Source organism: Bradyrhizobium sp. LHD-71 (assembly GCF_031157255.1).
Lineage (GTDB): Bacteria > Pseudomonadota > Alphaproteobacteria > Rhizobiales > Xanthobacteraceae > P52-10.
Window position 1 is genome coordinate 57,672 of sequence record NZ_JAVIFX010000009.1, and the last position, 57,671, is coordinate 115,342.

Consider the following 57,671-nt stretch of genomic DNA (forward strand, 5'->3'; position numbering starts at 1 on the left):
CACGCCGCCGGGTAAGGATTTCGTCGGCCGTGCATCGATCTTGGGGAATCTGAAAACCATGGCCATCGAGTTCATCGATCTGAAGGCGCAACTGCGGTCAATCCGCGCGCCGGTCAACGAACGGATCCAGAAGGTGCTCGACCACGGCCAGTTCATTCTGGGCCCCGAAGTGAGCGAGATGGAGCGGCGGCTCGAAGCGTATACAGGCGCCAATCACTGCGTGAGCGTTGGCTCTGGAACCGATGCGCTCTTGATCGCGCTGATGGCACTGGGCGTCGGCCCGGGGGACGAGGTCATCACCACGCCGTTCACGTTTGTCGCGACAGCGGAGATGATCGTCCTGCTCGGTGCGACGCCCGTATTCGTCGACGTCGAGCCCGATACCTGCAACATCGATGCCGAGTTGATCGAGGCGGCGATCACACCACGAACCAAGGCGATCATGCCGGTGTCGCTGTATGGGCAGACCGCCGATATGGACGAGATCAACACGGTCGCCGCGAAACATGGCCTTGCTGTTATCGAGGATGCTGCGCAAAGCTTCGGCGCCGAGTACCGCTCGCGCAAGAGCTGCAACGTCTCCGCAATCGGCTGCACCAGCTTCTTTCCGAGCAAACCGCTCGGTTGCTATGGCGACGGCGGCGCGATCTTCGTCTCCGATAGCAAGCTCGCCGAGACCATGCGCGAACTGCGGGTGCATGGTCAGGAGAGCCGCTACTACCACACCCGGATCGGTGTCGGCGGGCGGATGGACACGCTGCAGTGCGCGGTCATCCTCGCCAAGCTCGACACGTTCGACTGGGAGGTCGACGAGCGCATCCGGATCGGCCGGATCTATCGCGACATGGTCGCGGAGATTCCAGGCATCCAGGCGCCGATCGTTCGCAACGATCGCACCTGCGTCTGGGCGCAGTTCACAATCCAGACCGACCGGCGAGAGGAAATCGTCCAGTCGTTGAAGGAGGTCGGAGTTCCGACCGCTGTCCATTATCCGATCCCGTTGCATGAGCAACCCGCCTACAAGTCGGCCGTCCGCCTCGCAGGCACGCTTCGTGTGTCGGAAAAAGTCAGCCGGCGCGTGCTGAGCCTGCCGATGCATCCCTATCTTGATGAGATGACCATGCAGTCCATCGTGCATGCGCTCGGCAAGGCGGCGCAGCGCTGATCTTCAGCTTATCGGTCGCCGTCTCGATCGCGGGAAGGCATCGCCCTGTAACCACAGTAGCACCAGTAGGATCGCCCCATGACGCAGGATGCCGTTCTGGTCACCGGCGCGGCCGGCTTCATCGGCTTTCACGTCGCGCAGCGGCTGCTGCAGCAGGGACGCGCCGTCGTCGGTCTCGACAGCATCAACGCCTATTATGACCCTTCTTTGAAGGACGCGCGGCTCGATATTCTTCGCAATCATGAGAACTTCGCGTTCGAGAAGATCGACCTTGCCGACCGCGGAAGTCTCTTCAGCCTGTTTGCGCAGCACCGCTTCAAGCGCGTGATCCATCTCGCCGCCCAGGCAGGCGTGCGCTACTCGATCGAGCACCCGCACGACTATGCCAGCGCAAACCTGGACGGCTTCCTCAATGTGCTCGAGGCCTGTCGTCACAACGGCTGCGGGCATCTGCTCTACGCATCGTCATCCTCGGTGTACGGCGCCAACACAAAGGTGCCGTTTTCGATTCATGATAGCGTCGACCATCCGATCAGCCTCTACGCCGCAACCAAGAAGGCGAACGAACTGATGGCCCATGCCTACAGCCACCTCTACCGGCTGCCTTGCACGGGCCTGCGCTTCTTCACCGTCTACGGGCCCTGGGGCCGGCCGGACATGGCGATGTATCTTTTTGCCGATGCGATCACGAACGGCCGACCGATCCGGTTGTTCAACAACGGCGACATGCGGCGTGATTTCACCTATATCGACGATGTGGTCGAGGCGATCGAACGGCTGGTAGAGCACGTACCGCAAGCTGGTGGCGCGGCCAGCGACCCGGGAACCAGCGCCGCGCCGTGGCGCGTCTATAACATCGGCAACAACAAGCCGGAAGATCTGATGACGGTCGTCGCGTTGTTTGAACGTGAGCTTGGACGGACGGCGCACAAGGAATTTCTGCCGATGCAGCCGGGTGACGTGCCTGAAACCTATGCCGACGTTACCGACCTAGCGCGTGAGATCGGCTTTCGTCCGAAGACCTCGATCGAGGAGGGGATTCGCCGATTCGTCGCCTGGTACCGCGACTATCACCGCGCCTGAAGCCTCGACGAGGATCGTGATCCATCTCGTCGTCTCCGCGCCATAGCCGTTCGAAGAACGGCGTCGCTTCGCTCGCCTATTGCGGTTCGAAGAACGGCGCGCTTCGCTCGAATCCTGCAGATCTTGATTCCGCTCTCATCTTCAGTATACGTTTCCAGCATGATGTTCATGTCCACATTCTTCCCGCTGATCTGACGACCCAAGTCGTCCGGCGTATCCGCGCCAATCAGATCAAGCATGGAGCCGCTGAAGCGGTGGCCGAAATGGAGAATGTGTCATGCATAGAACCGAGCATATCGGGCTGACCTTGCATCAGGTCCAGGCGTTTATCGCCGACGGTTTTGTCAAAGTCGAAACCGCCTTCTGCACCGACGTTGCCAAGCGATGCAGAGATGAATTGTGGGCGGACATTGGTCTGTCGCCAGACCACCCCGAGAACTGGATTCAACCCGTTGTCCGAGTTGGGTCTAAGGCATCGCCCCCGTTCATAGAGGCGGCCAACACAGGGCTTCTGCACCGTGCCTACGATCAACTCGTCGGCAAGGATCGATGGGTTGCGCCAAGAGGTCTTGGGACGTTTCCTATCCGGTTCCCTTCACAAGATGCGCCAGGCGATGATGGCTTGCATGTGGACATGAGCTTTGGCGACGACGATCCGGATTTCATGTCGTGGCGCGCCAACGTGACGAGCCGTGGACGGGCATTGCTCATGCTTTTCCTGTTCTCGGATGTGGGGCCCGATGACGCGCCGACGCGGATACGCAAACGTTCGCACGCCATCATCGCGCGAGAGTTGCTGCCCTATGGCGACGCGGGCGCGACGCTCAGGCAGCTCTCCGCCAACGGTTTCGCGTCGACGGAGGATTGCGAGGTTGAACTTGCGACCGGTGCGGCGGGCACGGTCTATTTGTGCCATCCGTTCCTTGTCCATGCGGCCCAACCGCACCGTGGAAAACGTCCACGCTTCATGGCGCAGCCACCGCTTATGCCGAGAGGCGAGTTTGATCCGGCCCTGCCGCCGTCGCCGGTTCAGGTCGCCATCCGTCAGGCTTGTGGACTACCTTTCTGATAAGACACCCGGGGTCGCTGCGCGATCCCGGGTACTTCGATCGACTTTCTAAAACGCTACCCGCCTCGGGGGCGCCAAGTGAATCGTGCCACTCGCTGCACCGACGGACCGGGGCCTCGGCGGGTGGAGATGGGTCGCGATCGCGGCGCTAAAACTTTAACTTGAAATTCATCGCATTTGGGCTGCCGTCGCTGGGTGCGCCGAAATCGTGTACGGTTGCGACGATGACATGCGCCGATTTGAAGGCCGATAGTGAGGCGAGCAGCGAACATCAGGCTTCGCTGCGCATTGCCGTGATCGTTCCCTGCTACAACGAAGCGCCGACGATCGCTGCCGTGGTTGCTCGGGCGAAAGCCGCGCTGCCCGGCGCCGCAGTCTATGTCTACGACAACAACTCACTTGACGACACGGCAAAGATCGCACGGGCGGCGGGCGCGATTGTCGCCAACGAACGTTATCAAGGCAAGGGCAACGTAGTCCGGCGCATGTTCGCCGACATCGATGCCGACATCTATGTCATGGTCGACGGCGATAACACGTATGATCTCGAAGTAGCACCAGCGTTGATCGCGACGATGCGCGAGCAGTCACTTGATTTCGTCAACGGCGCGCGGATCGACAAACGCGCCAACGCCTATCGCGCCGGACACCGTTTCGGCAACCGGCTGCTGAGCGATCTCGTGCAATGGATCTTCGGTCACCGGTTCAGCGACATGCTGTCGGGTTACAAGATCCTCTCGCGACGTTTCGTCAAATCGTTTCCGGCCGAGTCGCAGGGCTTTGAGATTGAAACCGAGCTGACGATCCACGCGCTGGAACTGCGCATGCCCGCCGCCGAGATGCCGACGATCTACGGCGTTCGCCCGGAGGGCTCATCCAGCAAGCTCAGCACCTGGCGCGACGGCCTGCGGATTCTCTTCCTGATCTCGCGGCTGGTGAAGGACGAGCATCCGTTTCAAGTGTTCGGCACGATCGCCGTCGGTTTTGCCTTGGCAAGCCTTTGGCTCGGCGTTCCAGTGATCGCCGAATTCGTGGCCACGGGGCTTGTGCCACGCTTTCCGACGGCCCTGCTGGCGACTGGCCTCATGCTCATCGGCGTGATGAGCTTCTCCATCGGTCTCGTGCTCGACACGGTGACGAAGGCGCGTCGCGAGGCGAAACGGCTAGCCTATCTCGCCCACGCGCCGGTGCCTTAGTCCGGCCGACCGTTTTCAGTCCAGGCGCCGGGCGCAGTACCTGCCGCGTAAGCCGGCTCAATTGACCTCCAGGCTACTCAGTATTAGAATTCGGAATTCCGTATTCGGACAGGGCCTAAGCCTGATGCTGCCTCTCGAAGAGACGCCAAGTCTGATTGCGCAGGTTTATCAGCGGCTTCTGGATGCTATCGCTGATCACACGCTTGCGCCTGGATGCCGCATCCGGCAGGGCGAACTGGCGGAGCGCCTCTCGGTCTCGCGCCAGCCGATCAGCCACGCCCTCCATCTGCTGCACCGGCAGGGGCTGGTGATGGAGGCCGGTCGCAAAGGCTTCCGGGTAGCGCCGCTCGATCCCGATCATATCCTGCGCCTGTACGAGGTGCGCGGTGCGCTCGATGGCCTCGCCGCGAGGCTCGCGGCCTGTTCGCGCCTGGATCGCGCCTCGCGTCGCAAGCTGGAGGATGCCCTGCGGAGCGGAACCGAGATTACGCCTGAAACCCCACTGCCGCGGTTGATCGAGCTGGACGTTGCGTTCCACCGGGCCCTCTACGAACTTTCCGGCAATCCCGTGATCGAGCACACGGTCGGTCCGCAGTGGCCGCACATGCGGAGGTCCATGGCGTGTGTGTTGTCGCAGCCTGGCTATCCGGTGACCGTCTGGGAGGAGCACAGAGCGATCGTCGAACGCGTTTTCGCCGGCGATCCGGACGGCGCCGAGCATGCCGCGAAATCGCATGCGCTCGCGGCCGGCCGAATGACAGAGGCGCATCTAAGGGCCAGCGAAGCGGCCTGACAGACGAGGAAGCCCGACAAACCACAAGGAGGAAACGCGATGAAACTGACTGCAGAACAAATCGAAAGTTTCCACACCGAAGGCTGGCTCTTCCTGCCGGACGTGTTCGATGCCGAGGAGACGGAGTTGCTCAAGGCTGAAGCCGAAGCGATCTATCGGCAGGATCGTCCGGAGGTCTGGCGCGAGAAGAGCGGAGCGCCCCGGACCGCCTTCGCTGCCCACACTTACAGCGAGCCTTTTCGTCTTCTTGGCGCGCATCCGCGCCTGATCGAGCCTGTCGAGCAGATCTTTGGCGAGAAGCTCTACACCCATCAGTTCAAGATCAATGCGAAGTCGGCCTTCACCGGCGAGGTCTGGCAGTGGCACCAGGACTACGGCACCTGGAAGCGGGACGACGGGATGCCCGAGCCGCGCGCAATGAACATTTCGGTCTTTCTTGATGAGGTCATGCACATCAACGGGCCGCTGCTGCTCGTGCCGAAGAGCCAGACGGCAGGTGATTTGAAAGCTTCCCACGACAGGGAGACCACCTCCTATCCGTTATGGACGCTCGATGAAGAGACGGTGACCCGGCTGGTGCGCGAAGGTGGAATCGTCGCGCCGACAGGCAAGCCTGGTGGCGTGCTGATGTTTCACGGCAATCTGGTGCACGGGTCCGCAGGAAACATCACGCCTTATCCGCGCAAGATCGTGTATCTGACGCTGAATGCGGTCTCGAATTACATCCGCACGCCGACCCGACCGGAGTTCATCGCGCATCGCGACTTCTCGCCGATCGAGCCGGTTGAGGACGACGCGCTAAGGCAACTCGCCCGGCGCACAAGACAGGCCGCCTAGAACTCGGTTTATCGGTTGTGCCACGGCGCCACGGCCAGGGTCTGGCCGTGGCGCCGCGCATTCAGCCCGGCGGCTCGCCAATGGCGGTTGCCAGCAGGCCGGTTGAAATATTTTCGCTGCCAATCGCCAAGTGGCGATCGTTTCATTTCCTTTTCGGCCGATGAATTGGCGCAGACTCGCCTGCCGAGAGGCCGTGCACGTCGGGACCTGCACGTCTCTGCTGCGGTTCCGGCGCTTGCGCGGCGCAACGCCGGGCGGTTACCTCGCGCCGCCGCGATCCGGCAAAAAAGAAAAGGAAAATCAATGATTCGACGTCAACTCCTGACGGCGCTTGGCGCGGCCACGCTCCTTGGCGCGCTCGCCGTCCCTGCATATGCGCAGGACTATCCCGTCAAGCCGGTGACCCTCATTATTCCGTGGACCGCAGGTGGGCCGACCGACGTCGCCATGCGCGCCATCGCCGAAGTTGCATCCAAGCATCTCGGCCAGCCGATCATCGTCGAGAACAAGGCAGGTGGCGGCGGTGCGTTGGGTCCTGCGACCATGGCTGCGACCGCGAAGCCCGACGGCTACACGATCGCGCAGATTCCGATCGGCGTATACCGCCTGCCAATCATGCAGGAGACGACCTGGGATCCCTTGAAGGATTTCACCTACATCGTCCATCTCACCGGCTACGTGTTCGCAACCTTCGCCAGCGAGGAGTCTGGCTTCAAAACCTGGAGCGACGTCGTCGCGTTCGCGAAGAAAAACCCGGGCAAAGTCAGTTATGCCACGCCGGGCGCCGGCACATCACTGCACATCGGCATGGAGCAGATGGCGGCGAAGGAGGGCATCAAGCTGACCCACGTGCCGTTCAAGGGCGCATCCGAGGTCAACGTCGCCGTCGCCGGCAACCACACCATGCTCGGCGCCAGCGGCCTCAGCGCAAAGCCGCTGGCTGACGCAGGCAAGCTCCGCTTTCTGACGATCTGGGCAGGAAATCGCGTGAAGCTTTTGCCGGATGTGCCGACGCTGAAGGAAGTCGGTCTTCCATTCGTGTTCGATTCGCCGTTCGGCCTCGCCGGACCGAAAGGCATGGACCCGAAGGTGGTGGCCAAGCTTCACGACGCCTTCAAGAGGGCGCTCGAGGATCCGTCCGTGCTCGCGACGTTTGAAAAGTACGAGATGGTGCCGAACTATCTCGACAGCGCCGACTACACGAAGTTCGTGCAGGACTTCATGGTGTCGGAACGCAAGGCGCTGACCGACATCGGCCTCGCAAAGAAGTAGCGGCGCCAGATCTCCCGCATTCGGAAAGAAGGCCTTCCGCTGCACGGGAGGCCTTCTTTACATTTTCAGTGTCGTCCTCGCGAAGGCGGGGACCCAGCATTCCGAAGCGCTCGAAATCTATTTGCGGCCGCTCTGGAATACTGGATGTCCGCTTTCGCGGGCATGACGGCCGAACTTCGACTTGAATTGAACGCACGTTATGAACGAAACGGGGCTGAAGAGCTTGTCCGCGTGGCGGTAACCGCTTGCCTCACAGGTCGCGAAGATCAGCGACTGATGCGCGGAAGCGCCGGCAAGTGCGCCGTCGCCGACTGCGAGCGCAACCGATCCTGCCGCGCGCGCCGCATCGCCGCAGGCGAAGACACCCGGTACGGTCGTCTCCTTGACCATATTGGTCTGGATGAACGGACCCAAGGGGCCTTGTTCGAACGTGCAGCCGAGCTGCTCGGCGAGGGGGCTAGCCATATCGGTTCGCGTCAGCGTGAACAGGCCGTTCAGTGCAATGACGCGACCATCCTTGAGTTCGATATCGGCTTTGCCGCTGATCTTCGTGATCGGTTCGTACTCCAGCGTCACCTCGCGCCTGCGCAGTTGATCGAGCTGAGTCGCGTCCGGCGCAAACGCTTCGTTCACGAACAGCGTCGTGGGGCCCCAGTCGGGCAGCATGAGTGCGTGATGCATCGACAGCGCGGAGCTGGCGAGCACGCCGACCGGTCCGGCGCCCAGCTCGTAGCCATGGCAATAAGGGCAATGAAATACGCTGTGGCCCCAGCGCTCGGCCAGACCGGGAATGTCCGGCAGATGATCTGCGACGCCTGTGGCCAGGATCAGGCGTTTGGCGGCGTGGCTTTCGCCGTTGTCTGTTTCGACCGAGAAATCGCTCCCGATCAGGCGCGATGCCGCGGCGTACGCGTCGATCCAGGTGACGGTCGGATAAGCCATCAATTGCGTGCGCGCCGTAGCGGCGATCGCGCCGGGCGCGCGTCCGTCCTGTGCCAGAAATCCGTGTGAGGCTTTGGCAAAGCGATTGCGCCGACTGCCTCCGTCGATCACCAGCACGTTCCGCCGTGCGCGGGCAAGCTGCAACGCCGCGGAGAGGCCGGCATAGCTTCCACCGATGATTACCGCATCGAAGGTCATGCAAGTCTCCCTTTTGAGTTTCGCTGGTTCGTGAGACCCGCACGGAATTCGTCCACAAGCTTGGCGAGCGTGACGTCGGCAAGCTTCTCGATAAGCAACGCCTCCGCTTCCTGAAAGGCGCCGGTCAGCGTCCGGTTGACGGCTCGTTCGACAAGACATGAGGGGTGCTCGAGGTGCACGCCGATCGCCAGCAAGGTCGGCGCACCAAGCGCATCGTAAATATCCTTCAGGGTAACCTGCGAAAGGTCACAGGCGATTTCCCACCCGCCGCCGTGTCCCTTCTCGGAGCGGACGAGGCCCGCGTCGCGCAACCCTGCCATGGTCCGACGCACGACAACGGCATTCGTGTTCATGCACTCGGCGAGTTCTGCGGATGTCATCGGCCGTGTATGCCCGGCCATGTGCAACAAGGCATGCAGCGTGGCTGAAAGTCGGCTGTCACGTTTCATGTAACTTAGTATGATACATGATGCGCTTGCCGTCAAGCGCGAGTGCGGGATCGTTTACGCGCGCACGTTGTTTGATGCGCTACACCGTCAACATTCGGAACCTGTTCTGCACGACTTTCCGTCGCAAATGTCCGCCGTGGTGCGGAAAATTCTGCTTCTGCCCTGCCGCTGAACTCTGGTTTGATGCTGTCAAACAGAGGGGCGCACCGATCAAGGTCAAGCCTCCAAGAGGGAGGTTACGCGGATGGCGGGATTGCTCCGTTCACTTGCCGTGGCTGTCGCCGGTACTATCGGGCTTACGTTTCCATTCCATGCCGTTGCACAGAACTTTCCGACGAGGCCGATCACACTGATCGTGCCGTTCCCGGCGGGAGGTCCGACCGATCTCGCAATGCGCGCGCTTGGTGAGGCCGCGGCGAAGCACCTCGGCCAGCCGGTTATTGTCGAGAACAAGGCGGGCGGCGCCGGCACAGTTGGTCCTGCGACCATGGCTGCGACCGCAAAGCCCGATGGCTACACGATCGCGCAGATGCCAATCACGGTCTATCGGCTGCCGCTGATGCAGCAGACCACATGGAAGGCAGATGATTTCACTTACATCATTCATCTCACCGGCTACGTGTTTGCCCACATTGCGAGCGCTACGACACCGTTCAAGACTTGGCAGGATGTCGTTGACTACGCGAAAGCCAATCCGGGCAAGGTGACCTACGGCTCGTCGGGGACCGGAGGATCGCCGCACCTCGGCACAGAGCAGGTTGCAGAGAAGGCCGGCATCAAGCTGACGCATGTGCCGTTCAAGGGGGCGGCCGAGCTGCACGCCGCGGTCGCCGGCGGTCACGTGATGGTTGGTGCCGGGGGCGCCTCTTCGAAACAGATCGTTGATGCCGGCAAAGCGCGATTCCTGAATGTCTGGACCGCGAAGCGGCAGAAGTCTTTTCCCGATGTTCCGACACTGCAAGAACTCGGATATCCGTTCGTGATCGACTCGCCTTTTGGCATCGCCGGTCCGAAAGGCATGGATCCGAAGGTCGTCGTCAAACTGCACGACGCGTTCAAGAAGGCGATCGAGGATCCGGCCGTGATCGAAACGCTGGACCGATTTGAGATGGTACCGAACTACAAGAACTCGGCGGATTACAAGCTGGCCGTCGATGAGCAGATCAAGCTGGAGAGCGCTTTGCTTGAACGCATTGGACTTCTGAAGAAGTAGCGAGAGCGTTCGGCAATGGTCGCAAGAGAGCTGCGGCGCTGCCGGAGCAGCGGCATGGAAGGAAAGGAAGACGATACAGATTCATCGCAAGCGGACGGTCAATCTTATAACGAAAAGCCGAACGCTTCGAAGCACGAGAGTCACGGACAATAACGTGATCCACCGAGCCGCGGCCGCCGCGCAAGTGACGGTCTCGCTGCTTTCATCTGAGAGGAAAAATGAACTACCCGCGTCTGAAAGCTATTCTGGCGTCCCTCGGTCTCATGGTTCTGGCGGGTGCGGCGTCTGCCCAGGATTATCCCTCCAAGCCGATCAATCTGATCGTGCCCTGGCCCGCTGGCGGCCCCACCGACATCACCATGCGCGCGATGGCGGAGGCTGCTGCCAAGCATCTCGGCCAGCCGATTGTCATTGAGAACAAGGCTGGTGGCGGCGGCACGGTCGGTCCTGCGACGATGGCTGCAAGTGCCAAGCCCGACGGTTACACGCTCGCGCAAATGCCGATCACCGTCTATCGCCTGCCGTTGATGCAGAAGACGACGTGGAAGGCCGACGATTTCACCTACATTATCCATCTGACGGGCTACGTGTTCGCGGTGTTTGCCGGGGCTGACACGCCGTTCAAGACCTGGGAAGACGTGATCGCCTATGCAAAGGCCAACCCAGGCAAGATCACCTATGGCTCGACCGGCTCGGGGACCTCGTTGCATCTCGGCATGGAGATGCTTGCGGAGAAGTCGGGCGTAAAGTTCACGCATGTGCCGTTCAAGGGCGCAGCCGAAGTGAATGCTGCGGTCGCCGGGGGTCACGTAATGCTCGGCGCTAGCGGCACCAGCATCAAGCCGCTGGTCGATGCCGGCAAGGCACGCTTTCTCAATGTCTGGACTGCCAAACGCGTCTCGTTCCTGCCCGAGATTCCGACGCTGCAGGATCTTGGCTACCCCTATGTCATCGACTCTCCTTGGGGCCTTGCCGGACCGAAGGGCATGGATCCGAAAGTGGTGGCGAAGATTCACGACGCCTTCAGGAAAGCGTTGCAAGAGCAGCCGGTGATCGACACGCTTGCGCGGTTCGACATGGTGCCGAACTACAAGAACACGGCCGACTACAACGCCGCCGTGGCCGAGCAGATCAAGCTCGAGGAGGCGCTGCTCAAGCGCATCGGCCTGGAACGAAAGGACTGAGAAAAGACAGGCGGCAGGAGCACCCCAGCGGCTCTTGCCGTTCTGTTTCCCGCCGGCATGATGGTCGTTGTGGAATCGTTACCAAACGGGCCCCTGTAAGGTGAGCGCCCGCGCGTTGATCGTGACGAAAATTCAAAGTGAGGAAAAATGCTCAGTTCGAAACTTTTGAGGGGCGTGCTCGTGGCGCTGTCTCTGGCCCCGGCAGCGGCTGTGGCGCAGGACTTTCCAACGCGACCTATCACCTTCATCGTCCCGTGGGCCGCGGGCGGCGCGACCGATATCACCATTCGCGCGCTTGCGGATGCTGCGTCCAAGCATCTCGGTCAGCCGATCGTCGTCGAGAACAAGGCGGGCGGTGGCGGCACGGTCGGTGGCGCAACCATGGCTGCATCGGCCAAGCCGGATGGCTACACCATCGCGCAGATTCCGATCAGCATCTTCCGCTATCCGATCATGCAAGGTGCGACCTACGATCCGGTGAAGGATTTTACCTACATCGCCAATATCGCAGGCTACGTGTTCGCCGCCTACTGCTCCGCCGAGAGCAAGCTCGGCAACTGGAAGGACGTGATCGAGTACGCGAAGACCAATCCTGGCAAGTTGACGTATGCGTCACCGGGCCATGGCACGTCGCCGAACATCGGCATGGAGCTGATGGCGGCTGCATCGGGCGTCAAGTTCACCGAGGTGCCGTTCAAGAGCACGAACGAGGTCAATCTCGCGGTGGCGGGCAATCACACGCTGTGCGGAGCAACCGGCCTCGACGCCAAGCCGCTTGCAGAAGCGGGCAGATTGAAGTTCGTGAACGTGTGGACGGCCGAGCCCAATGCGAAACTGCCTGGCGTGCCGACGTTGAAGCAACTCGGCTATCCATATGTGTTCGATTCACCCTGGGGCGTTGCGGGGCCGAAAGGCATGGATCCGAAGGTCGTGGCGAAGCTTCAGGACGCGTTCAAGAAGGCAATGGATGACAAGACGTTCAAGGACGCGCTCGACAAGTACGATATGATACCGAACTGGATGGATGCCGCGACCTATACCAAGTTTGTCGCCGATTACATGGTCGCCGAGCGCGAGTCGCTGACCAAGCTAGGACTTGCGAAAAAATAGCTTGTTCCCCGCGCGAGCTCTGGCAAGGAGCTCGCGCGACACTTGCGCCCTCGTTTTGCACTGCGGAACAGGTTGACAGCTTCTCCGCCAGACGGATTAGATGAATCTGGGGTTCCTGGCCCGTTTCGGTTTTGCTGTTGGAAACGTTTCTAGCGGGTACCGGGCTTGCCGGGCGGCGAATGGCCACGTACAGCGTGCCGAACATGCGAAGCGAACAAGGTTTGGGCTCATGCCACGAACCACAACACGAGGGAATGGAATGAGGACGAGGTACTTGAGGTCCGGAATTGTCGCATCGGTGCTGGCGGCGGCGATGTCGGTGACGACGCTGCTTTCGGTGGAAGCGCGCGCGCAGGATTTTCCGACCAAACCCGTCACGCTGATCGTGCCCTGGCCGGCAGGCGGCTCGACCGACATCACGTTGCGCGCGATCGCGGAGGTGGCGAGCAAGCATCTGGGCCAGCCGATTGTCATCGAGAACAAGGCGGGCGGCAACGGAACAGTCGGTCCGGCGACGATGGCGGCTTCTGCCAAGCCCGACGGCTACACCATCGCGCAAATTCCGATCACCGTCTTCCGCTTGCCGATGATGCAGCAGACGACTTGGGATGCAGACAAGGACTTCACCTACATCGTTCATCTCACCGGCTACACCTTCGGTGTGACCGCGAGCGCGGAAGGGCCGTTCAAGACCTGGAAGGACGTCGTCGACTACGCCAAAGCCAATCCCGGCAAGGTGACCTACGCGTCGCCAGGCGCAGGCGGCTCGCTACATATCGGCATGGAGCAGGTTGCGGCCAAGGACGGCATCAAGCTGACGATGGTGCCGTTCAAGGGCGGTGCAGAGACCAATGCTGCAGTGCTGGGCCAACACACGATGCTGCAGGCAGATTCGACTGGCTGGAAGCCGCTGGTCGACGCGGGCAAGCTCCGACTCCTGATGCTTTGGACGGCGGAGCGCTCACCCAACTACCCGAATGTGCCGACATTGAAGGAGCTCGGCTATCCATTCGTGTTCGATTCTCCGTTTGGCCTCGCAGGCCCGAAGGGCATGGACCCCAAGGTTGTGAAGGTGCTGCACGATGCTTTCAAAAAGGCGATCGACGACCCGTCGATCAAGGCGACGCTCGCCAAGTACGACATGGTGGCGAACTACAAGAACACGGAAGACTACGTGAAGTTCGTCAAGGAAGTGACCGATAGCGAACGCAAGGTCGTGGACAGCCTCGGACTGGGGAAGAAGACCAACTGACGACCGGCTGCCGGAACTATTTCCGGCGACCTCGCTCGTCTAACTCATGGGCGGACGAATGACGGCGGTGTCTCGTCGTTTGTCCGCCACTGACGAGTGACGATCGTACGTGCGGGGATGTCGCGCGCGAAGGGGAAAGAGTTGTGAGAATCGATAACACCGAGTTGTGGAGCGGTCTTGCGGGGCTGGCTCTAAGCGCTTTCGTGGTCTGGTCGGGCTACACCCTTGGCCTCGGCTCGATCAACGATCCCGGCTCCGGCTATGTGATGTTCTATGCCGGCCTGCTGATGATCCTGTTCTCGCTGATCATCCTGTACAGCGCGATCAAGGACGGCGGTCCGACCTTCCTGTCGCTCTGGCGCAACGTGCTCTGGACCAAGCCGTTGATCGTGATCGCGCTGCTTATTGCGTTCACGCTGCTGTTCGAGACGCTCGGCTTTCTGGTCTCGACCATCATCCTCCTGATTGCTCTTCTGCGCGTCATCGATCCCGTCGCGTGGTCGCGGGCGATCCCGATCGCGATTCTTGTGCCGCTCGTCGCCTGGTATGTGCTTCAGAAGCTGCTGCTCATTCAGTTGCCCTCGGGCGCTTTCGGGATTGGATAGGGGCCGGCCATGGAAACGCTCAATCTCGTCGCGCAGGGCTTTGGCGTCGCGCTTCAGCCGATCAATCTGCTTCACTGCTTCATCGGCGTCTTCATCGGCACGCTGGTCGGCGTGCTGCCGGGCATCGGGCCGGTTTCGGCAATGTCACTATTGTTGCCGGTGACGCTCGCGGGCACGCCCGAATCCGGCATCATCATGATGGCCGGCATCTACTATGGTGCCATGTACGGAGGATCGACGACGTCGATCCTCGTCAATATTCCCGGCGAGGCGGCCTCCGTCGTCACATGTATCGATGGCCACCAGATGGCGAAGCAGGGTCGCGCCGGACCCGCGCTCGGCATCTCGGCGCTGGGGTCTTTCATCGCCGGCACCTTCGCGATCATCCTGCTGATGCTGATCGCGCCACGGCTTGCCGAAATCGCCATTGCATTCGGCCCCGCCGAATACTTCAGCCTGATGGTTCTCGGCCTGGTAATGCTGACCTTCTTGACGCAAGGCTCGATGGCCAAGGCGCTGCTGATGGCCTGTCTCGGCCTGGTTCTGGGACTGGTCGGTCTCGACAGCATCAATGCGCAGCCGCGCCTGACTTTCGGCAGCATCCACTTCATCGACGGCATCGGCATCGTTCCGCTGGTTATGGGCCTGTTCGGCGTTGCGGAGGTTCTCTACAACACCGAGCAGTCGCTGAAGCGCGAGGTCGTTTCGGCCAACATTTCGAACATGTTCCCCAACAAGGATGACTGGAAGCGGAGCGCGGGGCCGATCGGCCGCGGCACTGTGCTCGGCTTCTTTCTGGGCGTGTTGCCGGGCGGCGGCGCGGTGGTGTCCACTTTCGCGTCCTATGCGCTTGAAAAGCGGCTGTCGTCCTACCCCGAACGCTTCGGCAAAGGCGTGATCGAGGGCGTCGCCGGACCGGAGGCCGCCAATAACGCGGCTGCCGGTGGCGCGTTCATTCCATTGATGACGCTGGGTATCCCGCCGAACGTGGTGATGGCGCTGCTGCTCGGCGCATTCATCATCCACGGGCTCCAGCCAGGACCTTTGATGATCGCGCAGAACCCGAAATTGTTCTGGGGCATCATCGCCAGCATGTACATCGGCAACCTGATGCTGCTGGTGCTCAATCTGCCGCTGATCGGAATGTGGGTACGACTGCTGAAGCTGCCCTACAACGTGCTGTTCCCTTTGATCCTCCTGTTCACGATCATCGGTGTGTACGCTTCGGGCAACAATGTCTTCGACATCTACGTCATGATCTTCTTCGGCATCACGGGCTACTTCATGCGCAAGTTCGGCTTCGAGCCCGCGCCGCTGGTACTGGCCTTCGTGCTGGGGCCGCTGCTGGAGAACAATCTGCGCAAGGCGTTGATCCTGTCGCAGGGTGATCTCGCCACGTTCCTGCAGCGACCGATCTCCGCGGCCTGTCTGATCATCGCCGTCGGCCTGCTGCTCAGTCCGATGTTGCCGACGATCCGCAAGAAGCGCGAGGTGGTGGCGCTCGATTCCGAAGCGTCCTGAGCGACAGTGTCCACGATCGGAAAAAGCCGGCCATTTTGGCCGGCTTTTTATTGTTTCCACCGGCTATGCTGGCGCTGCAACCACCTATTTGCCATCGACGGGCCAATGACGCTGGCGTCGCCGACCGGTCCTGCTATGTTCCACACAGCGAAACGGTGCACTGGCGCGCTGTTCTGACGTTTCGACCGGCCTGCTGCAATCAGCTTCGTCGGAACGTCAGAACCGAGGACCGCGCTGGAATAAGGTCGGTGGTGTCCTTTTCGTTTCTGACGCCCGCGTGAAAGACGCGTGGCGGGCGTCAGAAACAGGATACCGGTGCGACTGTTCGACGAGAGGGGCGCACGGAGGGAACTGGATGTTCGATCTCGATCTGCTTCGATTGTTCGTGAAGGTCGCCGAGCTTGGCAGCATCGCCGCTGCCGCGCGCGCGGAGGGCATCTCGCCGTCCTTCGCAAGCCGTCGGATCACCGCGCTGGAGCAGACGCTGAACAGTCGGCTCGTCGTGCGCACCACACGCAACCTGATGCTGACCAACGCCGGGCAGGCTTGCCTGTCCTGGGCGCGCGACAACCTCAACCGCCATGACCAGTTGATCGACGAGCTGTCGTCGCTGGAGGGGGTGCCACGCGGCGTCGTCCGCGTCGCCTCTCACATCTACACCGGACATACCTATCTGAACGACACGATCCGCGAATTTCGTATCGCTTACCCGGACGTTCATTTTCAGATCACGATCAGCGACCGGCCGGCGCGCCTCGTCACCGAAGGCTACGACATCGCCATTCATTCCGGTCCGATGCCGGAGGGAAATTTCGTCGGCCGCAGGATCCGGAACTATCACCGCTTCGTCTGCGCGTCGCCTGACTATCTCGGGCGTCATTTCGTGCCGGTAACACCGCGCGATCTCGACCGCCTCGACATCCTCAACCATTCGCTCAACGAGCCGACAACGTGGCATTTTCGCCAGGAGGACGGGGCAGTGGTGATGCAGCCATTGCGTCCGGTGATCGAGTGCAATTCCTATCTGCTGCTGCGCGATCTTGCATTGAAGGGCACTGGTGTCATTCGTATCAGCGAGAACATGATTGGCGCGGAAATCGCGCAAGGGAGGCTCGTAAGGCTGCTGCCGAGATATCGCTGCGTCGATCCCGGCGGAGACGACTATGCCGTCCGCCTTGTCTATCCTGATCGGCACCTGCCTTTCCGTGTGCAATTGTTTGCGCAGCATTTGCTCGAGCGGTGGGGCGGCGGGCGCTCGCCGGAAGAGGAAGTCGAGCACACGATTCCCAACGTGCCGCCGGTCGTACCGCATTCCGAACGGCAGTCGGAACGGCTCTAAGAGTTTCCAAGCGACGCTGTTTGCCTACGGTGCCGCAGCAACAATGCTGCCGCGCCGCGCGGTCGCCTGCCTGCAAGTTGGGGGGCTGTCGGAGGCGCTGCGCCAGTGGAAGAGGAGACCATCGTGGCCGAACCCGTCCTCACATACGAAGTGAAGAATGAGATTGCCTATATCACGCTGAACCGACCGCATCGACGCAACGCGTTGAACGACGAACTCTCGCACGAATTGATCAAGGTGTGGCCGAAGTTCGAGAAGGACGACTCCGCGCGCGTCGGCATCCTGCGCGCCGAAGGGCGCGATTTTTGCGTTGGCCTCGACCTCAATCCGGGGGAAGTGAAGAACGAAATCCCGCACCTGATGCATCAGGCCTATCCCCGCAACGGTACTGAAACCTTCAAGCCGCTGATCGCCGCAGTGCAGGGCAACTGCATGGGTGGCGGCTACGCTTTCGCCGTGCGTGGTTGTGATTTCACGATCATGGCCGAGAATGCGCGGCTCGGCTTTCCCGAGGCGCGTGCCGGCATTTCGATCGCTCCGATCGACTATGTGCCGCTGATGCCGTTCAAGATCAGCCTCGAGTTCATGATGCTTGCCTACAAGGGCGGACGCTTCATGGATGCGCAACGCGCCTATCAGTTCGGCATCGTCAACGAGGTGGTGCCTGAGAGCGAACTGCTCGCCGCGGCCGAGCGCTGGGCGGAGATGATCAAGACTATCCCCCAGCTCTACATCAAGGCGATCAAGTACGGACACTACAAGGCGATGCATATGGAATATCTGCAGCGCGAGATGGATTACGTGCACTACATCTGGCCGCAGCAGATCAGCGAAGAGCGTAAAGAGGCAGCCGCCTCGATGCGCGAGAAGCGCGAGCCGGATTATCGGAAGACGAAGAAGAAGGCCGGGTAGGCGAGGTGAGGCACGTAGCCCGGGTGAGCGAAGCGACACCCGGGAGCTGCTTTGCGACAACGCTCCATCATTGCAAGGCATAGCCGTTCGAAGAACGGCGTCGCTTCACTCGCCTATGGCGACGAAGTAATCCAGCGCGGCTGTCGCAACCTCAGGCTGGATTACTTCGCTTCGACTGCCACGACGAGTGAGCAGCCATTGCGACGGATGGAGTTGCGCTTACTCCGCCGGCGTTGTCGCCGTGTGGCGGCCACCCTGCTGCTCCTCCGGTGATTCCACCGTCCGCGTGACGAGACGGAAGAACAGGGGGACGAAGATGATGGCGAGTGCGGTTGCCGCGATCATGCCGCCGATTACGCCGGTGCCGATCGAGTGGCGTGCGGCGGACCCTGCGCCGGTCGAGATGGCCAGCGGCAGCACGCCGAGGATGAAGGCCAGCGACGTCATGATGATCGGGCGGAAGCGCAGGCGCGCCGCTTCGACCGCGCTGTCGAAGATCGATGCGCCTTCGTGGTGTCGTTGCGCTGCGAACTCGACGATCAGGATCGCATTCTTGGCCGCAAGGCCGATCAGCGTGATCAAGCCGATCTGGAAATACAGATCGTTCTCGATGCCGCGCAGCCAGATTGCGACGATTGCTCCGAACAATGCGAACGGCACTGCGGTCAGCACCGCCAGCGGCAGCGACCAGCGCTCGTACTGCGCGGCCAGGATCAGGAACACCATCAGCAGGCCGAACAGGAAGCCCTGATAGCCTGTGCCCGCGGTGGAGACCTCCTGATAGGCCGAACCTGTCCAACCGATGGTGAAGTCGGGCGGCAGCTCCTTGTTGACGACGTCTTGGATCGCCTCCAGCGCCTGACCCGACGAATAGCCGGGCGCCGGGTTGCCCATGATCTTGGCGGCTGGGAAGATGTTGAAGCGCTCCACCGTGTCGGGGCCGATGATGCGCTCGACCTTGACCAGCGCGTCGAGCGGCACCATCGCGCCGGTGTCGGCGCGCACGTAGAGGAACCGCATGTCGTCGGGCGAGTGTCGGAAATCGGCCTCGGAGGAGAGGCTGACGCGGAACGTGCGGCCGTACAACTGGAAGTCGTTCACGTAGAGGCTGCCGAACGCGCTCTGCATGGTATCGAAGATCGTCGTCATCGGCACGCCGAGCGTCTTTGCCTTGTCGCGGTCGACCGTGGTCCGGTACTGCGGCACGGCGGTGGAGAACAGCGTCTGCACGCCGGTCAGCTCCGGCCGCTGTGCGGCTGCGGCGACGACCTTGTTCGCCGCCTGTGCGAGGTTCTGCAGCGAGCCGCCGGAGCGGTCCTGCAGATAGAGTTCGAAGCCGCCGGTCATGCTGATGCCCTGGATCGGCGGCGGATTGATGCCGAACATGATGCCGTCGCGGAAGGTCGCGTTCAGCGCGCCGAAGGATTGCGCCAGGACGCGCGCATCCTCGGACGGCTTCGTGCGCTCGGACCAGTCCTTCAGCGTGACGAAGGCGACACCCGCGCTGGTTTTTTGCGCAAATGACAGGACGTCGAAGCCAGCCATGGAGAAGACGTTTCCGACCGCCGGATTTTCCCGCGCGCCGGCGACGATCTTTTGCGCCACGGCGCTGGTGCGTTCCAGTGATGCGGCCGGGGGCAGCATGGTCACGAGCAGGTTGTAACCCTGGTCCTCATCCGGCAACAGGCCGCTCGGTACGCGCATGAACAAGAGTCCGGTCAAACCCAGCATGACGGCGACGAGCGCCAGCGACTGGAAGGTGTGCCTCAGGAAATACGCGACGATGCTGCTGAACCGGTCGGTAATCCAGTCGAAGACACGGTTGAAGACGCGGAACGGTGCGACCGGCTCTCGATGCTGCAACTGGAGGAAGATCGCGCCGAGCGCCGGCGTCAGCGTCAGCGCGACGATGCCGGAGATCACCACCGACACCGAGATCGTCACCGCAAACTGCCGGTAAAGTTGACCGGCAAGTCCACCGAGGAACGACACTGGAATGAACACGGCGCACAGCGTCAGCACGATCGCGACGATCGGCCCGCTGACCTGGTTCATCGCCTTGATCGCGGCCTCGCGCGGCTCCAGCCGCTCCGTGCGCATGATGCGCTCGATGTTCTCCAGCACCACGATCGCGTCGTCGACGACGATGCCGATCGCCAGCACCAGGCCGAACAGCGTCAGGAGGTTGATGGAGAAACCCAGCGCGTACATGCCAGCGAAGGTGCCGACAATTGATACCGGCAATGCCAGCACCGGGATGATCGTCGCGCGAACGTTCTGCAGGAACAGGAAGATCACCAGCACGACGAGGATGATCGCCTCGATGAACGTCATGACGACTTCCTCGATCGAAACCTCGACGAAGCGCGTGGTGTCGAACGGGATATCGTAGGTCAGATCCTCAGGGAAACGCTTGGAAAGGCGCTCCATCGCGGCCTTGACCTCCTTCGTCACCTGGATCGCGTTGGCCCCGGGCTGCAGGAAGACGCCGATCGGCACCGCCGGGCGGCCGTTGAAGGTCGCGTCGAGTGAATAGTCCTGTGCGCCGAGCTCTACACGCGCGACGTCCTTGATGCGCAGGGCGCCGCCGAACTCGTCGGTGCGCAGAATAATGTTCTCGAACTCCTTCGGGTCGCTGTAGCGGGCTTGCGTCGAGACCTGGTAGGTGAATTCCGTCCTTTCCTTTTGCGGCTGCTCGCCGAACCGGCCGGCGGAGAACTGATTGTTCTGCTCGCGGATAGCGGCGGCGATGTCACTGGGCGTGAGGCCGAGCTCTGAAAGCCTGTCCGGGCGCTGCCAGATGCGCATGGAGTAGTTGGAGGCTCCGAACAGAACGGCATCGCCCACACCCGGCGTGCGCCGCAACTCGTCGATGACGTTGATCAGCGCATAGTTGGAAACGAAGATGGTGTCGTACCGACCGCCCGGCGACGACATCGCGATCACTTCCAGGATCGAGGAGGAGCGCTTCTGCACTTGAACGCCGAGACGCTGCACCTCCTGCGGTAGCAGCGGCAGCGCGCGCTGGACACGGTTGTTGACGTTGATGGTTGCCTGATCGGGATCGGTGCCGATCTGGAAGGTAACCGTCAGGGTGAGCGTGCCGGAGCCGGTGGAAGTCGAGCGCATGTAGAGCATGTTCTCGACGCCGTTGACCTGCTGCTCGAGCGGAGCGGCAACCGTAGAGGCAATACTCTCGGCCGAAGCGCCGGGATATGTCGCCTGAACCGTGACCTCGGGCGGAACGATCTCGGGATACTGCTCGATCGGCAGGACGCGCATGGCGATCAGGCCACCCAGCACGATGACGATCGAGATGACGGCGGCGAAGATCGGCCGATCGATGAAGAATTTGGAGATCATTTCTTTTTCTCGCTGGCCCCGTCTTTCGCCTTCTTCTCCGCTTCGGCGCCTTTCGCGGGCTCTGCGGCCGCCTGTTCGCCGTTTTTCCTCGGCACGTAAGGCGAGGTCTTCACCGGCGCGCCCGGGCGCACGCGCATGATGCCGTCGATGATCACCTTGTCGCCTTCATTGAGCCCCTCGCGAACGACCCAGCTTGTGGGATCGATCTCACGGTCCAGCTTGACCGGGCGAACTTCGGCAGCGCCGCTCGAGTTCACGGTGTAGACGAATGTGCCTTGCGGGCCCTGCGAAACGGACTGCTGGGGAATGACGATCGCTTTCGGTAGAATGATTCCCTTCAAGACCAGCCGCACGAACTGCCCCGGCAGCAGGACGCCGTCTTCATTCGGAAACACCGAACGGATTTGCACCGTGCCGGTCCGCAGGTCGACGTTTTGCGATGACATGATGACCTTGCCCGTCTGCGGATACGTCGTGCCATCGCCGAACTGGATCGAGACGGTGATCTCGTCCTCGCGCAGCGGCCTGCGTTCGAGCCCCTCGTTGAGGATCCGGAACGAGCGAAGCTCCTGCTCGGTCGTCGAGAAGTTGACATAGGCCGGATCAAGCTGGGTGATCGTCGTCAGCACGGTTTGCTGCGCCTGCGCGATCGAGCCTTCGGGTGGTGAGAGCAGCGCCGTCGGCCCCGACACCGGCGCCTTGACGACGGTGAACTCGAGGTTGAGCTTGGCGGTCTCGATATCGGCCTCCGCCTGCTGCACCGAGGCGCGAGCCTGGTCCCGTGCTGCGCGTGCGTCGTCGAGTTGCTTCGGAGTGGCGACCTGCTTGGTTGCGAGGTCCTGAATGCGGTTGAAGTTCTCTTCCGTCTGAAACACGGTCGCCTTTGCCTGCGCGAGCAGGGCGACAGAGCGGTCGTATGCGGCTTGATATGGCCGCGGATCGATCCGGAACAGGACATCGCCCTGCTTGACCCGGGCGCCTTCCGCATATTCACGCCGCATGATCGTGCCGCTCACCAGCGAGCGGATCTCAACGGCGCGAAAGCCCGCAACGCGGCCCGCATAGGCTGGCGCCAGCGGCACGTCGGCGCGCTTGATGTCGAGCACGGTGACATCCGGTGGCGGCGGCGCTGCCTTCTGCGGTGCCTGGCCGCCACGATGGGTCACAAAATAATAGGCCCCCGCAGCCGCCAGCAGGACGACCAGGGTGCCGGCGACGGTGCGCGATGTTCGTGCCATTCCAATTGCCTTGCAGAAAGGTGATGCCGCGCGCGAGCCCCTGCGGCGGCTGGATTGTGCATCGCATTAACATGGCGTTAGTGAGGGCGGAAAGCCGTCTTTCGGCCACCCTGGCAGAATCGTGTGGTTAGACAGTGTCGCTCGCGCGAGCGTTGCCGCGGACAGACCTTGGAATAGATCTATCCGCGCCGGCAGAGCCGGCCCCAAGCGGGGCCACCATTGTCAGCGCGATCAGCGAGCAAATAAGGGCAGGTGCGAGCGGCCGTGAAGTCCGGCGCTAGTCGTGGCGCAACATGGTCTTCAGCACGCGATTGAACTCGTCGGCTCGTTCATAGGCGACCCAGTGTCCGCCATTCTCGACGACGTGGAACTGGCAGCCCGGGTCGAGTTGAAGAAAGGTCTCGCGGATCTGATCCACCTGCCAGCCGGAGATGGCATCGAACCGACCCCAGATTGCGGCTAGGCTCGGCTTTGCCCGCTCCAGCGAAGCAAGGGTCGTGAAATGCCGCGGCGGCTTGCGCGACAGCGTGCGCAGGCCGTTCCGCATCTGAACGTTGACCGCGAGGTCGTCGATCGACTTCGGATCGTGCAACATAAGGATGCCGACATTCTGGCGCTGGACCTTGGCAAGCTCGGCCTCGGTCGCGGCGAACCTCCAGGTTGCCAGCGGCTTCATCGTCGGATCGCGCTGCACCAGGCCGGCTGCGCCGGACAGCACGAGGCGGCGAATCCGCTGCGGGATGCGGGCGGTGACATTCGCCGCGGTCATGCCGCCGAACGAGAAGCCGACGAGGTTGATCGCCTCGGTCGGGATCATCGTCTCCAGTGCGCCGGCCAGAATGCGCGAGAGCGCCGCCATCGCGATCGGCGGCGGTTGCCAGCTGGGATCAAGCGGGTCGCGGAAGTCATTGGTCTCGCCCGCAAGCAGTTTCAAATCGTCGTCGGAGAACGGATCCGAATCGCCCATGCCCGGCAGGTCGACCGCATACACAGTGTACTCGCGCGACAGGTCCGGGATGTTCCTGATCCAATGGGTCCAGGATCCCGATCCGCCGTGGAAGAACACCAGCGGTGGGCCGGATCCCCACTTACGCCAGACGATGCGGCCCTTGCTGAGCGGGGTCTCGATGCGTTCGGCCTTCTCGTCCCACTCGGCGATCGTCGGGTGCGGCTTGATGTCGAGATTGGCGAGCGATTTGTCCTGAAGGTCTGCGACGGTCATGGCGTATGAGGTGAAATCCGCAAAACAGAAATGATGATTGAAATTAGTAACTTACGCTGCGCTCCAGGTGAAGTGCTGCAGCGCGTTGAGGCTCTGCCGCAAGGGCAGGGGCCTATGCGTCAAACAGCAAGCGCATGCCGTGCTGCGGACTTATCCGGCGCTGCGGGCTTTCGGTTGCGACTTGGTAAGCGTCGCTCCCATGGCGGCGATCAGCGGGCGCATGAAAAAGGCGCCGTTGTCCGGGGCGATATCGGTTTTGAAGCCGAATGCCCTCAACTCATCGGACACGACGGGCCCGACTGAGGCAACCGGCGTTCGGTCCAGCGCCTGGTGCAACTGACCTTCAAGGCCCTTCGCCTTCGCGGTGTCCACGAGCCGGCGCACCTGACCCGAGCTGGTCAGCGCAATCGCATCGATCCGGCCCGCCGCCATCTCATCGATCGCGGTGACGATGTTCGCCTCCGCAGCTTGGGAGTCATAAACGTAGGGCAGGACAGTATCGACGCTGGCGCCGCGAGCGGCGATGAAATCGATCAGCATCGAATGGTCCTTCTCCGGATAGAGCTGCAGGCCGAGACGGTGTCCCGCCATGTCGAGTTCGGCCAGCGTCTCGGCGATCCCTTCCGAAGTCGGCTTCTCGGTAATCACCTGAGCTTCAAGCCCAACTTCACGCAATGCCCGTACCGGTTTGGGTCCGCGCGCGAATTTCCTCGCGCTTGCCAGCGCTGCAACGAACGGCTTCTCGACGTCGAGCCGCCTGACCACCTTCATCAACCGCCGCAAACCTTCGCCCGTCATCAGCACGAGGTCGTCGCAGGGCCGTTCGATGAAGCGGCCGATCCATGCCTCGACCGGCGCGGGATCGGGCGCATCGTTGATGGTGAACATTGGACACTGCATCACGTCGGCGCCCTGTTCCTTCAGCAGGCGGGAAAACTGCGCCTCCTCGCGCGTCTCGAGGATCAGGATGCGGTAGCCGGTAAGTTTCTCGGGCATGCCTCGCCTATGGCCGGTCGTTTCGGCCATCCGTCGTTCTTTGCTGCTGAGGCGAACTTAAAGACGTGGATGCCCGGCACAAGGCCGGGCATCACGAAAATCAAGCCACGTGTGGAACCGGGGACCCTAGACGACGTGTCGCTTCTTCAGATCGGCGATGCGGTCTTTGTCGTAGCCCAGAACCTGCAGCACGGCCTCCGTGTGCTCGCCGGCGTCCGGGGCGGCAAGACGGATCGTCGATGGCGTACGTGACATCGTAGCCGCTTGGCTAACCACATTGATCTCGTTGAGTTTCTTGTGCTTGACTGGCTTCACTTGGCCGAGCTGTTTGACCTGCGGATCGGCGAACATCTGATCGATCGAATAGATCGGGCCTGACGGGACACCTGCTTCGTTCAGGATCGTCACCCACTCCTCCGAGGTGCGCGTGACCGTCACCTCGTCGATCATGGCGTTCATCTTTTCCTTGTTCTTGCGTCGCTCGCTGGCCTTGGACCAGACCGGATCGGACTTCCACTCCGGCTTGCCGAGGGCATCGCAAAGGCGGACGAACAGCTTGTTGCCGGATGCGGCGATGTTGATGTGGCCGTCCTTGGTCTTGAACACGCCGGTCGGAATGCCGGTCGGGTGATCGTTGCCGGCCTGTGGCGGCACTTCCTTGCCGATCAGCCAGCGGGTCGCCTGGAAGTCGAGCATCTGGATCATCGCCGACAACAGCGAGGTCTTCACCCACTGGCCTTCGCCGGAGCGCTCGCGCTCGTACAGGGCCATCAGCACTGTCGTCGACAGGAATATCCCTGCGGTGAGATCGCAGATCGGGATGCCGACGCGTACCGGGCCTTGTCCCGGCAACCCCGTAATCGACATGAGTCCGCCCATGCCCTGCGCAATCTGATCGACGCCCGGCCGGTCGCGATAGGGACCAGTGTCGCCGAAGCCGGAAAGGCTGGCATATATCAGGCGCGGGTTGATCTTGCGGATCGTCTCGTAGTCGATGCCGAGCCGGTCCTTCACGGCGGGGCGGAAGTTCTCGACGATCACATCGGCTTCCTTCGCCAACTCTTTGAAAATGGCGAGGCCGTCCGGGTCCTTCAGGTTCAACGTCACGCTGCGCTTGTTGCGGTGCAGGTTCTGGAAATCGAACCCGTGCCGGTCGTCGGTCGCTGCATCGCCGCCACCGCCCGGTTGCTCGATCTTGAGCGCCCGTGCGCCCCAGTCAGTCAGTTGACGAACGCAGGTCGGGCCGGCCCGTGCATGCGTAAGGTCGAGCACCTTGATCCGCCACAAGGGGCCGTCGGCGGCGCTGCCCGCGCCCCAAGCCGCGTCGCGGGGGCCTTTCTCGCCGGCGATGATTTCAGGTTTGTTCATTGCTTTCCCCTTGTCTCAGTCATTCCCTGCGCCGCGCGAACCGACACAGACTCAGTCGATCGCTGCATGAATGATGTTGGCGACGCGGTCGAGCCGAAGCGAGTGGAAAGGCTCGTTCGCGAAGTGGTTGGTCATGTAGGTGAAGGAGACGCCGCTGGTCGGGTCCGCCCAGGAATAGGACGAGCCGGCACCGCCGTGACCGAAAACGCTGGGCGCGCCGATCGTGCCGAGACCGCGGATACGGTCGCTTTCGCCACGCAGGTGTGGCCCAAGGCCCCGATGCATCGGAATGCCGCCCATCGCCGCGTCCGGCATCTCGCCGGTCTGGTTCCTCGCCACATAGGCGATCAGCCGCGGAGAGAGGATGCGGCGGCCATGCAGTGTGCCTTTGTTGAGCAGCGCCTGATAGAACGCGACGATGCCGCGTGCAGTGCCGTAGCCACCGCCGCCGGGAAGGCCGGCCGCTCGCACCTCGCGGCGGTTGTCGCGCAACTCACTGTCGCCCGAAATCATAACGCAGCGGGAATCCTGCGTCTCAGGCACGCCGACAAAGACGTCGTCGGCGATGCCGAGTGGTTCAGTGACCCGCTCACGGATCGCGTCGCGATAGTCCTTGCCGGTCACCGCCTCGATCACCATCGCCTGTACGAGGTGGGCCGCACGCGGGTGGTATTGCAGGCGCGTCCCGGGCGTCCAGTCGAGCGAGAAATCGCAGACCTCTTTCCGCATCAGCTTGTGGTCGAACCACGCTGCCTCGGTGATGTTGCCCGACGGGAAGCCGCCGGTGTGGCTCATGACCTGGTGCAGCGTGATGTCCGCCTTGCCGCGTTCGGCGAATTCGGGGAGGTGGTCGGCCACCTTGTCCATGAAGGACAGCTTGCCTTCCTCGATCAGCGTCCAGACGGTGGCGCTGGTGAACACCTTCGTCTGCGAGAACATCTGGAACAGCGTACGATCGTTCACCGGCTGCGCTTCGGTCCCGGCCGTGGTCTTGCCGTAGCTGCGAAACAACAGCAACTCGCCGTTTCTGGCGAGCGCGATCTGCGCGCCGGGATAGCGACGTTGCCCGATATGCCCTTTAATCAGCGCGTCGAGGTGGTCGATCTGCGTTGCGGCGATCCCATGCTTTGCAAGGTCCCCTGCAGGAAGCGGATAGGCGTCGACTTTGACGGGCGCGTTCATGGCGTTTCCCCTTGATCTTCGCTGCGATTGGGCAGGAGCGAGGCGCAGCAAGGCCAAGCAGATTCAACCGCGTCTGCGATAGGTGCGCAAGGGGTTCGGAAGCCGTGTCTGTGCAACCGATCCATGCTTGCCGGGGACAGCGCGGTCCGCCTGGCGGATCGAAAAAGCGTGGATGAGCAATCAGAGTCGACGCGGGCTCCGCGGAAAGAGGTCGCCGATGCAGAGTTACGCTTCCGTCAGGGTCTTCTCGATCTCTTCAACCGGCTGATTGGTCAGGTCCTTGTCGACTTCGGCGATCACGCGCTTCTCGACTTCCTGATGCACCGATCGGCGCAGGCATGCGAGAATCTTCGGTGGAGCTGCAATCACCAGCGCCTCGATGTTCTTTTCGCGTACCAGTACCTGAAGCGTGTCCGCAATGCCCCTCGCGAAGCGTTGCTCGTCGAGCTCGTGCCAATCGGTCTGCTCCATCGCGCTGCGGCGGGTGCCGACGCTCGCGAAAGCACGGCCGGGCCGGTCGGTGCCTTGCTCGCGAGTCGGAGGATTGTCGTTCTCGAAAACGTGTTCGGTTCTCAGTTTCGGAGATGCGGCGTCGCCTTCATTGCGGAACAGGAGGGCCTTACGGCCATCGCCGACGAATACATAGGCATCATGGGGAATTCTGAGGGCGGTTTTGCCGCGCGACATCGTTGACCTCGCTTGTTCTCCGAACGAGGCAAACCGTTCGCAGCCGGAATGGTTCCGACTGCGAACACTTCGCTATTAATGGTCCCGGATCGCGTAGACGTCGCGCTCAGAAGATGCGTTCCACCGGCAGTCCCATCGCCATCGCGCCGGCGTACTGCGCCTGCGGCCCGGATTGCAGCGGATGGTAGCGCGCCGCCTGGATGTCGCGGAAGCGCCGCTCCAGACCTGCGGCCCGATAGAAGCCCGCACCGCCCGCAAGCTCCATCGCGTGTTCGACGGCTGCGATGGCATGCCGCGTCACCAGCGCCTTGCCCGTCATTACCTGATTCACCGTCGCCGCGGACGGTGCGCTCTTGCGAATGGCGTCCAGCATCCAGTCGCAAGCAAGCCGCGCCGCGGTGAGTTCAGTCTCCATCTTGCCCGCCAATTCGAGAGTGTGCTGGTTCTGCCTTTGCTTACCGAGGTCGAGCGCGATGTCGCGCGCGCCCTCTGCGACGCCGAGATAGACCGAGTAGATCAGCGGGAAGGCAATGGTTGCGATGATCTGGAACAGCGGATGCCATTCGCCCGCTTTCCGGCTCAGCGCAACGGCAGCGTCGGGCACGACGTGCCCGTCGATCATGACGTCATGCGAGCCGGTGCTGCGCATGCCGAGCGTGCGCCAGGTGTCGAGCACCTTCACCTTGGGGGAATTCATCGGCACGCCGAAATGCAGCACTATCGGCGGCTTGCCGCCTTCTTCGAGAACCGCGCCGGTCATCATGAGGTCGCCCGCCGGTGCTCCGGACGAGAAGATCTTTCGCGCAGTGATGCGATAACCGCCATCGACCTTCTCAGCCTTGCCGGAGCCCGCGATCCAGTCGGAACCGCCGCTCGACAACAGCACGATGCGTTCAGCCGCCACTCGTTTCAGCAGCGGCTCGACCGCCGCGACCTTTTGGTGTGTCCAGCGCCACGCCGGAATCGCCACCTGATGCGTGTGCATCGAGAAAGCGAGCGCGGTCGAGCCGCAGTGACGGGCGAGCATGCGCAGCATTGCTGCCAGGTCGTCGATGCTGGCGCCGCTGCCGCCGAGCTCCTGCGGCACGCCGGCCTCAACCAGTCCTGATGATCTCAAGAGCGTAAAATTGTCGGCGACGAACTGATCCTCATCGCTGACTTCACTGGCGCGCCGCGCGAAGATCGGTCCGAGTTCGCGGGCGACGTCAAGTACGGTGCGCGGCTTGGCCGCCGTCATGTCGACAGGTGTGATTGTGTTCATGGTCTCCTCCACCGCCCTCATTGGCGGAATGGTCGCGATTATCGTTAGGCGGCCACCTCGCTCTCCAGTTCAGGAAATGGACTGCGCCAAGGCGCCGCAATGAAACGCGGCTGAAACCTGCGCCGCGGTCCGGCCACCATTTGCGCGACGCCTGGTTGTTTTCGGACGACCTGCAAGGACGAGGGGACGCGTAATGCCCCTCTTTGGACCACCCGCCGGTCAAAATTTACGATTTTGCGAACCCTCAAGTGACGGAGAGGGCGGTTTGCAGTACACTTATTGTACTGCCTGAACCCCGATTTTTTCTTGTGAGGTATTGCTTGTCCGACCACGTTGACCGTGGAAGCTATGGCCAGTTTTGCCCTGTTGCTATGGCGGCGGAGATCGTCTGTTCACGCTGGACGGCGCTGGTGCTGCGTGAACTGCTCTGCGGGTCGACGCGCTTCAACGATCTCAGGCGCGGAGTGCCGCGTATGTCGCCGACGTTGCTGTCGAAGCGGCTGAAAGAATTGGAGGAGGCGGGCGTCATCGTGGCGATACCGACCGCGCAGCCAGGCGTTGTCGACTACCGGTTGACCGATGCCGGCGAGGAGCTGCGCGAGGTCGTCGAGTCGCTCGGGGTCTGGGGCCAGCGCTGGGTCGAATCTTCGGTGACGCTGAAGAACCTGGATCCGTCGCTCTTGATGTGGGACATGCGGCGTAACCTGAAGATCGAGCCGCTGCCGACGCGCCGCTGCACCATCAACTTCACTTTTCCGGAGCTCAGCGCCGGAAGAAAATCGTGGTGGCTCGTGATCGACGGCGGCAAGGTCGATCTCTGCGGCTTTGATCCCGGCTACGAAGTTGACCTTTACGTGCGCAGCTCGCTCTACAGCATGACGTCGGTCTGGATGGGGCACGCGACGCTGAGGGTCGAAGTCGACGCCGGCAGGATCGAGCTCACCGGCGACCGCGCCATTGCCGGCTCGATGGACGCGTGGCTGGGCTTAAGTCCACTTGCCAAGGCATATCGGCGCCACGTGGCGTGACCGGCGAAAAGCTCAGCGCGCTTCCGTGCGCAGCACGTGCACGGCGAAAAAGCCAAACACGCCCGCGAATGTGTAGTCGATCGCCCGCATTACCTTCGGGCTTGCTTTCATCACCTCGATGAAACGTTCGGCGACGAGCACGAGAAGAAATCCCATGACGATCGCGAAGGCGACGAAATAGACGCCGAGGAAAAGCAGTTTGCCGGCAGCGTGCGCGTCGCCGGCGGCGATGAACTGGGGCAGGAAGGTGATGAAGAACAGCACCACCTTCGGATTGGTGAGGTTGGTTCCGACCGCCATCCAGAACGTCCGCGCGGTAGACGGCATGGCCCCCGTTTCGGCGCCAAGGCGCAGCGCCGAGCCGTGCCGGATGGCGTCATAGGCGAGCCACAGGAGATAGAGCGCGCCGATGATCTTCATTGCCGTGAACAGGGTCGCGGATGCTGCAATGATCGCCGAGAGCCCGAGTGCTGCGGCGACTGAATGCACGAGGCAACCGGCGGACGCGCCGAGCATGCTGGCCATGCCCGCCTTGCGCCCGCCTTGCATCGTTTTGGCGAGCATCAAGCTCATGTCGGGGCCAGGCGTCACATAGAGGACGAAGCAGGCGACGGTGTAGGCGATTAGGGTAGGGGCGTCGGGCAGAAAGGTCATCGTCGCGCTCATGCAAGGTTCGAGACTTGGATACAGTTAGCACAATCGCGATTGGCCGCCACCCTGACCTGGCGCTCACGCAACCTCGTTGGCGCGCCGCCAGACGGGAAACGGATCGGGCAGGCGCTCCCATGCGCTCTTACGCATGCCCGGCGGGCCGGTGACGAGGCATTCGTCAAGGCGTCGGCGGATGGCGTCTTCATCCATATCGGTACCGATGAACACGATCTCCTGGCGGCGATCGCCGTAGAAGTCATTCCAATTCCGCTTCAGCGACTGCTGCCAAGCAGGATCGTTCGGCCATTGCTTCTCGGGGATGTTCGCCCACCAGAAGCCAAGTCCTTCGGTGCGAACAATGGCGCCTGCCTGGCTGAGTTCGCCGACCCATTGCGGCCGTGTCGCGAGCCAGAAGTGCCCTTTCGTGCGAATGACACCGGCCCACGACTCCTGCAGGAAGCGATGAAACCTGGACGGATCGAACGGACGCCGCGCACGGTAGACGAAGCTCTTGACGCCGTACTCCTCGGTTTCCGGGGTGTGCTGCGCGAAGCCGTACAATTCCTTGTACCACTGCGGGTTCTGCTGTGCCTTCTCGAAGTCGAACAGGCCGGTGTCCAGCACGTCGGCGAGCGGGACCTGCGAAAAGCTGGTCTCGATCAGTCGCGCCGATGGATTGAGCGAGCGCACGATTTTTCGCGCGGCGGCGAGCTGATCAGCGGACGCGTCACGCACCTTGTTGAGCACCACCACGTCGGCAAATTCGATCTGCTCGACCAGAAGGTCGGCCAGACAGCGGGTGTCGTCGTCGCCAAGCGACTCGCCGCGCTGGCGCAGGAAATCGGTGGAGGAATAGTCCTTCAAGAGGTTCACCGCATCGACGACAGTCACCATTGTATCGAGGCGTGCGACATCGGAAAGGCTCGCGCCATCCTCATCGCGGAAATCGAAGGTCGCAGCGACCGGGAGCGGCTCGGAAATGCCCGTGGATTCGATCAGCAGGTAGTCGAAGCGGCCGTCCTGCGCCAAGGCGCGCACTTCGTTCAGAAGGTCCTCGCGCAGCGTGCAGCAGATGCAGCCATTGGTCATCTCCACCAGCTTCTCGTCAGTCCGCGAGAGATTGGCACCGCCATCGCGAATGAGGTCGGCGTCGATGTTCACCTCGCTCATGTCGTTGACGAGAACTGCGACCTTCATGCCCTGCCGGTTGTTCAGCACATGATTCATCAGCGTCGTCTTCCCAGAGCCGAGGAATCCGGACAACACGGTGACGGGCAGTTTTCTTGTGCTGGTCGAATAGCTTGTGAAGTGCGCGGAGCCGGGCATGCACCAAATCTCTCCTATATGTTATGTTATAACATAACATATAGATTAAGCCGATGTGTCAAGCCCGCACTGGCGGCTAACGATTTTTAGGTTGGCCTCCATCCGTCATGCCCCGCGCAGGCGGCATCCGGTACGCCGCAGCGCTTCGATTTTATCGCGGACGCCTGAGGTTTCGCGGGGACGACGGTGAGAGCGTGGCGCCGATCTCTCCGAACTCATGATCGGTCGCGATAACTGCAGCGGTCACTCCCAGGTCAGCGCACCGCCGTTTTGATACTCGATCACCCGCGTTTCGAAGAAGTTCTTCTCCTTCTTCAGGTCCATCGCTTCCGACATCCATGGGAACGGGTTTTCGGTCTCCGCAAAGACCGGCGGCAGGCCAAGTTGCGCACAGCGGCGATTGGCGATGAAGTGCATGTAGCGTTCGCAGAGCGCGGCGTTCAGCCCGAGAAAGCCGCGCGGCATCGTATCCCGGCCATAAGCCGCTTCGAGTTCGGCCGCGTCATTGATCATGCCGCGCACCTCGTCCTGGAACGCGCGCGTCCACAGGTGCGGATTCTCGATTCTGATCTGGTTGATGACGTCGATGCCGAAATTCAGGTGCAGGGACTCATCGCGCAGGATGTACTGATATTGCTCGGCGATACCGACCATCTTGTTGCGGCGGCCAAGCGACAGGATCTGCGCAAAGCCGGTGTAGAACCACATGCCCTCGAACACCACGTAGAACGCGACAAGGTCGCGCAGGAACGCTTGATCTCGTTCCGGCGTACCGGTCTTGAAATCTGGATTGTCGAGGTTCTGCGTGTGCTTCAGCGCCCAGGCCGCCTTGTCGGTGATCGAGGGGACTTCGCGATACATATTGAACAGTTCGCCCTCATCGAGGCCGAGGCTTTCGACGATGTACTGAAAAGTATGGGTGTGGACGGCCTCCTCGAACGATTGCCGCAGCAGGTACTGCCGGCATTCCGGATTGGTCAGGTGGCGGTAGATCGCCAGCACGATGTTGTTGGCGACCAGCGATTCAGAGGCTGCGAAGAAGCCTAGATTGCGCTTGATCGCACGCCGTTCGTTGTCGGTGAGACCGTCGCGTGACTTCCACAGCGCGATGTCGGCCTGCATCGAAACTTCCGTCGGCATCCAGTGGTTGTTGCAGCCGGCGATATACTTTTCCCACGCCCACTTGTACTTGAGCGGCAGCAACTGATTGACGTCGGCGCGGCAGTTGATCATCCGCTTCTCGTCCACCGAAACGCGGCTGCCGGCGCGGTCGATGGCACCGAGACCTGTCTGATCGGATTCGGCTGCCTGGGCGTTTGTGTTGAGCCGAACTGCCGCAGGCGGCGCGGGTGCGGGCTCGGTCCAGTCGAGCATAGCGCTTTCGTTCGCCCTGCTCATTGACACGCCTCGCATTCGGGATTGTCGATCGCGCATGCGATCACATCGGTCAGGTCCGGTGCTGTCGCCGCAGCCGTGTCGGCGCGCGCCGCCGAGACCGCATTCAACTTCCCGTCGGTGCCTTTCAGCGTCGATTTTTCCACATGGGTCGCGCTGCGCGAGCGCAGGTAGTAGGTGGTCTTCAGCCCGCGCTTCCAGGCGAGACGATAAAGCGCATCCAGTTTCCTGCCGGACGGGTTGGCGATGTAGAGGTTGAGCGACTGCGACTGGTCGATCCATTTCTGCCGCCGTGCGGCAGCCTCGATCAGCCAGGTCGCGTCGAGTTCGAACGCGGTGACATACAGCGCCTTGAGATCGTCCGGCACCCGATCGATCTGGCCGACGCTGCCGTCGAAATACTTCAGGTCCGAAACCATCACCTCATCCCATAGTCCGCGCGCCTTCAGGTCGCGCACCAGGAAGTCATTCACGATGGTGAAGTCACCCGACATGTTCGATTTCACGTAGAGGTTCTGGTAGTTCGGTTCGATCGACTGGGCGACGCCACAGATGTTGGAGATCGTTGCAGTCGGCGCGATCGCCATCACGTTCGAATTGCGCATACCAGTCACAGTCACCCGCTGACGCAGATCCGCCCAGTCGAGCGAAGTGGTGCGGTCGAGCTCCATGCCGCCACGTACATCGGCGACGAGCTCGAGCGAATCGACCGGCAGCACGCCTTTCGACCAGAGCGATCCGTCGAAGCTCGGATAGCGGCCGCGTTCGACCGCGAGCTCAACCGACGCCGAGATCGCATGGAACGAGATCACCTCCATGCTCCGGTCGGCAAAGGTCACGGCGGCGTCGGAGGCAAGGGCAATGCGTTGCACGTGCAGTGCGTCCTGGAAGCCCATGATGCCGAGGCCGATCGGCCGGTGGCGGAGGTTCGAGCGTCGTGCCTCCGGGACAGTGTAGAAATTGATGTCGATCACGTTATCGAGCATGCGCAGTGCGACCCTCACGGTCCGCCTGATCTTGTCCTGGTCGAGGCCGGCCTGCGTCACATGGTTGCGCAGGTTGACCGAGCCGAGATTGCAGACGGCGACCTCGTCGGCCGACGTGTTCAGCGTGATCTCGGTGCACAGGTTGGAGGAATGGATGACGCCGGCGTGCTGTTGCGGCGAGCGTAGGTTGCAGGGGTCCTTGAACGTGATCCACGGATGGCCGGTCTCGAACAGCATTGTCAGCATGCGTCGCCAGAGGTCGAGCGCACGCACCTTCTTGAAGACCCGCATTTCGCCCTTCGCCGCCTTCGTCTCATAATGGGCGTAACGCTCGGCAAATGCGTTGCCATAGAGATCATGCAGGTCCGGCGCTTCGTCCGGCGATAGCAGCGTCCAGTCGCCGTCCTGCTCGACGCGCTGCATGAAAAGGTCCGGCACCCAGTTTGCCGTGTTCATGTCATGGGTGCGCCGCCGCTCGTCGCCCGTGTTCTTGCGCAGGTCGAGAAATTCCTCGATGTCGACGTGCCACGTTTCAAGGTAGCCACAGACCGCGCCTTTGCGCTTGCCGCCCTGGTTGACCGCGATTGCCGTATCGTTGGCCACTTTCAGGAACGGGATCACGCCCTGGCTTTCGCCGTTGGTGCCCTTGATGTGCGCGCCCAGGCCGCGCACGGGCGTCCAGTCGTTGCCGAGCCCACCGGAATATTTCGCAAGCAGCGCGTTGTCCTTGATCGCCTTGAAGATGCCGTCGAGATCGTCGGCGACCGTGGTGAGGAAGCACGACGAAAGCTGCGGCCGCAGCGTACCCGAATTGAACAGCGTCGGCGTCGAGGCCATGAAATCGAACGACGACATGAGATCGTAGAACTCGATCGCGCGGGCCTCGCGGTCGATCTCGCGAGCGGCTAGACCCATCGCCACGCGCATGAAGAAGGCCTGAGGCAGCTCGATCCGCGCTCCCTGCACATGCAGGAAGTAGCGATCATAGAGAGTCTGCAGCCCGAGGAACTGGAACGACAGGTCGCGCTCCGGCTTCAGTGCGGCGGAAAGCCTCGCGAGGTCGAAGCGCGCGAGCTCAGGATCAAGCAGCTCGGCGGCGATGCCGGTGGCGATACACGCTGGAAAATACTCGGCATAGCGCGTCGCCATGTCGGCCTGCGAGGCGCTGACAGGCGTCTTGTGCACGAACGACAGCACTTCGCGACGCAGCTTGTCGAGTAGCAGCCGCGCGCTGACATAGGTGTAATTCGGCTCCTGCTCGATGAGCGTGCGCGCCGCCATGACGGGCGCGAGCGCCAGCTCGTCCAGGCTGATGCCGTCGTAAAGATTGCGTCGGGTCTCGGTGAGAACGGCCGCAGCGTTGACGCCGTCGAGTCCGACGCAGGCCTCGTCAATGATCAGCGACAGGCGCGCACCGTCGAGCGGCGTCCTGGCGCCGCCGGGCAGGACGACATTCAGCGTGGAGGCGGTCACCGCAGCGGAAGGGATGGTTGCTGCCTGCTTCTCGGCGCGTTCGCGGGCGCGCTCCTCGCGGTAGAGTACATAGGCGCGCGCGACCTTGTGGTGCTCGCTGCGCATCAGCGCAAGCTCGACCTGATCCTGGACATCCTCGATGTGGAAGGTACGGCCGTCGCCGAGCCGTCGCGTCAGTGCGGCCCCCACGTCGGCGGTGAGTTGCGCGACGTTTTCGTGCACGCGGCGGGAAGCGGCGGCGGTGTGGCCTTCGACCGCAAGAAATGCCTTCGTCATCGCGATCGAGATCTTCGCGGCGTCGAAGCGCGAGACGGTGCCGTTGCGCCGGATGATCTGCAGCGGCAGCTCGTTGGCGGACGCCATGGGCGGCTCGGCTTGCAGCTGCGTCGGCGGGGCCGTGACGGAGGCTTCGTGCGAAAGAGGCAAAGGCATTGGCGACCTCAAAATGTTTCGTTGAAGCGCGTCGGTTCAGCGCGCTTTGTTCGGAGGCTTGGGTCTGGAGGGCGCTGCGCGAAAGCCGCCGTCGCATGGCGACGGAAGCATGCCGCGACCGCCGGACACCCCGCCCGTGGACGTGAGATTGTCGCGGCAGGTCTCCTGGCTCGCAGCTCTCCGCGGCTTTCGGTCTTCCCGATGCGTGCGCATCTAGTGACGTGTTCGAAAGCAACTCGCTGCCGACAGTTGCGGGGGCAGCACCGGATTCGCGCGTCAAGCGCGCGCTGGACCGGTTTCCCTCTTAGCTCCCAAATCTTGCGACTCGGAAGAACCGTGACAACTACATCTGGTATCTAGGCCATCCAGATGTCAACCAGGTGTTGGCGAACCCGCACATGAATGTTTCCCAAAGGCCCCTGGCGAACTCCCCATGGGCGAGGTTCCTCGATGGGCGGTCATTATTCCGATGGGCAACATTCCAGCGCTGCGTTCGTTGACTGCGGTTCTGACCGGACCATAGTCGTTCGTGTCGTGGTTCTCCTTGCACATGCAAGGAGCGAAGAGGGAAGCCGGTGCGCGCCGATCATGCTTGATCGATGCAATGCCGGCGCTGTCCCCGCAACTGTCAGCGGCGAGCCGCGCATCGATTTCAGCCACTGAAGCGTAAGCTTCGGGAAGGCGGATGCAGGCGACAACCCGCGAGCCAGGAGACCTGCCACGACACGGTAACGTACTCGGGCGGGGTGTCCTGGTGGTGCGCTGGCAGACGTCGCATTCGCGACGGCTATTGCATGCGTCCGCCATGGCCTTTGCCCCAAATCACTGGGGTTTGCATCTATGCCTTCATTATCATCGCTTCCTGTCGCAACGCTCGGCACGCCGCGAATCGGCCCACGCCGCGAGTTGAAATTCGCACTCGAAACCTATTGGGCAGGCAAGTCGAGCGAGACGGAATTGCTCGAAGCTGCGAGCGCGCTGCGTGCGGCGAACTGGGCACGGCAGAAGGCGCTCGGCGTCACGGTCATTCCTTCGAACGATTTCTCGCTCTACGACCACGTGCTTGATACCAGCGTCATGGTCGGCGCGATTCCAGACATTTACCGTTGGGACAGCGGCGCCGTTCCGCTCGCAACTTACTTCGCGATGGCGCGTGGCTCACAAGGAGAGAGCGCAACGGATTGTGGGCACTGCCATCATAATCATGGCCGCGGCGTGCCGGCGCAGGAGATGACCAAGTGGTTCGACACCAACTACCACTACATGGTGCCGGAATTCCGCAAAGGGCAGACGTTCCGCCTCGCAAGCAGGAAACCGATTGAAGAACATGAAGAGGCGCGGCACCTCGGCTACCAGACCCGGCCCGTGCTGGTCGGACCTGTGACATTCCTCAAGCTCGGCAAGAGCAAGGACGTGTCGTTCGACCCGCTCTCGTTGCTCGATGCTCTCCTGCCGGTTTACGTCGAGGTGCTGCGCGAACTTGAAAGGAACGGAGCCGACTGGGTGCAGCTCGACGAGCCATGCCTGGTGCTGGATCTCGACGATGCGACGCGACAGGCGCTGCGCCGCGCCTACAAGCGCATCAACGAGAGCGTGCCGCAGCTCAAGGTCATGCTGACCAGCTATTTCGGCGAACTGGGCGATAATCTCGGCCTCGCGCTCGATCTTCCTGTCGCCGGTCTGCATATCGACCTCGTGCGCGCGCCAGCGCAGCTAGGGGAGGTCATGTCGCGGATGCGCAGCGATCTCGTGTTGTCGCTCGGCGTCGTCGATGGGCGCAACATCTGGCGCACCGATTTGTCACAGCTCCTCGATCGCATCGAACCGGCGATAGCACAGCTTGGAGCAGGGAGAGTGCAGATTGCGCCGTCGTGTTCGCTGCTGCACGTGCCGATCGACCTCGAACAGGAAGATGACCTCGATCCTGACTTGAAAAGCTGGCTGGCGTTCGCGATCCAGAAGATCGCCGAGCTCGCAACACTCGGCGCTGCGCTCGGCTCCGGACGGAAACACGTATATCAGGCGCTGGCCGTATCCGATGCCGCCGCCGCGGCTCGCAAGGGGTCCCACAAAATTCATGATCCGGCCGTAACCGGACGTGCAGCATCGGTCAGCGACGACATGCGCGCGCGTCGAAGTCAGTTTGCGCACCGAGCGGAGGTCCAGTGCGAGCAGTTCAGGTTGCCGAAATTCCCGACGACGACGATCGGCTCGTTTCCGCAGACGGCAGAGGTGAGAAGGGCGCGTGCGGCCCACGCCAAGGGCGCATTGAGCGATGACGCCTACAAGAGATTCCTGCAGACCGAGACAGCGAAGGCGGTGGAATGGCAGGAAAAGATCGGGCTCGACGTGCTCGTTCACGGCGAGTTCGAGCGCAATGACATGGTCCAGTACTTCGGCGAGCAGCTTTCAGGCTTTGCATTCACCAGGCACGGATGGGTGCAATCCTACGGCTCACGCTACGTGCGGCCGCCGCTCCTGTTCGGCGATGTGTCGCGGCCTCAGCCGATGACGGTGGAGTGGTGGGATTATGCGCAGTCGCTAACGGACAGGCCGATGAAGGCCATGCTCACGGGGCCGGTGACGATCCTCAACTGGTCGTTCGTGCGCGACGACATGGTGCGCAGCGAGGTGTGCCGCCAGGTTGCGCTTGCGATCCGCGATGAAGTCCTCGATCTCGAGCGGGCTGGCGCGCGAATGATCCAGATCGACGAGGCGGCGCTGCGCGAGGGCTTGCCGCTGCGACAGTCGCAGTGGATGAGCTACCTCAAATGGGCGGTCGAGAGCTTCCAGCTTTGTTCGGGCGGCGTCGCGGACGAAACGCAGATCCACACCCATATGTGCTACTCGGAGTTCAACGATATCATCGACGCGATCGCCGCCATGGATGCGGATGTCATCTCGATCGAGACCTCGCGCTCGAAGATGGAACTGCTCGACGCGTTCAAGACCTACCGTTACCCGAACGAAATCGGGCCGGGCGTCTACGACATTCATTCGCCGCGTATTCCCGACGTCTCCGAAATGACCGAACTGCTGACGTTGGCGCGGGGGCGCTTGAGCGACGCACAGCTCTGGATCAACCCGGATTGCGGGCTGAAAACCCGCAAGTGGGAAGAGGTGAGGCCGGCCCTCGTCAATATGGTGGAAGCCGCAAGACAGATCCGCGCCATCGGCCGACTTGACCAGCACCACGATCTCCGGCCGGGGGCATTTTGCGACACAAAATGACCTCCGGCCGACAGCCATTCGGCGGTATCCCATCGTTCAAATTGTGCGCAGCGCCCTGTTTCGGCTAGATGTCTTGCAAAGACCAGCAACGACACATCCGGGGAGGGACGGTCATGGTGCTCAAGCTGAAATCCATCGCGCAAGTTGCGGCCGGTGCGGTACTCGCCGCTAGCATTGGTACACAGGCGCTGGCCCAGGAAACGGTCAAGATAGGGCTGATTGTGCCGCTGAGCGGCGGTCAGGCCTCGACCGGCAAGCAGATCGACAACGCGATCAAGCTCTACATGCAGCAGAACGGCGCGACCGTCGCCGGCAAGAAGATCGAGGTGATCGTCAAGGACGACGGCGCCGTTCCGGACAACTCGAAACGCCTGGCCCAGGAGCTGATCGTCAACGACAAGGTGAACTTTCTCGCCGGTTTCGGCGTGACGCCTGCCGCGCTTGCGGTGGCGCCGCTCGCTACGCAGGCGAAGGTGCCGCAGGTCATCATGGCCGCTGGCACTTCGATCATCACCGAGCGCTCGCCCTACATCGTCCGCACCTCGTTCACGCTGGCGCAGTCCTCGGAAATCATCGCCGACTGGGCGGCGAAGAACGGCATCAAGAAGGTGGCGGCTCTCGTCTCCGACTATGCGCCCGGCGCCGATGCGCTGAACTTCTTCAAACCGAAGTTTACGGCCGGCGGCGGGGAGGTCGTCGAGGAAGTGAAGGTGCCACTCGCCAATCCGGACTTTGCGCCATTCCTGCAGCGCATGAAGGACGCCAAACCCGACGCCATGTTCGTGTTCGTTCCCGCGGGCCAGGGTGGCAATTTCATGAAGCAGTATACCGAACGAGGCCTGACCGGCATCAAAGTGATTGGTCCCGGCGATGTGATGGATGATGATCTTTTGAATGGCATGGGGGACGCTGCGCTGGGGGCGGTGACCGCGCACCTTTATTCTGCGGCGCATCCTTCGCAGAAGAACAAGGATTTCGTCGCGGCCTATAAGAAGGCGTTCAACCAGCGGCCGGGCTTCATGGCGGTCGGTGGCTACGACGGGATCCACCTCATCTACGAGGCGTTGAAGAAGACCGGCGGCAAGACCGACGGCGACGCGCTGATTCAAGCGATGAAGGGGATGGCGTGGGAGAGTCCGCGCGGGCCGATCTCGATCGATCCCGAGACGCGTGACATCGTCCAGAATATCTACATTCGCGAGGTGAAGAAGGTGGACGGCGAGCTCTACAACGTAGAGTTTGCGACCTTCGAGGCTGTGAAGGATTCCGGCAAGATCAAGAAGTGATGCCGGAGGCAACGGTTCATCATTTCGGCGGGCCATCGTATTTGTGTAAGAGGCAGCCACAGGCTCGGCCTGTTCCTCCTCCCGAACGGGGAGAGGGAGCGCTTCGAGTTCGCTGCGATCTCTGAGGGGGCACAGGAAAGACGACGTTGACCACCTTCCTGACCATCCTCTTCGACGGCGTGGCCTACGGCATGCTGCTGTTCGTTCTGGCATGCGGGCTTGCGGTGACGCTCGGGCTGATGAATTTCGTCAACCTCGCGCACGGCGCGTTCGCGATGGCAGGCGGCTATGTCTGCGCGATGCTGGTCAATCGCTATGGCTTGCCGTTTTTTGCGGGCCTGCCGATGGCGTTCGTTGTCAGCGCTGCGATCGGCTTCGTGCTGGAGCGTCTGCTCTACCGCCACCTTTACCATCGCAACCACCTCGACCAGGTGCTGTTCACTGTCGGTCTCGTCTTCATGTCGGTGGCCGCAGTCGACTACGTGATGGGCTCCTCGCAGGTCTTCATCAACCTGCCACAGGTCCTACAGGGTCAGATCGACCTGTTTGGCGTCGGTATCGGCCGCTATCGTCTGATGATCATCGTCATCTGCGGGATTTTGACGGTGCTGCTGCAACTGACGCTCGCTCGCACTCGGTTCGGCAGCCAGCTGCGCGCGGCGGTTGATGATCCGCGTGCGGCGGTCGGTCTCGGCATCAATGTGCCGTGGGTGTTCGCGCTGACCTTCGCCTTCGGCTCGGGCCTTGCCGGACTCGGCGGCGCACTGGGCGCGGAAATCTTGGGGCTCGATCCTCATTTTCCGCTGAAGTTCATGATCTACTTCCTGATCGTCGTCACCGTCGGCGGTTCTTCCAGCATCACAGGACCGTTTCTTGCCTCGCTGCTGCTCGGCATCGGCGATGTCGCCGGCAAATACTACGTGCCGAAGCTCGGTGCATTCGTCATCTACACCATGATGATCGTGATTCTGATCCTGCGTCCGAACGGGCTGTTCGGCAAAACGGCGGTGCGCTGAGATGCCTTGGTATGAGATGCCCTGGCGCGAACGCACCGGCATTGTCGGCAGCCTCTACGATCTGTCGCGCTGGCGCTGGGGCGAGATGTTGTTCTGGACGTTGGCACTGATGGCGATCCTGCTGTTCCCGCACCGCTACCTGATCCTGACCGAGATCGCCTGGCTTGCGCTGTTCGTGCTGTCGCTGGACCTGATCCTGGGTTACGCCGGTATCGTCTCGCTCGGCCACGCCGCCTTCTTCGGCGTCGGGGCGTACACGGCGGGGCTGCTTGCGCTGCATCACATTATCGATGAGCCGGTGCTGGCGCTGCTGGTTGCCGGCCTTGCTGCCATGGTGCTCGGCTTCGTCACGTCATTTCTTGTCATGCGCGGCGCAGACCTGACGCGGCTGATGGTGACGCTCGGCATTGCGTTGTTGCTGCGCGAGCTTGCCAACCGGTTTTCTGACATTACCGGAGGCTTCGACGGCCTCCAGGGCATCGTCATGCAACCGGTGCTGGGTCTGTTCGAGTTCGACCTTTTCGGCAAGACCAGCTTTATCTACTGCCTGGTCGTGCTGTTCCTGATGTTCCTTCTCGCGCGGCGTATCGTCCATTCGCCGTTCGGCCTGTCGCTGCGCGCGATCCGCAACAATCCGCTACGTGCGGCGGCGATCGGCATTCCGGTCAATCGCCGGCTGACCGCCATCTACACCATCGCGGCGTTCTATGCGGGCCTTGCCGGCGCACTGTCGACGCAATCCACCGCGCTTGCATCGCTCGACGTGTTCTCGTTTGAGCGTTCCGCCGACCTGCTGCTGGTGCTGGTGATCGGCGGTACTGGCTATCTGTACGGCGGGCTGATCGGCGCCGTCGTCTTCAAGTTGCTGCAAGACGTGCTGGCGACCTGGACGCCGCAATACTGGCAGTTCTGGATCGGACTCATTCTGGTGGTTTTGGTCTTGATCGGCCGCGAGCGGCTGCATCGGTGGACCAGGTGGGGCCCGGAACGCATCAAGACGATACTTGACGCACGCAAGAGCGCAGCCGTCGCAGGGGAGAAGACCCCATGACACTGGCGCTTGAAACGCAAGGATTGGTCAAGACCTTCGGCGGGCTGACGGCGACACGCGATCTGTCGCTGAAGGTAGAACGCGACGCGCGCCATGCGCTGATCGGTCCGAACGGTGCGGGCAAGACCACCGTGATCAACCTGTTGACCGGCGTGCTACGCCCCAACGCCGGACGCATCCTGCTGGAGGGCTCCGACATCACGGCGCTGCCGGCATATCGTCGTGCATTGATGGGTCTGTCCCGTACATTCCAGATCAACCAGCTGTTTGCCGACCTTACGCCGCTGGAAACGATCGCGCTGGCCGTATCGGAGCAGCGCGGTGAGGGCATGCACTGGTGGAGTTCGCTCGGGCGCGATGCGACGGCAGCCGACGAGATCGGGCTGCTGCTGCAGCGCTTCCATCTGACGGAGGTGATGAATGCGCGCACGGCGACGCTGCCTTACGGCAAGCAGCGTCTGCTCGAGATTGCACTCGCCATAGCCGCAAAGCCGCGCGTGCTGCTGCTGGACGAGCCGGCCGCCGGTGTGCCGGAAGCTGAACGGCAGGATATCCTCGCGGCAGTAGCGAGCCTGCCGCGGGACGTGTCGGTGCTGCTGATCGAGCATGACATGGATCTGGTGTTTTCTTTTGCGGACCGCATCTCGGTGCTGGTCAACGGTGCGCTGTTCGTCGAAGGATCGCCAAGTGAGGTGGCCCGGGATCCGCGGGTGAAGGCCGTTTATCTGGGCGAGGCCGCAGATGCCTGAGATGTTGGTCATCGAGAGCCTGCGTGCCGGATACGGGGAAGCCGTAGTGCTGCCACAGCTGTCACTGACGCTTGATCGGGGCGAGGGCCTGGCGCTGCTTGGTCGCAACGGAACCGGCAAGACCACGTTGATCAATTCCATCGTCGGAGTGACGCGCCGTTTTGCCGGACGCATCCTGCTCGAGGGGAAGGATATCACGCGGCTGCGCGCCGACCAGCGCGCGCGGGAAGGCATCGGCTGGGTCCCGCAAGAGCGCAACATCTTCGCCTCGCTCACCGTTGAAGAGAATATGACGGCGGTCGCGCAGCCGGGCCCGTGGACAATCGACAGGGTCTACGCCATGTTTCCGCGGCTTGCCGAACGGCGGACGAATTTTGGCAACCAGCTCTCCGGCGGCGAGCAGCAGATGCTTGCGATTGGCCGGGCGCTTGCGCTGAATCCCAAGCTGCTGTTGCTCGATGAGCCACTGGAAGGCCTGGCGCCTATCATCGTAGAGGAACTGGTTGCTGCATTGAGGGGTATCCTGCGCAGCGAGGGGACCTGCGCCATCATCGTCGAGCAGAACCCCAAGAAGATCCTGGGTCTTGCCGGGCGCGCCGTTATTCTGGAGCGCGGCGCAATCGTTCATGCCGCATCCAGCGACGCTCTGAAGGATGACCAGGTGCTGCTCGACAGATATCTGGGAGTGTCAGGCGGCGGCTGAGCGGGTCGCCCTTTCGATGGCTGCAATCATTTTGCGTCTGTGCTTTGCTCGCGTTCCGGAATGACGCACAATGCAACCAAGTCGTGCGAAGGAAAACGTCCAGGGAGTGATCGCCATGCTACGTACGAAGCCACCGTTCCGAGCAGACGAAGTCGGCAGCCTGTTGCGTTCCGACCGCATCAAGGAGGCGCGCGCAAAGTTCGAGAAGGGCGCGATCAAGGTCGACGAACTGCGTAAGATCGAAGATTCCGAGATCGAGAAAATCGTGCACAGGCAAGCCTCGGTTGGCTTGAAGCTTGCGACAGACGGTGAATTCCGCCGCTCCTGGTGGCATTTCGATTTCCTGCGGCATCTCGACGGCTGCGAGATGTACGAGACCGAAGGCATTCAGTTCGCAGGCGTGACGACGCGCGGCGAGGGCATTCGTGTGAAGGGCAAGCTGGATTTTCCCGCCGATCACCCCATGCTCGCCCACTTCAAGTTTCTCAAGACGTGCTGCGATCAGGCGCATGTCATGGCAAAGATGACCATCCCGTCGCCTGCGGTGCTGCATTTTCGTGGCGGGCGGAAGGCGATCTCGACCGACGTGTATCCCACGATGGACGAATATTTCGTGGATCTCGGGAAGGTCTGGCGCAAGGCCATCAAGGCATTCTATGACGCCGGGTGCCGCTACCTGCAGCTCGACGACACGGTGTGGTCGTATCTCTGCTCGAAGGAGGAGCTCGAAAAGATGCGCTCGCGCGGCGACGACCCGACCGGCCTCGCGCAAACCTATGCGCGGGTCATCAACTACGCGATCGCCGAGCGTCCCGCTGACATGACCATCACCACGCATGTCTGCCGTGGCAACTTCCGTTCCACCTGGATCGCGTCGGGTGGCTACGAGCCGGTGGCTGAAACCTTGCTGCGCGATGTGAATTACGACGGCTATTTCCTCGAATACGATACCGAACGTGCGGGTGGTTTCGAGCCGCTGCGGTTCCTGCCGAAGGGTAACAAGATCGTCGTAGTGGGACTTATCACCTCAAAGAGCGGCGAACTGGAGAAAAAGGACGACATCAAGCGTCGCCTCGACGAGGCGTCAAAATTTGTCGCTTACGACCAGATGGCCCTGTCGCCGCAATGTGGCTTCGCTTCGACAGAGGAGGGCAACATCCTCACCGAGGACGAACAGTGGGCGAAGCTGCGGCTTGCCGTTGATGTTGCGAACGACGTGTGGGGCAAGGCGTGAGGTCAACTGCTGCGTCATTGTGCGCATTATGACCATTGTCGGTGCGGTTGAAAGCCTTTGGCGCTATCCGGTCAAGAGCATGGCCGGCGAACCTGTCGAAGAAGCGTTCGTTGGTTATGCGGGGGTGTTCGGAGATCGTCACTGCGCGTTCCTGAATGCCGCGGGCCCCGCTGGGTTTCCTTATCTCACAGCGCGCACGAAGGCGGAGATGCTGCTCTATCGCCCCAGCTTTCGGGACGCGGAGCTTGCGGCGCGGCCGCTGAATCAGGCGGCTGCCGAGAAGCTCGGGCCCGGCGTCACGCCACTCTATCCAGCACCGCTCGAACGCCTAAGTCTCGACGTGCAGACGCCGTCCGGCGCCGTGCTTGCGATCGACGATCCGGCGTTGCGTGAGATGCTTACGCCTGCCAATGCCGAACCCGGCCAGCTTTCGCTGGTCCGCTCCGACCGCGCGCTGACCGACTGCCGCCCAGTCTCGCTGATCTCGCTCGCGACAGTGGCCCAACTAAGCGACGAGATCGGCATGGTGTTGGATCCAAGACGCTTTCGCGCCAACATCTATGCGGATCTGGCCACAGAAACAGGCTTCGCCGAGAATGCGTTCGTCGGTAAGCAGTTGCGGATTGGCGAGCGCGCGACGGTCGCGGTACTGGATCGCGATCCGCGATGCAAGGTCATTTCGCTCGACCCGGACACGGGAAAGGAGACCGCGAACGTGCTGCGCCACGTGGCGAAGGCGCATGATACCCGGGCGGGGATTTATTGTGCGGTGCTGACCGAAGGCACGGTTAAGCGCGGGGACGTGATCGTCATGTTGGACTGACAGCGCTTCGGAGTGCCATCATTTTCGTTTGACACGACGTGCAGCAGTGCGCCATGTTTCAACGATGGGTAGATACACCCGCCGCCTGCGCCCTTACGGGATGGTGAACGTATCGATTTCTCTTCGCACACCCTCGCCATTGGCGAACGGGTCGGCAACGCGGGCTCCGATCTTTTCCGTTCGTCGATGAAAGAGGTGTTGTCATGCGCGATTTCCGCGATGCGAAGATGATGGCGCAGTCCCTGCGCGATGCCTTGAAGGCTAAGGCGGTTGAAACCACCCACAGTGAATCTCTTGAGTTCATCGCGAAGGCATTCGGTTTCGATAATTGGAACATTTTGTCGGCCAAGATCGACGCAGCCCAGCGCGCAAGTTCGTCCGCCAGAAAGACTCTCTACTGTTCCTTCTGCGGTAAGAGTCAGCACGACGTGCGCAAGCTGGTTTCTGGGCCGGCCGTGTTCATCTGTGACGAGTGTATCGATTTGTGCACGGAGTTCGTCGACGACCCTCTGAGCGATGAGGAGTTTTCTCGTTTGATGGGAGGAGATCGCACAATGTCCACCGAAGAGCTGGCGCACTATGTGGAACACGCCAGGAAGGGTGTGCAGCGCAATCAGCTAACCTTGAAGGGTATCGAACGGAAACTTGCGATGAGGGATGGCGAAATACCCGCGGGCGAAGACATTTTGGCATTGCCCCGCTTCGCCTATTTGAAGAACAAGTCACGGGAAGAAGTTGTGGCCATCCAGCAAGTTGCGCGAATCGAATTGAGCCGCTTCGAGGAGGCATTGCGGCTGGCAACTGCCGCGCTCGGCGCGCTTAGGCAATAGCCGACAGGACGGGCACGGTAGCGGTTCCAGCTTTGCGTCCAGGCGAGGCTATTGACGATCACAGGTTCGCCAAAATCTCGATCGCGTTCATGCGCTTGAAGCGCAAGAAATTTGCATCTCGTGCGAACAGGCCGCATGGTGTCGCCAGAGCTCATGTTTCGGCCCGGCAAGGGAACGGAATCGGCTTGCAGGAATTTCCTGTGGTGGAGTCTTCGACGGAACGGGTGGTCGATGGGGGAACAACAACAATCAACGCTTCAACGCGTCAACTCTCCCCGCAATGGGTGGTGTCAGACCAAGCGATTACATTGACGCCGGGGCGCGGTGGTGGCAGCCCCGGCAAGGCGATCAAGGGTCGCAAATCTGAGCGTCGCGGCGAAGGCCGGCGCCCGCATCGTCGCGGCGTTGGTACTCGCTTGCTCGCATGCGCACGCCGATGAGTCGAGTTTCCTCGACCGGGTTACCGGGTGGTTCAATCCGGACAGAACCCCCGGCGAACCCTCGACGCCCGAAACGACTCCTTACAAGATCACGTTCGACGTCGCGGGCGGGGAGCGTTCTATTCGTTCTGCAATCACCGACGCTTCCAATCTGGAGAGTTTGAAGCGTCAAGCGCCTGGCAGCGTCGCGGGCCTGATGCGACGTGCCGTGGTCGATCGAGACCGCATCGTCGCAGCACTTTATGCCGAAGGACGCTATGGCGGCACGGTGACGATCAAGGTCGCCGGACACTCACCCGACGACCCGGCGGCATTCGATGCAGTGAACGTCGCACGTCAGGCCGGTCCAGTGCCGGTAACTGTGGCGGTGGACCCTGGGCCGGTTTTCAAGTTCGGCAGCGTGCGTGTGCTCGACGCAGCCGGTCGCTGGCCGGTTCCCGAAGCGCCAAGGCCAACGCAAATGCGGCTGGTGACAGGCGAGATCGCGCGTGCGAGCGACATTGCCGGTGCCGAGCGCGTCATCGTCAAAGCGTTGCGCGACCGCGGCAAGCCCTTTGCTCACATCGCTGCCAAGGACGTCGTGGCGGACCATGCCACCAAGACGCTGAACGTAACGTTTTTGGTGCACGAAGGGCCGGTGGCGACGTTCGGCACCTTCACGGTCTCAGGCGCGCAGCGGCTGAAACCCGGCTTCATCGAGGAGCGTGTCGGCATCCGTCCCGGCGAGCCTTATTCGCCCGAACGGCTCGCCAAGCTGCGCAAGCGTCTCAGCGAATATGAAGGTATCGCCAGCGTGCGTATCCGCCAAGCAGATGCGCTCGACACTAACGGGCAGTTGCCGATCTATATCGACGTGACCGAGCGCGATCCGCGCTATTTCGGCGGCGGCGCCAAGTATTCGAGCACGGAAGGCTCGGTGGTGAATGCCTATTGGGGCCACCGCAATCTGTTCGGCGGCGGCGAGACGCTAAGGCTCGATGCTCAGGTCTCCTGGTTCGGCCGCACGCCGGACGCGGTGCCCGATGCAAACCCTTTCGGCTACAGAGCGGCCGCCACCTTTTTGAAGCCCGGCATCTTCACCCCGGCTGACGACCTCATCGTCCAGACGGCTGTGCTGCGCGAAGTCACTGACGCCTATGTGCGCGATGCCGTTACCTTCCTCGGCGGCGTGCGTCATCGCTTCAGCGACCAGCTCTCGGTGCAGGTGGGCCTCGATCTCGAACAGTCGCATTTGCAGGACTGGAGCGGCAGCAACGATTACTTCATCGCCGGCATTCCGGTGGACGTAGCCTATGACACGACCGACAGTCCGTTCGATCCGTCGCGTGGCATCCGCCTCAACGCCACGATCGAGCCGTTCGCTTATCTCGGCAACAGCGGCGCCGGGCCCCTGATGATGAAGGCGGCTTTCTCCGCTTATCATGCCTTCGACGAAGACAAGCGTTATATCCTTGCGGGCAGGGTGGCGGCGGGTAGCATCGTCGGTGCGGATCTGCTCGACATTCCGCCCCAGCGCAGATTCTATGTCGGCGGCGGCGGGTCGCTGCGCGGCTTCAATTACCAGTCGGCGAGCCCGCGTGATGCATTCGGCCGCATCATCGGCGGTATGAGCTTCGTCAGCGCTTCGGCCGAGATGCGGGTGAAGGTCACCGACACGATCGGCATCGTACCTTTTGTCGATGCTGGCGCAGCCTTCGCTTCGGAGGTTCCTGACTTCGACGGATTGCGCTATTCGGCCGGCATAGGTCTTCGCTATTATACCGCGCTTGGTCCGATCCGCCTCGATTTCGCGGTTCCTCTCAATCGGCAGAAAGACGATGCGCGCTACGGCATCTATGTCAGCCTGGGGCAAGCCTTCTGATGCGCATCTCACGCCCCAAGCGCTCGCGACTGCGTTGGCTCGGCTACACCGCGGCAGCCTTGCTTATTCTGTTCGCGGTTGTCTTCGCCGTGCTGCAGACCGGCCCCGGCAAGCGGCAGCTTGCGTCGCTTGCCGGCACGCTCGCCTCGGGAGACGGGCTCACGGTCACGGTTGCGAATATCGAAGGTGTCATTCCCACCAGTATGCGGGTCGGAGCGGTGACGCTTGCCGACGGGGAAGGCGAGTTTGCGCGGATCGAAGGGCTCCGCTTCGCCTGGCATCCTTTCGCGTTGATCCGCGGCACGCTTGCAGTGGAGACGCTTGAGGCGTCGAAAGTGTTCGTTGCCCGCAGACCAAGCCTCCCGGCTGCGCCCGCAGCCGATGGCGCCGATGATCGCGGCACAAGGCTGGCGATGCGGCTGGTGCTCGACCGCTTCGCGGTGGGCGAAATCGACATCGCCGAGCCATTGGTCGGACAGGCGGTGCAACTCGGCTTCACCGCCTCGGCGCGATTGATGGAGCCTGCGCGGGGCCTCTCGCTCTCTTTCGCGCTGAACCGCCGCGATGCGGAGGGGAGCGTAAAGGGTACGCTCGGTTTTGTGCCCGAGACGAATACGCTCGAAATCGATGTGCAGGCGGCTGAGCCCGAGGGTGGTCTTGTGGCTCAACTCTCGCAGCTGGACGGGCTTCCGGCGATGCAGGCCGAAATCAAGGGCCGCGGTCCGCTCGATCATTGGGACGGCACGATCAACTTCACGGCCGGCTCTGCAGGCAGCATCGGCGGCACGGCGACGATCCGACGCCACGAAGCGCGCCATCGGGTTGCGCTTGGCATCAACGCTGACGTGCAGCATCTGCTGCCCGCAAATCTTGCGCCCCTGTTCGAAGGCGTCTCAGAAGTCGCTGCCGCGGCGCTGATCGACAACGAGATGCGTGTCGCGATCGAAACGCTTAGCGTCCGTACCACCGGCTTCGGCGCTGGCGTGACGGGCTTCGTGGACCGGCCAGCCGGTACTGCCGATCTTGCCTTCAGCATAACCGGCGGCGACGCCGCCCGCTTCTCGACGCTGCTTCCCGGACCGAGCTGGAGCAACCTGCGTCTCGAAGGCACGCTGCGCGGCGCATTTGCCGCGCCGACCTTCGACGTGCGAGTGGCCGCCGCGGAGTTCGGCGCCGCCGGATACGGCGCGCGCGGGGTCGACGTGCACGCGGTCACCGTCTCCGACCGCAAGGGTGGCCTCGCGTGCAAGGTGGAGGGGCGTGTCGAAGGGTTGACCAGCGCTCTCGCCGCTCTGGAGGGCCTGCTCGGTGGCGACGTATCGCTGGCCGGCGCTGTCGCCTACGGAGCTGACGGCGCGGTCGCCGTCGATCGCCTGACGCTGGAGTCCTCGGGACTGAATTTGAACGTGAATGGGCGCGTCGGTCACGAGGCATCTGACCTTTCCGCGCGCGCGCTCGTGCCCGATCTCGGGCGCGTCGATCCGCGGCTTAAAGGTCGCGCCGAAGTGGAAGCAGTCTTTGCGGGCACGCTGGACGCGCTTGCTGTGAAAGGCCGGCTGGCGGTGCCGCAGGGCAGCGCGATGGGCCAACCGGTCGAGGGCCTTGCGCTGCACGTCGACGCGCGCGACCTCACCCGCACCCCGGTGGCGACGGCGCGACTTGAAGGGCAGGTCGGAGGTAAGCCTGCAAATGCTGCGGCCAATATCGCCGTCAACGCCGACGGCAGCCGCTCGTTGCGCGATCTCGATCTGGCGATAGGCTCTGTTACGGCAAGAGGTGGCCTCAACGTCAGCTCAGAAGGACTCATTGACGGTCGGGTCGGCGCCGCGGCGCGCAATCTCGCCGATCTCTCCGCGCTTGCGTTGACCGAACTTGCCGGTGCGGGCGAGGCAAACCTTGTCTTCACCGCCAAGGACAACAAGCAGCACGTCTCCGTCAACGCCTTTGCCGACAAGGTGCAGGCGGGTGGCAACGTACTCGATATCGCCCGTATTGATTTCTCCATCGACGACGCCACTGGCCGCCCGAGGCCAAATGGCAAGGCCGAGGTATCCGGCCTGCAAGCCGAGGGCCTGCGTGTCGACAAGCTGGTTCTTCTTGCGAATGGTACGGATAACGGCGGGAGCGACCTGAAGCTCGACATCCATGCGCAGGGTGCGGCGCTCGCCGCGACTGCGCGGCTCACCGCGGGCGTGGACGCCACTGAACTGCGGCTCGACAGCTTCCGCGCCACCAAGGGCGGCACCCGGCTTGCCTTGTCCGCACCGGCGACTGTCACCTTTACCGAAGGCGCGCTTGCGATCGATCGCCTCGTGCTCGCCGCCGGCAGCGGCAGCGCTGTCATTCGCGGCAAAGCCGGCGAGGCTATCAACCTTGATATGGAGCTGCGCAATCTGCCGCTGGCGCTCGCAGGGCTCGCTGATCCGAAGCTTGATTTATCGGGGACGCTGAGCGGTGTGGCCAGATTCTCCGGCCCGGCTGCGAAGCTCAATGGCAGTTATGATCTGGCGGTGTCGCGCTTCAGCATGCCCGATCTCATGCGCTCAGGCGTCGGACCTCTCGAGGTGAAGGCAAAGGGCGTGCTGTCCTCGGGGCAGGTCGGGCTCGATGTCCGTGCTTCCGGACCTTCGCTGTCGGGTGTCGCGGTGACCGGTTCAGTCCCGATGGATGCGCAAGCAATCGACCTGAACGTGAAGGGCAGCGTTGCGCTCGGCATTGCCAATGCCGTGCTCGCTGCGTCCGGCGCCCGCGCTTCGGGCACTGCGATCATCGATCTCCAGGTGAAAGGTACGGTGGCGGATCCGCTGCCAAACGGGACCGTCCGCATCTCCGGAGCGCGTTTCGACGACACGACAAATGGCGTTGCACTCGACGCCATTGAGGGCGTGATAACCGCGACGGGCCGATCGCTGACGACCTCGCTGACGGCGCGGCCACGCAATGGCGGCAACATCGCCGTCAACGGCAATGTCGGGATCGATCCTGCACGCAGCTTCCCTGGCAAGTTGGAGATTACGCTTCAGAACGCGGGACTGGTCTCCAGCGAGCTCATGCGTCTGGTTGTCGACGGTCAGCTTGCGATTTCCGGTCCTTTTGCAAGCCGGCCACGCCTTGCGGGCCGCTTCGAGGTGAAGAGCCTCGATATCAACATTCCGGACAAGCTTCCCGGCAGTGCCGGCATGCTGGACGTACGTCACATGAATGGCGGGCCGAACCAAACCGCCGCGAGAACCGGTACCAAAAAGACAGCCGCCCGTGACCGCAAGGTCGCCGCTGACACCACGTTCGTTGCCGATCTCGATGTCGCCATCAACGCGTCGAACAACGTGTTCGTCCGCGGCATGGGGATGGAATCCGAACTGGGCGGCAGCCTGACATTGAAGGGCACGAGCACAGCGCCGGTGTCGGTTGGCAGTTTCGAGATGCGGCGCGGCCGCTTTGACGTGCTCGGTCGCCGGCTCGATTTCACCCGCGGCAAGGTGATGTTCAGCGGCACGCTCGATCCGAACCTCGACTTCATCGCCGAGACGAAGAGCGCCGATGTCACGACGAAGGTCATGGTTTCGGGGCTCGCATCGCAGCCACAAATCAGTTTCGCCTCATCTCCCGAATTGCCGCAGGATGAGGTTCTGGCGCGTCTACTGTTCAACAAGTCAGCAGGAAGCCTCACCGCAGGGCAAGCGGTGCAGGTGGCGCAGACGATTGCTCAATTCTCAGGCGGTGGCCCGGGCATCACCGAAAACGTGCGTCGTTCGCTGGGCGTCGACAGCCTGGACGTGGGCACGGATGGAAACGGCGGGCAGGTCGGGGTCGCCAAGCGTCTGAACGACCGGATCTATCTCGGTGTGCGGCAAGGGACCTCGCCCGGCTCCAGCAAGGCGACGATCGATATCGATGTCACCAAGAGCATTCGCATCCAAGGTGCGACCGGTGCCGACGGCGGCACCGAGACCGGCGTCGGTATGCATTGGGACTATTAGAGAGAGGGTTGGCCAGCCCCCGCATGCGGGCGCGGCCGGGAAGCGGACAAACATTTATTTATTAACTGGAACCTATTTCCCAGGTGGGCCATCCATGCTATGGCTTTGGGACGAAGAAATTCTGCCCACCCGGCCCAACCCTGTGAAAAACGACGCGCTCATCGCCGAAATTTCGGACTTCTGCCGCCGCGAAGGCATGGCGGAATCCACGTTCGGCCGGCGCGCGGTCAATGACGGCAAGCTTGCGCAGCGGCTGCGCGACGGCAAGCGGATTACCATCGACACGCTGGAACGGATCCGCGCCTATATGGGCCAGACCTCCGCGGGCATCACAGGCCTGCCGGTTGCTCGCCCACCGGACCCCCCTCTAGAGCGGCGGGACCCGCGTGGCAATTTCCGCTTCTTCGAGAACCGCCAGAAATACCTGCTTTTTGTCCACACTTGCTCGGAAAAGCGGGTGATTGCCGAGCGGGTTGGCCTCGAACTTGCCAGCATTCACCCCCGTCCGCCGGCGGTCCGGCTGTTCGATGCGGGAGTGGGCGACGGCACAGTGCTGGCGCGAGTGATGCGCAGCATGCACGGCCGGTTTCCCCACATGCCGTTCTACATCGCCGGTAAGGAAATCAGCGTCGAAGACGTCAAGCTGGTGCTGCAAAAACTGCCCGATCGCCTCTACGAACACCCGGCTACGGTCTTCGTCCTGACCAACATGGCGTATGCGGAGGCCCCATGGCTCAGTCCGCGGTCGCCGGCCGCAGCTTCGAGCCTCGTCTGGCGTGAAGTGCCCTTGAGCGGTTCCTCTTCTGCGGAATTCGAGACGCAGATCGCCGAACTCCAGCCGTTTCTTGAGGAAAACTGGCGCGCCAACGTTTCCGAGCGCTCGGGCATGCCTGTTTACGAGCGCCCGGTCGCTCTGGTGTTCTACCGTGACGATCATCGCTTCATGCTCGATCCCGTCATACCGAAGCCGGGCCGCGCCGAGGCGAATTTCGACCTGATCATCGCCTCACAGCCTTATCGGGCGAGATCCTCCGAAACTTTTCGTGCCAAGCGGATCATCGCGCCGTTGGCACGGGCGCTGCGGGCGGGCGGGCGGCTGATCGGCATTCACTCGCATGGTCACGATCCGGGCATGGAGATCGTCGAAGCTATCTGGCCAGGAGAAAATCCTTTCTCGATCAGCCGGCATGAGCTGTTGCGTGCCGTGAAATACGAACTCGGTTCGGCCGGACGTGACCTTAATTTCAACGCTTACGCCGACCATCGTTCAATCTTCCGGTACGACATGGAAGCGCTGCCCAACGAGGTGACCGGCCCAATCGGAACCTCGACCGCGTTTGCAGCGTGGAACGCGGCGGTGTATGTCGCCCAGATTGAGGATGAGCGTTTGACTGAAGTGACACAAAGCGGTCGTTATCTCGATGCGACAAAGGACGTGTTGCGCAAGCACAACGGACTTTGGTTCTACGACGAATCCTACGTCATCTCGCGGCGGCGGGATTGATGGATCACATCACATCACACGGATTGAAGATCGAGCCTGAGAGGAAAGAGTTGATGCGCGCGTCTTACCTGTTCACGAGTGAATCAGTCTCGGAAGGTCATCCTGACAAGGTGTCCGACCGCATCTCCGACGAGATTGTCGATCTGTTCTACCGCGAGGGACCGAAGGCCGGCGTCGACCCGTGGTCGATCCGCGCCGCATGCGAGACGCTCTGCACCACGAACCAGGTGGTGATCGCGGGCGAGACGCGCGGTCCATCGACCGTGACCATGGATCATGTCGAAGCGGTTGCGCGGGCGGCGATCAAGGACATCGGCTACGAGCAGGACGGCTTTCATTGGCAGAAGGCCGATGTGAAAATCCTGCTGCATCCGCAATCCGCCGATATCGCCCAGGGTGTCGATGCCGACCAGCCCGGCACCAACAAGGAAGAGGGTGCGGGCGACCAGGGCATCATGTTCGGTTATGCCTGCAACGAAACGCCGGACCTGATGCCGGCGCCGATCTTCTATGCGCACAAGATCCTGCGCCTGATCTCCGAAGCGCGCCACTCCGGCAAGGAAAAGGTGCTCGGTCCCGACTCCAAGAGCCAGGTCACCGTGCAGTACGAGAACGGCAAGCCAATCGGCGTGACGCAGATCGTCGTCTCCCATCAGCATCTCATCGAGGACCTGTCGTCGAAACAGGTGCGCGAGATTGTCGAGCCTTATGTGCGCCAGGCGCTGCCTGAAGGCTGGATCAACGGCAAGACCGTGTGGCACGTCAATCCGACCGGCAAGTTCTTCATCGGCGGTCCGGACGGCGACGCCGGCCTTACGGGGCGGAAGATCATCGTCGATACGTACGGCGGCGCAGCTCCGCATGGCGGTGGCGCCTTCTCCGGCAAGGATCCGACCAAGGTGGACCGCTCGGCCGCGTACGCTGCGCGTTATCTCGCCAAGAATGTGGTTGCAGCCGGTCTCGCCGATCGCTGCACCATCCAGCTCGCCTACGCAATCGGCGTCGCGAAGCCATTGTCGATCTACGTCGACACCCATGGCACCGGCAAGGTGACCGAAGCGCAGCTTGAAAAGGCGGCGGGCGAGGCGTTCGATCTCACGCCGCGCGGCATTCGCAAGCATCTCGATCTCAACAAGCCGATCTACGCGCGCACCTCCGCTTATGGTCATTTCGGCCGCACGCCGGACGCCGATGGCGGCTTCTCGTGGGAGAAGACAGACCTTACCGACGCCCTCAAGCGTTCGGTGTGATCCAATACGTCGATTGATGGCATGGCATGGCCGGGCTCAGCCCGGCCATCTCAAAAGGGCCCTGCGTCCCTTGAGCGTCATGCTCGCGTCAAGCACGCGCGGCATGACGAACGCAGAGACGATCTGAACCTGCGACTCCTCGTCCCGAACGAGGTGCTCGACCAGACTGAGCCTCTCCGGTCAGGGGGCGGCTTATAGCTCGGAAGATAAAGGACCTATCCAATGACCGCCGCCACCAAGGACTACATCGTCAAGGACATCTCGCTTGCCACTTTCGGCCGCAAGGAGATCGATCTCGCCGAGACCGAGATGCCCGGCCTGATGGCGATCCGCAGCGAATACGGGCCGAAGCAGCCACTGAAGGGCGCGCGTATCGCCGGTTCGCTGCACATGACGATCCAGACTGCAGTCCTGATCGAAACGCTGAAGGCGCTCGGCGCCGACGTGCGCTGGGTCTCCTGCAACATCTTCTCGACCCAGGATCATGCGGCGGCCGCGATCGCTGCGGCCGGCACGCCGGTGTTCGCCTACAAGGGCGAGAGCCTAGTCGAGTATTGGGACTTCACGGCGAAGCTGTTCGACTGGCACGGCGGCGGCACGCCGAACATGATCCTCGATGACGGTGGCGACGCGACGATGCTGGTGCATCACGGGCTGCGCGCCGAGCAGGGTGATACCGCCTTCCTCGACAAGCCGGAATCGGAAGAAGAGGAAGTCTTCTACGCGCTGTTGAAGAAACTCCTGAAGGAGAAGCCGAAGGGCTGGTTCGCCGAGATCGCAAAGGCGATCCGTGGCGTTTCGGAAGAAACCACCACCGGCGTGCACCGCCTCTACAAGCTCGCCGAGCAGGGCAAGCTGCTGTTCCCGGCGATCAACGTCAACGACTCAGTGACCAAGTCGAAGTTCGACAACCTCTATGGCTGTCGCGAGTCGCTGGTCGACGCGATCCGCCGCGGCACCGACGT

The 57,671-nt window shown here is 62.1% G+C and carries 43 protein-coding genes, 2 pseudogenes and 2 riboswitches (2 of these 47 cut by a window edge); of the genes and pseudogenes, 31 read left to right on the plus strand and 14 right to left on the minus strand.

Annotation, left to right across the window (positions count from 1 at the left end; all coding sequences use genetic code 11):
- The 7 genes from RCO31_RS11700 to RCO31_RS11730 all read left to right on the plus strand — a co-directional run.
- Nucleotides 1-1,165, plus strand: partial view of a DegT/DnrJ/EryC1/StrS family aminotransferase gene (locus RCO31_RS11700; protein ID WP_308968511.1) — the 3' portion only. 26 nt of this gene lie to the left of the window's left edge; 1,165 of the gene's 1,191 nt are visible here — the last part of the coding sequence; its start codon lies off the left edge, out of view; its stop codon occupies nucleotides 1,163-1,165.
- Between the two features lie 78 nt (nucleotides 1,166-1,243).
- Nucleotides 1,244-2,248 (plus strand): NAD-dependent epimerase, encoded by a 1,005-nt coding sequence (locus RCO31_RS11705; RefSeq protein WP_308968512.1) that lies wholly within the window; start codon nucleotides 1,244-1,246, stop codon nucleotides 2,246-2,248.
- Nucleotides 2,249-2,525: 277 nt separating this feature from the next.
- The gene (locus RCO31_RS11710; protein WP_308968513.1) at nucleotides 2,526-3,317 is read left to right on the plus strand and encodes a phytanoyl-CoA dioxygenase family protein; all 792 of its coding nucleotides are present in this window, start codon (nucleotides 2,526-2,528) and stop codon (nucleotides 3,315-3,317) included.
- 224 nt (nucleotides 3,318-3,541) lie between these two features.
- Nucleotides 3,542-4,513: a glycosyltransferase family 2 protein gene (locus RCO31_RS11715; protein ID WP_308968514.1), complete on the plus strand. Its 972-nt coding sequence runs from the start codon at nucleotides 3,542-3,544 to the stop codon at nucleotides 4,511-4,513.
- Between the two features lie 124 nt (nucleotides 4,514-4,637).
- A complete protein-coding gene (locus RCO31_RS11720) occupies nucleotides 4,638-5,306 on the plus strand; it encodes a GntR family transcriptional regulator (protein WP_308968515.1) in 669 nt (222 codons plus the stop codon).
- A 39-nt stretch (nucleotides 5,307-5,345) separates the two neighbouring features.
- Nucleotides 5,346-6,143, plus strand: coding sequence for a phytanoyl-CoA dioxygenase family protein (locus RCO31_RS11725; protein WP_308968516.1), 798 nt, complete (start codon nucleotides 5,346-5,348; stop codon nucleotides 6,141-6,143).
- A gap of 303 nt (nucleotides 6,144-6,446) precedes the next feature.
- A complete protein-coding gene (locus tag RCO31_RS11730) occupies nucleotides 6,447-7,415 on the plus strand; it encodes a tripartite tricarboxylate transporter substrate binding protein (protein WP_308968517.1) in 969 nt (322 codons plus the stop codon).
- A gap of 117 nt (nucleotides 7,416-7,532) precedes the next feature.
- On the opposite strand, the gene RCO31_RS11735 is transcribed toward RCO31_RS11730, so the two are convergent.
- Both RCO31_RS11735 and RCO31_RS11740 read right to left on the minus strand, forming a co-directional pair.
- Nucleotides 7,533-8,555 carry an NAD(P)/FAD-dependent oxidoreductase gene (locus RCO31_RS11735; RefSeq protein WP_308968518.1) on the minus strand — a complete coding sequence of 341 codons (1,023 nt, stop codon included), beginning with the start codon at nucleotides 8,553-8,555 and terminating at the stop codon, nucleotides 7,533-7,535.
- Nucleotides 8,552-9,004, minus strand: a complete 453-nt coding sequence (locus RCO31_RS11740; RefSeq protein ID WP_308968519.1) for an Rrf2 family transcriptional regulator — start codon at nucleotides 9,002-9,004, stop codon at nucleotides 8,552-8,554. The genes RCO31_RS11735 and RCO31_RS11740 overlap by 4 nt, the downstream gene beginning before the upstream one ends.
- A gap of 244 nt (nucleotides 9,005-9,248) precedes the next feature.
- Here RCO31_RS11740 and RCO31_RS11745 point away from each other — a divergent pair, with 244 nt between their 5' ends.
- From RCO31_RS11745 to RCO31_RS11780, 8 genes are all read left to right on the plus strand, one after another.
- Nucleotides 9,249-10,217: a tripartite tricarboxylate transporter substrate binding protein gene (locus RCO31_RS11745; protein WP_308968520.1), complete on the plus strand. Its 969-nt coding sequence runs from the start codon at nucleotides 9,249-9,251 to the stop codon at nucleotides 10,215-10,217.
- A 218-nt stretch (nucleotides 10,218-10,435) separates the two neighbouring features.
- Nucleotides 10,436-11,401, plus strand: a complete 966-nt coding sequence (locus RCO31_RS11750) for a tripartite tricarboxylate transporter substrate binding protein (RefSeq protein WP_308968521.1) — start codon at nucleotides 10,436-10,438, stop codon at nucleotides 11,399-11,401.
- Between the two features lie 147 nt (nucleotides 11,402-11,548).
- Entirely contained in the window at nucleotides 11,549-12,511 is a 963-nt protein-coding gene (locus tag RCO31_RS11755; protein WP_308968522.1) for a tripartite tricarboxylate transporter substrate binding protein, read from the plus strand.
- A gap of 313 nt (nucleotides 12,512-12,824) precedes the next feature.
- Complete coding sequence (locus RCO31_RS11760; protein WP_308968688.1) at nucleotides 12,825-13,763, plus strand: tripartite tricarboxylate transporter substrate binding protein; 939 nt, start codon at nucleotides 12,825-12,827, stop codon at nucleotides 13,761-13,763.
- A 143-nt stretch (nucleotides 13,764-13,906) separates the two neighbouring features.
- Complete coding sequence (locus RCO31_RS11765) at nucleotides 13,907-14,368, plus strand: tripartite tricarboxylate transporter TctB family protein (RefSeq protein ID WP_308968524.1); 462 nt, start codon at nucleotides 13,907-13,909, stop codon at nucleotides 14,366-14,368.
- A gap of 9 nt (nucleotides 14,369-14,377) precedes the next feature.
- The gene (locus RCO31_RS11770; RefSeq protein ID WP_308968525.1) at nucleotides 14,378-15,889 is read left to right on the plus strand and encodes a tripartite tricarboxylate transporter permease; all 1,512 of its coding nucleotides are present in this window, start codon (nucleotides 14,378-14,380) and stop codon (nucleotides 15,887-15,889) included.
- A gap of 355 nt (nucleotides 15,890-16,244) precedes the next feature.
- Nucleotides 16,245-17,228 carry a LysR family transcriptional regulator gene (locus tag RCO31_RS11775; RefSeq protein WP_308968526.1) on the plus strand — a complete coding sequence of 328 codons (984 nt, stop codon included), beginning with the start codon at nucleotides 16,245-16,247 and terminating at the stop codon, nucleotides 17,226-17,228.
- A gap of 123 nt (nucleotides 17,229-17,351) precedes the next feature.
- Entirely contained in the window at nucleotides 17,352-18,140 is a 789-nt protein-coding gene (locus RCO31_RS11780; RefSeq protein ID WP_308968527.1) for an enoyl-CoA hydratase/isomerase family protein, read from the plus strand.
- A gap of 219 nt (nucleotides 18,141-18,359) precedes the next feature.
- Here RCO31_RS11780 and RCO31_RS11785 read toward each other — a convergent pair whose 3' ends face one another.
- The 8 genes from RCO31_RS11785 to RCO31_RS11820 form a co-directional block, all read right to left on the minus strand.
- On the minus strand, nucleotides 18,360-21,500 hold the full coding sequence (locus RCO31_RS11785; protein WP_308968690.1) for a multidrug efflux RND transporter permease subunit: 3,141 nt from the start codon (nucleotides 21,498-21,500) through the stop codon (nucleotides 18,360-18,362).
- Nucleotides 21,500-22,741, minus strand: a complete 1,242-nt coding sequence (locus tag RCO31_RS11790; protein WP_308968529.1) for an efflux RND transporter periplasmic adaptor subunit — start codon at nucleotides 22,739-22,741, stop codon at nucleotides 21,500-21,502. Before RCO31_RS11790 ends, RCO31_RS11785 begins: the two co-directional genes overlap by 1 nt.
- 277 nt (nucleotides 22,742-23,018) lie before the next feature.
- Nucleotides 23,019-23,963, minus strand: a complete 945-nt coding sequence (locus RCO31_RS11795) for an alpha/beta fold hydrolase (protein ID WP_308968530.1) — start codon at nucleotides 23,961-23,963, stop codon at nucleotides 23,019-23,021.
- A 150-nt stretch (nucleotides 23,964-24,113) separates the two neighbouring features.
- Nucleotides 24,114-24,959 carry a uroporphyrinogen-III synthase gene (locus tag RCO31_RS11800; RefSeq protein WP_308968531.1) on the minus strand — a complete coding sequence of 282 codons (846 nt, stop codon included), beginning with the start codon at nucleotides 24,957-24,959 and terminating at the stop codon, nucleotides 24,114-24,116.
- Between the two features lie 126 nt (nucleotides 24,960-25,085).
- Nucleotides 25,086-26,327 (minus strand): CoA transferase, encoded by a 1,242-nt coding sequence (locus RCO31_RS11805; RefSeq protein ID WP_308968532.1) that lies wholly within the window; start codon nucleotides 26,325-26,327, stop codon nucleotides 25,086-25,088.
- A gap of 51 nt (nucleotides 26,328-26,378) precedes the next feature.
- Entirely contained in the window at nucleotides 26,379-27,509 is a 1,131-nt protein-coding gene (locus RCO31_RS11810; RefSeq protein WP_308968533.1) for a serine hydrolase domain-containing protein, read from the minus strand.
- A gap of 225 nt (nucleotides 27,510-27,734) precedes the next feature.
- Nucleotides 27,735-28,196 carry a host attachment family protein gene (locus RCO31_RS11815; RefSeq protein WP_308968535.1) on the minus strand — a complete coding sequence of 154 codons (462 nt, stop codon included), beginning with the start codon at nucleotides 28,194-28,196 and terminating at the stop codon, nucleotides 27,735-27,737.
- A 106-nt stretch (nucleotides 28,197-28,302) separates the two neighbouring features.
- Complete coding sequence (locus RCO31_RS11820) at nucleotides 28,303-29,457, minus strand: acyl-CoA dehydrogenase family protein (RefSeq protein ID WP_308968536.1); 1,155 nt, start codon at nucleotides 29,455-29,457, stop codon at nucleotides 28,303-28,305.
- A gap of 371 nt (nucleotides 29,458-29,828) precedes the next feature.
- Between RCO31_RS11820 and RCO31_RS11825 the strand changes: the two genes are divergently transcribed.
- The gene (locus tag RCO31_RS11825; protein WP_308968692.1) at nucleotides 29,829-30,485 is read left to right on the plus strand and encodes a helix-turn-helix domain-containing protein; all 657 of its coding nucleotides are present in this window, start codon (nucleotides 29,829-29,831) and stop codon (nucleotides 30,483-30,485) included.
- A gap of 12 nt (nucleotides 30,486-30,497) precedes the next feature.
- On the opposite strand, the gene RCO31_RS11830 is transcribed toward RCO31_RS11825, so the two are convergent.
- The 4 genes from RCO31_RS11830 to RCO31_RS11845 all read right to left on the minus strand — a co-directional run bounded on the left by RCO31_RS11830 (nucleotide 30,498) and on the right by RCO31_RS11845 (nucleotide 36,748).
- Nucleotides 30,498-31,139: a LysE family translocator gene (locus tag RCO31_RS11830; RefSeq protein WP_308968538.1), complete on the minus strand. Its 642-nt coding sequence runs from the start codon at nucleotides 31,137-31,139 to the stop codon at nucleotides 30,498-30,500.
- Nucleotides 31,140-31,214: 75 nt separating this feature from the next.
- Nucleotides 31,215-32,462, minus strand: coding sequence for a zinc metallochaperone GTPase ZigA (zigA, locus tag RCO31_RS11835; protein WP_308968539.1), 1,248 nt, complete (start codon nucleotides 32,460-32,462; stop codon nucleotides 31,215-31,217).
- 243 nt (nucleotides 32,463-32,705) lie between these two features.
- Entirely contained in the window at nucleotides 32,706-33,860 is a 1,155-nt protein-coding gene (locus tag RCO31_RS11840) for a ribonucleotide-diphosphate reductase subunit beta (protein ID WP_374991463.1), read from the minus strand.
- Entirely contained in the window at nucleotides 33,857-36,748 is a 2,892-nt protein-coding gene (locus RCO31_RS11845; RefSeq protein WP_374991464.1) for a ribonucleoside-diphosphate reductase subunit alpha, read from the minus strand. The genes RCO31_RS11840 and RCO31_RS11845 overlap by 4 nt, the downstream gene beginning before the upstream one ends.
- A 137-nt stretch (nucleotides 36,749-36,885) precedes the next feature.
- Nucleotides 36,886-37,102: riboswitch (cobalamin riboswitch) on the minus strand.
- A 164-nt stretch (nucleotides 37,103-37,266) separates the two neighbouring features.
- Nucleotides 37,267-37,486: riboswitch (cobalamin riboswitch) on the plus strand.
- Nucleotides 37,487-37,588: 102 nt separating this feature from the next.
- On the opposite strand from RCO31_RS11845, the gene metE reads away from it, so the two are divergent.
- The 15 genes and pseudogenes from metE to ahcY all read left to right on the plus strand — a co-directional run.
- Entirely contained in the window at nucleotides 37,589-39,979 is a 2,391-nt protein-coding gene (gene metE / locus RCO31_RS11850; protein ID WP_308968541.1) for a 5-methyltetrahydropteroyltriglutamate--homocysteine S-methyltransferase, read from the plus strand.
- 113 nt (nucleotides 39,980-40,092) lie between these two features.
- The gene (locus RCO31_RS11855; protein WP_308968542.1) at nucleotides 40,093-41,265 is read left to right on the plus strand and encodes an ABC transporter substrate-binding protein; all 1,173 of its coding nucleotides are present in this window, start codon (nucleotides 40,093-40,095) and stop codon (nucleotides 41,263-41,265) included.
- A 146-nt stretch (nucleotides 41,266-41,411) separates the two neighbouring features.
- Nucleotides 41,412-42,281: a branched-chain amino acid ABC transporter permease gene (locus tag RCO31_RS11860; RefSeq protein WP_308968544.1), complete on the plus strand. Its 870-nt coding sequence runs from the start codon at nucleotides 41,412-41,414 to the stop codon at nucleotides 42,279-42,281.
- A gap of 16 nt (nucleotides 42,282-42,297) precedes the next feature.
- Complete coding sequence (locus tag RCO31_RS11865) at nucleotides 42,298-43,332, plus strand: branched-chain amino acid ABC transporter permease (protein WP_308968694.1); 1,035 nt, start codon at nucleotides 42,298-42,300, stop codon at nucleotides 43,330-43,332.
- Nucleotides 43,329-44,081 carry an ABC transporter ATP-binding protein gene (locus RCO31_RS11870; RefSeq protein ID WP_308968546.1) on the plus strand — a complete coding sequence of 251 codons (753 nt, stop codon included), beginning with the start codon at nucleotides 43,329-43,331 and terminating at the stop codon, nucleotides 44,079-44,081. The genes RCO31_RS11865 and RCO31_RS11870 overlap by 4 nt, the downstream gene beginning before the upstream one ends.
- Nucleotides 44,074-44,784: an ABC transporter ATP-binding protein gene (locus tag RCO31_RS11875; RefSeq protein ID WP_308968547.1), complete on the plus strand. Its 711-nt coding sequence runs from the start codon at nucleotides 44,074-44,076 to the stop codon at nucleotides 44,782-44,784. Before RCO31_RS11870 ends, RCO31_RS11875 begins: the two co-directional genes overlap by 8 nt.
- A 115-nt stretch (nucleotides 44,785-44,899) precedes the next feature.
- Entirely contained in the window at nucleotides 44,900-46,018 is a 1,119-nt protein-coding gene (locus RCO31_RS11880) for a cobalamin-independent methionine synthase II family protein (RefSeq protein ID WP_308968548.1), read from the plus strand.
- 28 nt (nucleotides 46,019-46,046) lie between these two features.
- Nucleotides 46,047-46,841, plus strand: coding sequence for an MOSC domain-containing protein (locus RCO31_RS11885; protein WP_308968550.1), 795 nt, complete (start codon nucleotides 46,047-46,049; stop codon nucleotides 46,839-46,841).
- 230 nt (nucleotides 46,842-47,071) lie between these two features.
- Nucleotides 47,072-47,155 (plus strand): annotated as a pseudogene (locus tag RCO31_RS34725) (hypothetical protein); the annotation flags it as partial.
- A gap of 36 nt (nucleotides 47,156-47,191) precedes the next feature.
- Nucleotides 47,192-47,347, plus strand: a pseudogene (locus RCO31_RS34730) (ClpX C4-type zinc finger protein); the annotation flags it as partial.
- A 651-nt stretch (nucleotides 47,348-47,998) separates the two neighbouring features.
- Entirely contained in the window at nucleotides 47,999-49,972 is a 1,974-nt protein-coding gene (locus tag RCO31_RS11895) for an autotransporter assembly complex family protein (protein WP_308968552.1), read from the plus strand.
- Entirely contained in the window at nucleotides 49,972-53,952 is a 3,981-nt protein-coding gene (locus tag RCO31_RS11900) for a translocation/assembly module TamB domain-containing protein (protein ID WP_308968553.1), read from the plus strand. Before RCO31_RS11895 ends, RCO31_RS11900 begins: the two co-directional genes overlap by 1 nt.
- 142 nt (nucleotides 53,953-54,094) lie before the next feature.
- Nucleotides 54,095-55,456, plus strand: coding sequence for a hypothetical protein (locus RCO31_RS11905; RefSeq protein ID WP_308968695.1), 1,362 nt, complete (start codon nucleotides 54,095-54,097; stop codon nucleotides 55,454-55,456).
- Nucleotides 55,457-55,509: 53 nt separating this feature from the next.
- Nucleotides 55,510-56,706 carry a methionine adenosyltransferase gene (gene metK / locus RCO31_RS11910; protein ID WP_308968696.1) on the plus strand — a complete coding sequence of 399 codons (1,197 nt, stop codon included), beginning with the start codon at nucleotides 55,510-55,512 and terminating at the stop codon, nucleotides 56,704-56,706.
- Between the two features lie 222 nt (nucleotides 56,707-56,928).
- On the plus strand, nucleotides 56,929-57,671 hold the 5' portion of the coding sequence (gene ahcY / locus RCO31_RS11915; protein WP_308968554.1) for an adenosylhomocysteinase. Its footprint extends 667 nt past the window's final position; 743 of the gene's 1,410 nt are visible here — the first part of the coding sequence; it begins with the start codon at nucleotides 56,929-56,931; its stop codon lies off the right edge, out of view.

Coding starts and splice junctions, on each gene's coding strand:
- RCO31_RS11855 (WP_308968542.1), top strand. CDS start 40,093: ATGGTGCTCAAGCTGAAATCCATCGCGCAAGTTGCGGCCGGTGCGGTA.
- RCO31_RS11825 (WP_308968692.1), top strand. CDS start 29,829: ATGGCGGCGGAGATCGTCTGTTCACGCTGGACGGCGCTGGTGCTGCGT.
- RCO31_RS11810 (WP_308968533.1), bottom strand. CDS start 27,509: ATGAACGCGCCCGTCAAAGTCGACGCCTATCCGCTTCCTGCAGGGGAC.
- RCO31_RS11770 (WP_308968525.1), top strand. CDS start 14,378: ATGGAAACGCTCAATCTCGTCGCGCAGGGCTTTGGCGTCGCGCTTCAG.
- RCO31_RS11845 (WP_374991464.1), bottom strand. CDS start 36,748: ATGCCTTTGCCTCTTTCGCACGAAGCCTCCGTCACGGCCCCGCCGACG.
- RCO31_RS11820 (WP_308968536.1), bottom strand. CDS start 29,457: ATGAACACAATCACACCTGTCGACATGACGGCGGCCAAGCCGCGCACC.
- RCO31_RS11815 (WP_308968535.1), bottom strand. CDS start 28,196: ATGTCGCGCGGCAAAACCGCCCTCAGAATTCCCCATGATGCCTATGTA.
- RCO31_RS11775 (WP_308968526.1), top strand. CDS start 16,245: ATGTTCGATCTCGATCTGCTTCGATTGTTCGTGAAGGTCGCCGAGCTT.
- RCO31_RS11745 (WP_308968520.1), top strand. CDS start 9,249: ATGGCGGGATTGCTCCGTTCACTTGCCGTGGCTGTCGCCGGTACTATC.
- RCO31_RS11830 (WP_308968538.1), bottom strand. CDS start 31,139: ATGACCTTTCTGCCCGACGCCCCTACCCTAATCGCCTACACCGTCGCC.
- RCO31_RS11760 (WP_308968688.1), top strand. CDS start 12,825: ATGTCGGTGACGACGCTGCTTTCGGTGGAAGCGCGCGCGCAGGATTTT.
- metK (WP_308968696.1), top strand. CDS start 55,510: ATGCGCGCGTCTTACCTGTTCACGAGTGAATCAGTCTCGGAAGGTCAT.
- metE (WP_308968541.1), top strand. CDS start 37,589: ATGCCTTCATTATCATCGCTTCCTGTCGCAACGCTCGGCACGCCGCGA.
- RCO31_RS11710 (WP_308968513.1), top strand. CDS start 2,526: ATGCATAGAACCGAGCATATCGGGCTGACCTTGCATCAGGTCCAGGCG.
- RCO31_RS11730 (WP_308968517.1), top strand. CDS start 6,447: ATGATTCGACGTCAACTCCTGACGGCGCTTGGCGCGGCCACGCTCCTT.
- RCO31_RS11885 (WP_308968550.1), top strand. CDS start 46,047: ATGACCATTGTCGGTGCGGTTGAAAGCCTTTGGCGCTATCCGGTCAAG.
- RCO31_RS11875 (WP_308968547.1), top strand. CDS start 44,074: ATGCCTGAGATGTTGGTCATCGAGAGCCTGCGTGCCGGATACGGGGAA.
- RCO31_RS11735 (WP_308968518.1), bottom strand. CDS start 8,555: ATGACCTTCGATGCGGTAATCATCGGTGGAAGCTATGCCGGCCTCTCC.
- RCO31_RS11870 (WP_308968546.1), top strand. CDS start 43,329: ATGACACTGGCGCTTGAAACGCAAGGATTGGTCAAGACCTTCGGCGGG.
- RCO31_RS11900 (WP_308968553.1), top strand. CDS start 49,972: ATGCGCATCTCACGCCCCAAGCGCTCGCGACTGCGTTGGCTCGGCTAC.
- RCO31_RS11715 (WP_308968514.1), top strand. CDS start 3,542: ATGACATGCGCCGATTTGAAGGCCGATAGTGAGGCGAGCAGCGAACAT.
- RCO31_RS11805 (WP_308968532.1), bottom strand. CDS start 26,327: ATGAACAAACCTGAAATCATCGCCGGCGAGAAAGGCCCCCGCGACGCG.
- RCO31_RS11840 (WP_374991463.1), bottom strand. CDS start 33,860: ATGAGCAGGGCGAACGAAAGCGCTATGCTCGACTGGACCGAGCCCGCA.
- RCO31_RS11880 (WP_308968548.1), top strand. CDS start 44,900: ATGCTACGTACGAAGCCACCGTTCCGAGCAGACGAAGTCGGCAGCCTG.
- RCO31_RS11755 (WP_308968522.1), top strand. CDS start 11,549: ATGCTCAGTTCGAAACTTTTGAGGGGCGTGCTCGTGGCGCTGTCTCTG.
- RCO31_RS11740 (WP_308968519.1), bottom strand. CDS start 9,004: ATGAAACGTGACAGCCGACTTTCAGCCACGCTGCATGCCTTGTTGCAC.
- RCO31_RS11725 (WP_308968516.1), top strand. CDS start 5,346: ATGAAACTGACTGCAGAACAAATCGAAAGTTTCCACACCGAAGGCTGG.
- RCO31_RS11790 (WP_308968529.1), bottom strand. CDS start 22,741: ATGGCACGAACATCGCGCACCGTCGCCGGCACCCTGGTCGTCCTGCTG.
- RCO31_RS11750 (WP_308968521.1), top strand. CDS start 10,436: ATGAACTACCCGCGTCTGAAAGCTATTCTGGCGTCCCTCGGTCTCATG.
- RCO31_RS11800 (WP_308968531.1), bottom strand. CDS start 24,959: ATGCCCGAGAAACTTACCGGCTACCGCATCCTGATCCTCGAGACGCGC.
- RCO31_RS11705 (WP_308968512.1), top strand. CDS start 1,244: ATGACGCAGGATGCCGTTCTGGTCACCGGCGCGGCCGGCTTCATCGGC.
- zigA (WP_308968539.1), bottom strand. CDS start 32,462: ATGCCCGGCTCCGCGCACTTCACAAGCTATTCGACCAGCACAAGAAAA.
- RCO31_RS11865 (WP_308968694.1), top strand. CDS start 42,298: ATGCCCTGGCGCGAACGCACCGGCATTGTCGGCAGCCTCTACGATCTG.
- RCO31_RS11795 (WP_308968530.1), bottom strand. CDS start 23,963: ATGACCGTCGCAGACCTTCAGGACAAATCGCTCGCCAATCTCGACATC.
- RCO31_RS11720 (WP_308968515.1), top strand. CDS start 4,638: ATGCTGCCTCTCGAAGAGACGCCAAGTCTGATTGCGCAGGTTTATCAG.